58 protein-coding genes (1 of these 58 only partly in view) are annotated in these 53,857 nt (G+C 71.7%); 4 read left to right on the top strand and 54 right to left on the bottom strand.

Annotation, left to right across the window (positions count from 1 at the left end; translation table 11 throughout):
• The 6 genes from ACH4RG_RS23010 to ACH4RG_RS23035 form a co-directional block, all read right to left on the bottom strand.
• A protein-coding gene (locus tag ACH4RG_RS23010) for a hypothetical protein (RefSeq protein ID WP_398540092.1) crosses the window boundary here: on the bottom strand, positions 1-203 show its start. Its footprint begins 2,596 nt before the window's first position; 203 of the gene's 2,799 nt are visible here — the first part of the coding sequence; the start codon lies at positions 201-203; the stop codon falls past the left edge of the window.
• Between the two features lie 116 nt (positions 204-319).
• A complete protein-coding gene (locus ACH4RG_RS23015) occupies positions 320-868 on the bottom strand; it encodes a hypothetical protein (protein WP_398540093.1) in 549 nt (182 codons plus the stop codon).
• A gap of 29 nt (positions 869-897) precedes the next feature.
• Positions 898-2,244 carry a hypothetical protein gene (locus ACH4RG_RS23020; protein WP_398540094.1) on the bottom strand — a complete coding sequence of 449 codons (1,347 nt, stop codon included), beginning with the start codon at positions 2,242-2,244 and terminating at the stop codon, positions 898-900.
• 44 nt (positions 2,245-2,288) lie between these two features.
• A complete protein-coding gene (locus ACH4RG_RS23025; RefSeq protein WP_398540095.1) occupies positions 2,289-6,017 on the bottom strand; it encodes a hypothetical protein in 3,729 nt (1,242 codons plus the stop codon).
• Position 6,018: 1 nt separating this feature from the next.
• Entirely contained in the window at positions 6,019-6,654 is a 636-nt protein-coding gene (locus tag ACH4RG_RS23030) for a hypothetical protein (RefSeq protein WP_398540096.1), read from the bottom strand.
• Between the two features lie 11 nt (positions 6,655-6,665).
• The gene (locus ACH4RG_RS23035; protein WP_398540097.1) at positions 6,666-7,409 is read right to left on the bottom strand and encodes a cupin; all 744 of its coding nucleotides are present in this window, start codon (positions 7,407-7,409) and stop codon (positions 6,666-6,668) included.
• Positions 7,410-7,620: 211 nt separating this feature from the next.
• On the opposite strand from ACH4RG_RS23035, the gene ACH4RG_RS23040 reads away from it, so the two are divergent.
• Entirely contained in the window at positions 7,621-8,232 is a 612-nt protein-coding gene (locus ACH4RG_RS23040) for an HNH endonuclease signature motif containing protein (protein WP_398540098.1), read from the top strand.
• Between the two features lie 60 nt (positions 8,233-8,292).
• Here the strand turns inward: ACH4RG_RS23040 and ACH4RG_RS23045 are convergent, their stop codons facing one another.
• The 7 genes from ACH4RG_RS23045 to ACH4RG_RS23075 form a co-directional block, all read right to left on the bottom strand.
• Positions 8,293-9,930 carry a major capsid protein gene (locus ACH4RG_RS23045; protein WP_398540099.1) on the bottom strand — a complete coding sequence of 546 codons (1,638 nt, stop codon included), beginning with the start codon at positions 9,928-9,930 and terminating at the stop codon, positions 8,293-8,295.
• 332 nt (positions 9,931-10,262) lie between these two features.
• Positions 10,263-10,448 carry a hypothetical protein gene (locus ACH4RG_RS23050; RefSeq protein WP_398540100.1) on the bottom strand — a complete coding sequence of 62 codons (186 nt, stop codon included), beginning with the start codon at positions 10,446-10,448 and terminating at the stop codon, positions 10,263-10,265.
• Complete coding sequence (locus ACH4RG_RS23055; RefSeq protein ID WP_398540101.1) at positions 10,448-14,584, bottom strand: phage minor head protein; 4,137 nt, start codon at positions 14,582-14,584, stop codon at positions 10,448-10,450. Before ACH4RG_RS23055 ends, ACH4RG_RS23050 begins: the two co-directional genes overlap by 1 nt.
• Positions 14,577-14,828 (bottom strand): hypothetical protein, encoded by a 252-nt coding sequence (locus tag ACH4RG_RS23060; protein ID WP_398540102.1) that lies wholly within the window; start codon positions 14,826-14,828, stop codon positions 14,577-14,579. Before ACH4RG_RS23060 ends, ACH4RG_RS23055 begins: the two co-directional genes overlap by 8 nt.
• Positions 14,825-16,549 (bottom strand): hypothetical protein, encoded by a 1,725-nt coding sequence (locus ACH4RG_RS23065; protein WP_398540103.1) that lies wholly within the window; start codon positions 16,547-16,549, stop codon positions 14,825-14,827. The genes ACH4RG_RS23060 and ACH4RG_RS23065 overlap by 4 nt, the downstream gene beginning before the upstream one ends.
• The gene (locus ACH4RG_RS23070; RefSeq protein WP_398540104.1) at positions 16,549-16,887 is read right to left on the bottom strand and encodes a DUF1360 domain-containing protein; all 339 of its coding nucleotides are present in this window, start codon (positions 16,885-16,887) and stop codon (positions 16,549-16,551) included. Before ACH4RG_RS23070 ends, ACH4RG_RS23065 begins: the two co-directional genes overlap by 1 nt.
• A 105-nt stretch (positions 16,888-16,992) precedes the next feature.
• Positions 16,993-17,274: a hypothetical protein gene (locus ACH4RG_RS23075; RefSeq protein WP_398540105.1), complete on the bottom strand. Its 282-nt coding sequence runs from the start codon at positions 17,272-17,274 to the stop codon at positions 16,993-16,995.
• A gap of 56 nt (positions 17,275-17,330) precedes the next feature.
• Between ACH4RG_RS23075 and ACH4RG_RS23080 the strand changes: the two genes are divergently transcribed.
• Complete coding sequence (locus tag ACH4RG_RS23080; RefSeq protein WP_398540106.1) at positions 17,331-17,615, top strand: hypothetical protein; 285 nt, start codon at positions 17,331-17,333, stop codon at positions 17,613-17,615.
• 310 nt (positions 17,616-17,925) lie between these two features.
• Here the strand turns inward: ACH4RG_RS23080 and ACH4RG_RS23085 are convergent, their stop codons facing one another.
• The 29 genes from ACH4RG_RS23085 to ACH4RG_RS23225 all read right to left on the bottom strand — a co-directional run bounded on the left by ACH4RG_RS23085 (position 17,926) and on the right by ACH4RG_RS23225 (position 45,382).
• Complete coding sequence (locus ACH4RG_RS23085) at positions 17,926-18,264, bottom strand: hypothetical protein (RefSeq protein WP_398540107.1); 339 nt, start codon at positions 18,262-18,264, stop codon at positions 17,926-17,928.
• Positions 18,265-18,491: 227 nt separating this feature from the next.
• Positions 18,492-18,683 carry a hypothetical protein gene (locus ACH4RG_RS23090; RefSeq protein ID WP_398540108.1) on the bottom strand — a complete coding sequence of 64 codons (192 nt, stop codon included), beginning with the start codon at positions 18,681-18,683 and terminating at the stop codon, positions 18,492-18,494.
• Between the two features lie 89 nt (positions 18,684-18,772).
• Positions 18,773-19,228: a DUF6292 family protein gene (locus tag ACH4RG_RS23095; RefSeq protein ID WP_398540109.1), complete on the bottom strand. Its 456-nt coding sequence runs from the start codon at positions 19,226-19,228 to the stop codon at positions 18,773-18,775.
• Positions 19,229-19,320: 92 nt separating this feature from the next.
• On the bottom strand, positions 19,321-19,530 hold the full coding sequence (locus ACH4RG_RS23100) for a hypothetical protein (RefSeq protein WP_398540110.1): 210 nt from the start codon (positions 19,528-19,530) through the stop codon (positions 19,321-19,323).
• 60 nt (positions 19,531-19,590) lie between these two features.
• Positions 19,591-21,273 (bottom strand): hypothetical protein, encoded by a 1,683-nt coding sequence (locus ACH4RG_RS23105; protein ID WP_398540111.1) that lies wholly within the window; start codon positions 21,271-21,273, stop codon positions 19,591-19,593.
• A complete protein-coding gene (locus ACH4RG_RS23110) occupies positions 21,270-21,701 on the bottom strand; it encodes a hypothetical protein (protein ID WP_398540112.1) in 432 nt (143 codons plus the stop codon). The genes ACH4RG_RS23105 and ACH4RG_RS23110 overlap by 4 nt, the downstream gene beginning before the upstream one ends.
• Before the next feature lie 199 nt (positions 21,702-21,900).
• Positions 21,901-22,635 carry a hypothetical protein gene (locus ACH4RG_RS23115; protein ID WP_398540113.1) on the bottom strand — a complete coding sequence of 245 codons (735 nt, stop codon included), beginning with the start codon at positions 22,633-22,635 and terminating at the stop codon, positions 21,901-21,903.
• A gap of 58 nt (positions 22,636-22,693) precedes the next feature.
• Entirely contained in the window at positions 22,694-23,251 is a 558-nt protein-coding gene (locus tag ACH4RG_RS23120) for a ParB N-terminal domain-containing protein (protein ID WP_398540114.1), read from the bottom strand.
• Positions 23,248-24,642, bottom strand: a complete 1,395-nt coding sequence (locus ACH4RG_RS23125) for a phosphoadenosine phosphosulfate reductase family protein (RefSeq protein WP_398540115.1) — start codon at positions 24,640-24,642, stop codon at positions 23,248-23,250. The genes ACH4RG_RS23120 and ACH4RG_RS23125 overlap by 4 nt, the downstream gene beginning before the upstream one ends.
• Complete coding sequence (locus ACH4RG_RS23130; RefSeq protein WP_398540116.1) at positions 24,639-26,027, bottom strand: phosphoadenosine phosphosulfate reductase family protein; 1,389 nt, start codon at positions 26,025-26,027, stop codon at positions 24,639-24,641. The genes ACH4RG_RS23125 and ACH4RG_RS23130 overlap by 4 nt, the downstream gene beginning before the upstream one ends.
• Complete coding sequence (locus ACH4RG_RS23135) at positions 26,024-27,424, bottom strand: DUF3440 domain-containing protein (RefSeq protein WP_398540117.1); 1,401 nt, start codon at positions 27,422-27,424, stop codon at positions 26,024-26,026. Before ACH4RG_RS23135 ends, ACH4RG_RS23130 begins: the two co-directional genes overlap by 4 nt.
• A 59-nt stretch (positions 27,425-27,483) precedes the next feature.
• Positions 27,484-28,284 (bottom strand): hypothetical protein, encoded by an 801-nt coding sequence (locus ACH4RG_RS23140; RefSeq protein WP_398540118.1) that lies wholly within the window; start codon positions 28,282-28,284, stop codon positions 27,484-27,486.
• Between the two features lies 1 nt (position 28,285).
• A complete protein-coding gene (locus ACH4RG_RS23145) occupies positions 28,286-29,392 on the bottom strand; it encodes an inositol-3-phosphate synthase (RefSeq protein ID WP_398540119.1) in 1,107 nt (368 codons plus the stop codon).
• Complete coding sequence (locus ACH4RG_RS23150; protein WP_398540120.1) at positions 29,389-30,510, bottom strand: DegT/DnrJ/EryC1/StrS family aminotransferase; 1,122 nt, start codon at positions 30,508-30,510, stop codon at positions 29,389-29,391. The genes ACH4RG_RS23145 and ACH4RG_RS23150 overlap by 4 nt, the downstream gene beginning before the upstream one ends.
• Positions 30,507-31,454: a hypothetical protein gene (locus tag ACH4RG_RS23155; RefSeq protein WP_398540121.1), complete on the bottom strand. Its 948-nt coding sequence runs from the start codon at positions 31,452-31,454 to the stop codon at positions 30,507-30,509. The genes ACH4RG_RS23150 and ACH4RG_RS23155 overlap by 4 nt, the downstream gene beginning before the upstream one ends.
• 141 nt (positions 31,455-31,595) lie before the next feature.
• Complete coding sequence (locus ACH4RG_RS23160; protein ID WP_398540122.1) at positions 31,596-31,751, bottom strand: hypothetical protein; 156 nt, start codon at positions 31,749-31,751, stop codon at positions 31,596-31,598.
• Positions 31,752-31,925: 174 nt separating this feature from the next.
• A complete protein-coding gene (locus ACH4RG_RS23165) occupies positions 31,926-32,420 on the bottom strand; it encodes a hypothetical protein (RefSeq protein ID WP_398540123.1) in 495 nt (164 codons plus the stop codon).
• 3 nt (positions 32,421-32,423) lie between these two features.
• On the bottom strand, positions 32,424-32,699 hold the full coding sequence (locus ACH4RG_RS23170; RefSeq protein WP_398540124.1) for a hypothetical protein: 276 nt from the start codon (positions 32,697-32,699) through the stop codon (positions 32,424-32,426).
• Positions 32,700-32,810: 111 nt separating this feature from the next.
• Positions 32,811-33,242, bottom strand: a complete 432-nt coding sequence (locus tag ACH4RG_RS23175; RefSeq protein ID WP_398540125.1) for a DUF6884 domain-containing protein — start codon at positions 33,240-33,242, stop codon at positions 32,811-32,813.
• Positions 33,243-33,476: 234 nt separating this feature from the next.
• On the bottom strand, positions 33,477-34,406 hold the full coding sequence (locus ACH4RG_RS23180; protein ID WP_398540126.1) for a DUF3560 domain-containing protein: 930 nt from the start codon (positions 34,404-34,406) through the stop codon (positions 33,477-33,479).
• A 90-nt stretch (positions 34,407-34,496) separates the two neighbouring features.
• A complete protein-coding gene (locus ACH4RG_RS23185; protein WP_398540127.1) occupies positions 34,497-35,249 on the bottom strand; it encodes a mucin-2 in 753 nt (250 codons plus the stop codon).
• 35 nt (positions 35,250-35,284) lie between these two features.
• The gene (locus ACH4RG_RS23190; protein ID WP_398540128.1) at positions 35,285-35,635 is read right to left on the bottom strand and encodes a hypothetical protein; all 351 of its coding nucleotides are present in this window, start codon (positions 35,633-35,635) and stop codon (positions 35,285-35,287) included.
• 68 nt (positions 35,636-35,703) lie between these two features.
• Entirely contained in the window at positions 35,704-36,195 is a 492-nt protein-coding gene (locus ACH4RG_RS23195) for a hypothetical protein (RefSeq protein WP_398540129.1), read from the bottom strand.
• A gap of 52 nt (positions 36,196-36,247) precedes the next feature.
• Positions 36,248-36,646, bottom strand: a complete 399-nt coding sequence (locus tag ACH4RG_RS23200; protein ID WP_398540130.1) for a hypothetical protein — start codon at positions 36,644-36,646, stop codon at positions 36,248-36,250.
• A 202-nt stretch (positions 36,647-36,848) separates the two neighbouring features.
• Entirely contained in the window at positions 36,849-38,831 is a 1,983-nt protein-coding gene (locus ACH4RG_RS23205; RefSeq protein WP_398540131.1) for a hypothetical protein, read from the bottom strand.
• Positions 38,832-38,949: 118 nt separating this feature from the next.
• Positions 38,950-41,040, bottom strand: a complete 2,091-nt coding sequence (locus ACH4RG_RS23210) for an LPD29 domain-containing protein (RefSeq protein WP_398540132.1) — start codon at positions 41,038-41,040, stop codon at positions 38,950-38,952.
• A gap of 65 nt (positions 41,041-41,105) precedes the next feature.
• Positions 41,106-41,279, bottom strand: coding sequence for a hypothetical protein (locus ACH4RG_RS23215; RefSeq protein WP_398540133.1), 174 nt, complete (start codon positions 41,277-41,279; stop codon positions 41,106-41,108).
• An 89-nt stretch (positions 41,280-41,368) separates the two neighbouring features.
• Positions 41,369-42,115, bottom strand: coding sequence for a hypothetical protein (locus ACH4RG_RS23220; protein ID WP_398540134.1), 747 nt, complete (start codon positions 42,113-42,115; stop codon positions 41,369-41,371).
• 195 nt (positions 42,116-42,310) lie between these two features.
• The gene (locus tag ACH4RG_RS23225) at positions 42,311-45,382 is read right to left on the bottom strand and encodes a hypothetical protein (RefSeq protein ID WP_398540135.1); all 3,072 of its coding nucleotides are present in this window, start codon (positions 45,380-45,382) and stop codon (positions 42,311-42,313) included.
• A gap of 179 nt (positions 45,383-45,561) precedes the next feature.
• On the opposite strand from ACH4RG_RS23225, the gene ACH4RG_RS23230 reads away from it, so the two are divergent.
• Positions 45,562-45,858: a hypothetical protein gene (locus ACH4RG_RS23230; RefSeq protein WP_398540136.1), complete on the top strand. Its 297-nt coding sequence runs from the start codon at positions 45,562-45,564 to the stop codon at positions 45,856-45,858.
• Positions 45,859-45,863: 5 nt separating this feature from the next.
• Here the strand turns inward: ACH4RG_RS23230 and ACH4RG_RS23235 are convergent, their stop codons facing one another.
• From ACH4RG_RS23235 to ACH4RG_RS23285, 11 genes are all read right to left on the bottom strand, one after another.
• Entirely contained in the window at positions 45,864-45,998 is a 135-nt protein-coding gene (locus ACH4RG_RS23235) for a hypothetical protein (RefSeq protein WP_398540137.1), read from the bottom strand.
• A 96-nt stretch (positions 45,999-46,094) separates the two neighbouring features.
• Positions 46,095-46,337 (bottom strand): hypothetical protein, encoded by a 243-nt coding sequence (locus tag ACH4RG_RS23240; RefSeq protein ID WP_398540138.1) that lies wholly within the window; start codon positions 46,335-46,337, stop codon positions 46,095-46,097.
• Positions 46,338-46,438: 101 nt separating this feature from the next.
• Complete coding sequence (locus tag ACH4RG_RS23245; protein ID WP_398540139.1) at positions 46,439-47,680, bottom strand: hypothetical protein; 1,242 nt, start codon at positions 47,678-47,680, stop codon at positions 46,439-46,441.
• Complete coding sequence (locus tag ACH4RG_RS23250) at positions 47,677-48,180, bottom strand: hypothetical protein (protein WP_398540140.1); 504 nt, start codon at positions 48,178-48,180, stop codon at positions 47,677-47,679. The genes ACH4RG_RS23245 and ACH4RG_RS23250 overlap by 4 nt, the downstream gene beginning before the upstream one ends.
• A complete protein-coding gene (locus ACH4RG_RS23255) occupies positions 48,177-49,172 on the bottom strand; it encodes a hypothetical protein (RefSeq protein ID WP_398540141.1) in 996 nt (331 codons plus the stop codon). Before ACH4RG_RS23255 ends, ACH4RG_RS23250 begins: the two co-directional genes overlap by 4 nt.
• The gene (locus ACH4RG_RS23260; protein WP_398540142.1) at positions 49,169-49,840 is read right to left on the bottom strand and encodes a nuclease-related domain-containing protein; all 672 of its coding nucleotides are present in this window, start codon (positions 49,838-49,840) and stop codon (positions 49,169-49,171) included. Before ACH4RG_RS23260 ends, ACH4RG_RS23255 begins: the two co-directional genes overlap by 4 nt.
• Positions 49,837-50,961 carry a hypothetical protein gene (locus ACH4RG_RS23265; protein WP_398540143.1) on the bottom strand — a complete coding sequence of 375 codons (1,125 nt, stop codon included), beginning with the start codon at positions 50,959-50,961 and terminating at the stop codon, positions 49,837-49,839. The genes ACH4RG_RS23260 and ACH4RG_RS23265 overlap by 4 nt, the downstream gene beginning before the upstream one ends.
• 81 nt (positions 50,962-51,042) lie before the next feature.
• Positions 51,043-51,228 carry a hypothetical protein gene (locus ACH4RG_RS23270; RefSeq protein ID WP_398540144.1) on the bottom strand — a complete coding sequence of 62 codons (186 nt, stop codon included), beginning with the start codon at positions 51,226-51,228 and terminating at the stop codon, positions 51,043-51,045.
• Positions 51,225-51,416, bottom strand: coding sequence for a hypothetical protein (locus tag ACH4RG_RS23275; RefSeq protein WP_398540145.1), 192 nt, complete (start codon positions 51,414-51,416; stop codon positions 51,225-51,227). Before ACH4RG_RS23275 ends, ACH4RG_RS23270 begins: the two co-directional genes overlap by 4 nt.
• A 79-nt stretch (positions 51,417-51,495) precedes the next feature.
• Positions 51,496-51,630, bottom strand: a complete 135-nt coding sequence (locus ACH4RG_RS23280) for a hypothetical protein (protein WP_398540146.1) — start codon at positions 51,628-51,630, stop codon at positions 51,496-51,498.
• Positions 51,630-52,043: a hypothetical protein gene (locus tag ACH4RG_RS23285; RefSeq protein ID WP_398540147.1), complete on the bottom strand. Its 414-nt coding sequence runs from the start codon at positions 52,041-52,043 to the stop codon at positions 51,630-51,632. The genes ACH4RG_RS23280 and ACH4RG_RS23285 overlap by 1 nt, the downstream gene beginning before the upstream one ends.
• Before the next feature lie 165 nt (positions 52,044-52,208).
• On the opposite strand from ACH4RG_RS23285, the gene ACH4RG_RS23290 reads away from it, so the two are divergent.
• Complete coding sequence (locus tag ACH4RG_RS23290; protein WP_398540148.1) at positions 52,209-52,511, top strand: hypothetical protein; 303 nt, start codon at positions 52,209-52,211, stop codon at positions 52,509-52,511.
• Positions 52,512-52,689: 178 nt separating this feature from the next.
• Here ACH4RG_RS23290 and ACH4RG_RS23295 read toward each other — a convergent pair whose 3' ends face one another.
• Entirely contained in the window at positions 52,690-53,541 is an 852-nt protein-coding gene (locus ACH4RG_RS23295) for a hypothetical protein (RefSeq protein WP_398540149.1), read from the bottom strand.
• Positions 53,542-53,857 lie beyond the last annotated feature (316 nt).

A 53,857-nucleotide genomic window follows, 5' to 3' on the forward strand; every position in this document is an offset into this window, starting at 1 on the left:
ATGACGTACGGGGTCGCGGGTGCCCCCGTACCGGTCACCGTCTGGTCGACCGAGTTGGTATCCGGGGCGGTGACGACGGGCAGTACGTCGCCACCGGTCGCGCTGATGACGAAGGGAGTGCCGACCTGGCCGTCCCCGGTCACGGTGACCCCGGTACCGGCGTTGATCAGGCAAGAGCAGGGCGTGCGGCAGCAGGGGGCCATGGGCCGTTCCTTCACACCGGGACGAGACCGCGTGAGGCGACTCGTGGGGAAGGCCCGGCCCAGAACCAGCAGCGCCCCGCCAGCATAGCCGCGGGCCCCAGCACGGGGCCCGTGTGTCACACGCCCTGACCGGCGAGGGTGGCGTCGCAGTGGACGGTGACCCCAGCTGCGGGGATCGGGACCTGGAGGACCGACAGCCCGAGGATCACGACAGCCGGGGACCGGCGCACGTTGAACGTCACCGACGACGCCGACAGCGCGGAGACCCGGCACTCGGTGACGTCCGTGATCGCCGTCTGCACGGCGTGCGTCACCACCGGTGCCACCGGGAAGGGCGGGGTGAAGGTGAACGTGACGTTCCCCGACGCATCCGAGATCCCTGTACCGGCGAAGGTGCGGCGGGCGACCGCCACCGGGGACTTCACGACCCACCGGGCACCGTCGGACTGGACCTGAATGCTGTTCCCCGGGGCCACGGACAGGGTTGCCACGGCGGCGCCGCCACCGTTGGTGAACGGTGTCGCGCCGACCGACGACCAGACCACCGTGGCCGCCCCAGTGTTCACCAGGACGTGAGTGCGCTGCGGGACCGTGATCGGGTCGGGCAGCGACTCGGTCGCCGTGGCCGCCTCGATGTGGAGCGCCTCGGAATCGTGCAGTGCCATAGCTCGTCCTATCCGGTAGAGGGGCAGGCCTACACCCAGTCGTCGAAGCCCTTGTTGGCGAGCCGGTTGCTGTTGACCGCGGTGGCGGTCTTGGTGAACTGGCCGTCCACGATGGAGGACTGGACCAGGAACGCCCCGGTGTTCACCGTCGCCTGCGCCCCGGCCCTGGAGCGCACGAAGGACCCACCGGCCTGGATGTTCACCGTGGACTGCGAGTCGACGTGCGACCCGTCGAAGACCCCGGACGCGGCCGGGTCGGTGATCGTGACGACCGACCCGTTGAGGACGGAGCAGCGCTGCACGGGGGTGAGGCCCCCGGCCGCCCCGGCCGCCCCGGTGAGGACGAGCGCGGACTGCTGCCCGAGGATCTGCGAGTTCGAGACCGTGTCGATCGTCGTGCCGTTGGTGCGCTCCTGCCGGATGAAGCCCTGCACCAGGCAGTTGTTGATGGACAGGGCTCGGGTCGTGCCGGCCAGGTTGCTGATCATGAAGCCGCCGTTGCCGATGAGGCTGCTCCCGATGACGCCGATGGCCCCCGGGCCGACCTGCCGCAGCGACGCCTGCGCCAGCACCGACCCGCCCCCGACGGAGAGCGTTCCGGCACCGACCGCCCCGGCGTCCTGGACGAGCTGAGACCCGTTGAGCGTCGACCCGGAGATGAACAGCGGGGAAGTCGTCGCCGGGTCGCGGGTAATGAGGGTCACCCGGATATCGCAGTCCAGGACCGTGACCGTGCCACCCGCACCGGCCAGGGTCCAGGCCGTCACCCCCCGGACCTCCGACCGGGACAGCACAAGGTTCGTGGCACCCGACTTGATGATGTTGACGTTGTGCAGCTCGCACGACTGGATCAGGACGGTCCCGGTGCCCCCGAGGTCGACGGTGCCGCCGATGATCCGGTTGTCCGCGATCGTCTCCGCGCCCGTCAGCGCCCCCCAGTTCGGCAGGGCGACGTCGTTGATCCGGTTGTCCCGGATCGTCGCTGACCCGGCGTGCCAGGGGAACTGACCGTGCACGGTCGGGGCGTCTGCGTCGACGTCCTCGACGGTGTTGCCCCAATCGTCCGTCAGGCGCGTGATGGAACCAGCCGCGCCCAGGTCGATGTCGTACGTGCCGGCCCAGGCGGAGGCGGCGAAGCTCGTACGCACCCGGGCCGTCGCGCCGAACTCGGACGGGCCGACCGGGTTGAGCTCGATCTCGGTCGCGCTGGTGTTGCCCGCCGTGCCGATCGTCGGGGTGTCCGTGTGCAGGACGACGACGCAGTTCTCCCGCAGCCCGCCCGCCGCCCTCAGCGCGAGGGCGGCGGCACGGGTCATACGCGGGGCGTACGGGCACTCCGGGATCGCTGCCGGGGTGTACGAGCCGGACGTGGCCATTCAGGCGCTCCTAGGTGCGGTGGGTTCCATGCCCGAAGGGCCCGTCACTGCCGGGTGCTGATGACGAGGAAGTCCGACCCGGCGACCCCGGTGAAGGCGAACGCCTCCGCGAGGGTCTCCCCGGGGCCGTCGACCGACCAGGTCAGCGTGACCCCGGTCGGGATCGTCGTCACGCCCTGGCCGAGGTTCACCGTCACCGGCCCCGTGAGAACGGTGAGCGTCACCGACCGGGCGCCGCTCGCGATCGTCACCGTCCCGGCGTTCGTCTGCCGCTGCGCCGTCGAGTCGAGCGTCGCCGCAGGCCGCGGGGCGGAAGCGTCCGCGATGCTGCCGAGGAGCCGGTCCCGCCGGTCGTCGTTGCATCCGGTCGTCTCCACAACCTGGTCGATGACGGCCCGCTGCGTGCCGGCATAGACGACCGGGGTCAGGACCTCGTCCTGCTCGGTCGTGACCGTGTGGAGGCTGAAGTTGTCGAACGCGAGGTCGTTGCCCCCGGCCACACCGCTGTTGGAGTACAGGCCGACCGACGTGTACCCCGTCGCCCCGGTGTAGACGAACGTGGCGTCGGTCTGCCCCCAGTTCCCCGTGGGCGGCGTGGTGAGGGGGAACAGGCCACCGGGCGCAGCCGGGCCGCCGATCTTCACCGCGACGTCGTACGGGGCGATGATCACGGCCGCGTCGGCCATCAGCTCGTACGCCTTCCCGTTCTCCAGGAAGACGTTCTGCCACTCGATGATCGGGATGGCCGTGTTGGGGCCGACGTTGACCGCCATCGAGCGGGCGCCGAGCGCCTCGATCTGCGCACCGGTCGCGTTGCCGCCCGTGACCTGCCCGGCGTTCGTGCTGAAGAACGCCCACGTGCTCGCACCGCACGGGGCCGCGAACAGGTTCGGTCCACAAGGGGCGTAGCTGGTCGTCCACCCGGGACCGGCGACTGAGCTAAGGGCCAGCCCTGAGGACTGCTCGAAGTCCCCGTTGGTGAGGAGGTTCGGGCCGGTGGTGAACTGCTCCGACCCGACGTCCTCGCACGACGCGATGATCTGCGCGGTCGCGTCCGGGGTCGTGCACCCGTAGGTCACCGCCCCGACGGGCACGTACGGGGCCCCGGCCAGAGTCAGGTCGGCGCTGGAGAGCAGCGCGCCCGTCGCGTCGAAGGTGAGGCGGCGGACGAAGGTCCCGTTGTCGTCGCACAGCTCGACCAGCTCGGTGTCCGCGGTGACAACGGTCCCCCCGCACGGGACGAACGTCAGGCCAGGCTCAGCAGGGCTCACCGGGATCTGGTGCTGGTCGAACAGAATCCACCCGGGCGCGGGCAGCGAGTCGTCGTGGCGGATGGTGCCGGTGTGGATCTCGTCGCCGGTGCTGGTCTGCGTCCAGCACACCACCTCGCGGTCGATCGGGTCCGTGGCGCCACACGCCTCGACCGGGCCCACCGGAACGTAGGGGGTGCTCCCGTCCAGCTCGAAGTCCCACTGCGCGTCGCTCACCCCGAGGATCGGGCTGTCGACGTACCAGCGCAGGAACTGGTGACCGGCGTTGCCCGCGTCGCACAGCACGTGCGACTGCTGGGTGAGCTCCGGACAGACGACGATCGTGTACGTGCCGGCGGGGACGACCTCGCCCGACAGGTCGTACAGGACGGGGTCGCCGTTCTCGTCCAGGGTCATGAACCCCGACTGGCTGAGGTCGGGACCGCCGAGGGAGTAGCAGACCGGGCCGAGAGTCTGGCCCGTCTGCTGCGCGCACGGCCCGGGGGTCCATCCGCCATCAGGGGTGATCGGGAGCCCGTTGACGCCGAGGAACGTCACCTCGATCCCGCCGTCCGGGGTGCGCAGCTCACGGCGGAACGCGGTCTGCGGTACACCGCCGACCGTGGCGCAGATCGCTACGTCCTCGAACGTGCTGGGGGTGTTGACGATCGTCGTGCCACCGCCGCCCCCGTCACCACCTCCGCCGCCCACGATCGTGACGGGGATCGGGCAGCGCGCCGAAATCTCCAGCGTGCGCCGCGCGGTGGCCGGGCAGCCGGCACCGGTGGCGTCGACGGTCAGGTTCTCCCACGTCGAGTCGTACTCACCGCTGTCGTCACGGCTCTCCGCGCCGACGTACAGCCGCAGGTTCGGCACATCGGCCGGAGGCACCGACACCGCAACGCTCAGGGTCTGCACCTGGCCGAGCTGGCTCGGGATGATGCTGTACTGGTCCCGGTCCAGCACAGCGCCCGACGCCGTGTCGACCAGCCAGAAGTACAGCTCTGGCTCGCCGTTGCCTGCGGTCTGCGACCCGTCGTCGTTGGGTGTGACGTCCACGGAAGCGCTGACGTTGACCAGCGTCACACAGGCCGGGATCGGGTCCAGGGCGATCGGGAACGCCCGCCAGTTGGACACACCGGCCGGGCGGGCGACCGCGTCCCTGGCCTCCTTGATCGCCTGGAACGCGCCGCCGGAGTTCATCGACAGGCCCATGCGCAGGGTCGGCGGAACCGTGATGCACGCGGTGATGTCGACCCGGTCGAAATACTGGATCGGCCCGTTGCCGTCGTTCCAGTCGACCGACGCGGACACGAACGTCTGCCCGCCTTCGGAGATCACCGACGTCAGCAGGCGCAGCGGCTGGGACCGCGTCGTCTGGTTGATGTTCTTGGGAGCCAGGGGGGCGGACGCCACGGTGCAGCAGGCACAGGACGCACCGACGCGGGACGCGCCCGCGCGCTGGATGCTGATCGTGTTGGAGCAGAACCCACACGGCCCCGGGTTCGGGTCGGAGGGGAGCGCCTGGCCACACGTACAGGACTGCCCGTACTCGTCCAGGACGATCGCGAAGACGCCACCGGTCCAGTTGTTCAGACCGAGGTTGCCGAACCCGCCGATAGGTGTGGCCTGGGTGCCGGCCGCCCCATCGGTGAACACGAAATACTGGCCGTCGCCACCGGGCGTGGTGCCGTCGTGGCTCGCCATCGTGACGGCGGCGTTCATGCCCTCGCTGGTCGAGAACGCCTGAGGCACCTGCCAGATGCCGTTTGACCCGCCGCGCCCGTCCGCCAGCCGCAGCCAGCCCGCGCCATCGCCGTCGTTCGTAGGTGCGCCCGCGGTCAGGAACGGCAGGTCTGCCGGGTCTCCGGTGACGACCGGGCCGGGCTGGTCGAAGGTCGTGTTCCGGAACGTCTCCGCGACGGGGAAGCCGGGCGGGAGCGCGCTCGCCGGACGGTCCCAGGTGCCGCCGCACAGCGGGTCGGCCGTGGCGTCGTCGTTGAAGACGGAGTTGGCCAGTGGAGCGGAGACGTCATCCAACAGCGTCTGTTGCACGACCGGCTCACCCGGTCCGCACTCCGCCCCCAGGTCCTGGTTGGACTCCGGGGTGCAGTTCGAGTACGGGTCACAGACCTGGACCGTGTTCAGCGTCGTATAGGGGGCGCCGTCCAGGCCGAAGTCCGCGGTGGACAGGATCGTGCCGGCAGGGCCGATCGTCTTGACCCGCTCGAACTGGACGGCGGACCCGTCAGCCTCGTTGACGTCACACAGGATCTCCACCGCGTGGCTGATGGTGTCGCCGCACGGCTGCAAGACGCCCTGCGCGACGTACGGCAGCCCGGTGACGGGGTCGACGAAGACGGGGGCCCCGACCGGAGTGCCCTCGCTGTCGTACTCGTACACAGCGAGGGCGGAGCCGACGATGTCGCCGTTGGGCAGCACGTCACAGAGCAAAGTCTGTTCGACGTCGACCGCGTCACCGCCGGAGCCTGAGCCGCAGTCAGGTAGTGGCTGGACCGGCATGTCAGCTCTCCTCGTGGTGCGCCATGCGGCGGTGGGTGTCCCGGCCTCGCTCGGTCGGGAAGGCGCGCGGGCAGACGTCGCACACGTAGCCGTCTGCCGGCGGGGTGTCCTCGGTGCTCTGGTCGCTTGAGTCGCTGCCCCCGGCGGCGGCTTCCTCCGGCACCGGGTCGAGAGTGACGCTGTCCGGCCCGTACGCGGACTGCGGGACGTCCGGGAGGACGTCGCCCGGGGTCGCTTCCAGCAGGCCGTCCACGGTCGCGTCCAGGCCCTCAGCGGTCGCGACGCCGAGAAGGTCCGTACCGGGCGGGAGCAGCGCGACCGTTTCAGGCCCGGCCTCCCCCGCCAGGACCAAGCCCTCCGTGCACTCGGGATGGGGGTGGACCTCCTGCCCGTCCTCCTCGAAGCAGGTCCCGCAGTCGAGGAGCCGCGCCGGAGGGGTGCCCTCCGTCGGGGACACGTACGGGCGTCCGTCGACGAGGGAGCCGATCAGGAGCGCTTCCGGGGCGACGGCGAACAGCGCGGCGTCGACGGCGAAGGTCTCGGCGGACGAGGTCCGCACCTTCGGGTCCTGGGCGACGCCCCACTGGGCGAACGCCTGGCGGCGCGCGGGCGCGGGCTGGACATGGATGAGGCTCACGTCGTCGCTCCTCACGGGCAGACCGTCACGTTGATGGCGCACACGGCGCAGGTGGTGCCCACGACGTAGGTCCGCTCGGCGAGGACACGGCGGTCGTTGGTGCGGATGTTGACGGAGGCGTTCCGGTCGGGGATGACGTCGACCGGGCCACGGCGGATCACGAGCGGCCCGGTGGCGTACAGCCACGCTGTCCCGGGCTCTGCCGGCAGACCGTCCGGGCCGATGTTCAGCGCGCTATACCCGGCACCGATCACCACACAGTTGCCGGTGAGGGTGCGGAGCGCCCCGGTGGCCGGGTCCTCGTGGACGATGTTGCAGCAGCCGAGGAGCGCCGCCGCCCCGGTCGGGACGTGCAGGGTGCCGATACCGCCGTACCGCTCGCCGAGACAGCCCTCCAGGGCGGCGACGCCCTGTGCGACGCTGACCGGCCCCTCCTCCGGGGTGAGGTCGTCGGCGTTCGGGGCGAGGAACTGACGCATGAACGCCGCTTCGACCCCGGCCTGTTCTCCCAGCGCCAGGGTGGCCAGGGCGTGGTCGACGGCCTCCTCGTACGTCCAGCCCGGGGCCGAGCACTCCGCCCCGGCGTAGACAGTCAGCGGGGCCGCCTCCTCGATCTGCGGGCGGTCGAACTGCTTCGCCGGCACGACCGGGGGCGGGTCACCTGGCGGGCACCAGTCGGTATCCCGCACGGGGTCACAGCCGAGGGCAAGCCACTCGACGCCGAGCAGGTCGTGCGGGTCGGTGACGTCGCTCACCGTGGAGCAGGCACCAAGGATCCCGTGGGGCAGAGGGACACCTGGAATTGCCTCGACGCTGCGCCGAAGTCCTGGGGACGGCACGTCAGTTCACCCCTACCTGTACGGAACCGGACATAACCGCGGCGCGTTCATGCAGGTAGGAGGGCCGACGGCGCAGCACACGCCGCCGACCCGGACCGACACCCCTTGACTCAGAAGGAGTACGGCCATGACCGAGCGTACGTGCTCGATCAACGGATGCGACAAGCGGTGTTTCTGCCGCGGTTGGTGTTCCATGCACTACAGCCGGTGGCAGCGCCACGGCGACCCCCTTCGGGAGAACGTGATCGTCCAGTACGCGGGGGTCGACTTCGCGGAGCTGGTCGACCGGAGCGGAGGCGATGAGGCGTGCCACCCGTGGAGCGGCCCCACGGATCAGCAGGGATACGGCCGGTACCGAAAGGCGGACCAGCTCGACGAGCGGGCGCACCGCGAGGCGTACCGGCGTCATCACGGAGAAGTCCCGGACGGCGCGAGCGGGTACGTGCTGGATCACCGGTGCCACGACCCGAGGACGTGCAGCGGCGGACCGACCTGCCAACATCGGCGCTGCTGCAACCCGGCCCACCTGGTCGCCGTCCCCAACGGCGACAACGCGGTGAAGCCGAGGAACGCGAAGTGGGGGCCGGACTACAGCCCGACGTGTTCGGTCGCCGGGTGTGAGAGGCGCAACAAGACGAACGGGCTGTGTGACCCGCATTACACCCGATTCAGGAAGCACGGCGACACCTTCCCTTCCATCCCGATCGCCAATGACAGGAGCAGCCGCCGGAAGCTCTGACTGCCGGCGGCAGTGGCGGGCTCCGTGTTCAGGTCACGGAGCCCGCCACTGCTGTGCGTGCTACGCCGCTGGACACGTCAGCAATGTCTGGGCCCCGGTCTCGCCGGAGGGGCAGACGGGGACGGTGACGTACCGGGTGTCGATCGACCGGTCGATGAGCGTCACGCATTCCTCGCTGAAGAGGGCCGTGTAGTCGTTCGTGACGAACTTCGAACTGTCGTGGATTACGCCGAGGTTGACCTCCTCGCCGCGTCCGATCTGGAGCTGACCGGCCGGGTAGATGAGGAAGTTGACCGTGGCGGGCCAGTCGGTTGCGGGGGTCGCTGCGCCGATGTCGGTCGGCACGGCGGGGGCCAGGTTCCGCGCCCACTGGATGCGGACGCCGAGGGGGCTGAACACGGCCTGCACGTCGGCGGTGGTGACCTCGTCGACGCTGACCCCGTTGCGCCGGGCGATGTCCGCGAGGAAAAGGTTCCGCGACCACCAGGGGAAGACCACTTCGAGGCTGATCGAGTCACAGAGGCTGTGACGCTCGATCATGTCGGCCGACTGCAACGCGACCGCCGCGAAGACCGGGGCCAGGGCGCCGAACGTGCCGAGGATCGTGACCGGGGTCGCCGCGGCGGCGGCCTGGGCGAAGAGGACGGTGCGGAGGCGGATCTCGTGGGCGACCATCGCGTTGCGGAGGTACCAGGAGGTGAGCTCCGGGAAGTGCCTCTGCGTCAGGATGCCGGACTCCAGGCAGACACCGACCGCGTCACAGCGGGCCTCGACCGGGTCGGGGCACGGAATCTTAAAGCAGGGCTTGGTGTTGCCCGCGATGTCGTCGGCCTCCGTGTGGACCCACGTCAGGGCCGCCACGTCGAGCGACGGCGTCTTGTAGTACCTCAACCCTCCGCGGGCGAGCTGGACCTCCGGGGCGTCCCACAGCATGTCGGCACAGGCCACGTCGGTGATCTCGTAGACCGTCTCGGAAGGCGCGCACCAACCGCCGGACGCGACGAGGTCGCCCTGCGGGAGGCGACGCTGCGACGCGGCGTGCATCGCGACGCTGGTCCCCTCCGGCGCCGACGAGGAGTCGGTGACGATCATGTCCTTCGGGTACGGGTGCCGGTAGCTGATGACCTGGCCCACGCCACCGCCCGCGGTCTTCAAGGCGTTGGCGCGGGAGATGATGCCCGCCGTGATCGAGTCGAACTCCAGCGGCTGCCCCGGGGAGTAACCCGGGACGTCGACCGCCGCGGTGATCGTGGTGTGCGGGGCGGGCGGCTCCGGCAGGACGGACGGCTGCCGGCGGCGGACGCCGGACAGGTTCAGGGCGGGCCGGGCCGTCACGGAGGCCGTCGCGGCCGGGGCCACGGGTGCGGGTTCCGGTGCCGGCTCGACGGCCGCAGTCGTCTCCTCGGTGGTCTCCTCGACCGGGGCCTCCGGCGCGGCCGGGTCGCCACCGCGTACCTGCGCGGCGAGGGCGTCGATCTCCGCAGCGGCTTCGGTCGCCGCGGTGACGCGAGCGGCCTGCTCGGTGCGGATCTGCTCGATGTTCCCCGCGAGGGCGCGGAGCGTCTCGATGCCCTGGGGGGTGATGCTGGTGCTCGTTGACCGGGCCTCGAACGCGGAGACCGCAGCGTCCAGCAGGTCAGACAGCTGTGTGTCGTCGAGGGGGGTGATGTCCTCGGGGAACTCGAACGGCTCGGCCATGGGGGCAGCTCTCCATCAGGTGATCGAGATGGGAGCCCGGCCCAGAACCAGCGGCGCTAGATGCCAGCATAGCCAGACGTCTAGCGCCACCAGCGTGGACGCCGTTCGGGACTAGGTCGCCGGGTTGCCTGCCGGCAGCTCCCGGACGCTGCTGTCAGGCCACCGTGCGGCGATCGTGTCGGCGTGGGCCTTGTCGCTCGTGGGATTGCCAATGACCCGTCCGGCCGAAACGACTGTGTATCTCGGTGCGGCCGGAGTGGGCGCGGCCTGCTTGGTGCTGTCGGAGCAATTGCAGCCCATGACGGCCTCCGTGGTGTCGGTGTGAGGGCAGGTTAGATCGTCTTGGCCGTCGGTGTCCTGGCCGTGACGGTGGCCGGAGCCTGCTCCCGGACGGTGCTGCCCGGGTACCGCCGGGCGACGGTGTCGGCCGTCGACTTGATGGGGTGCTCGAACACGACTTTCCCGCCGTCGAGCACGACCTCGAACTTCTTTTTCCGCTGGTTGCAGGCGCAGCCCATCAGGCTTCCCCTCCCGTGGTGGTGGTGGCGTATACGGATGCGGCGAGGCGCTCGACCTCGTCGCGCGGCGTGGTCTGTGTCTGTTCGGCGACGGTCTGCGCGAGGGCGGCGGCCTCCGCGCGGCGGGCGGCGCCTTCCTCCTGGGCGGTGACGATCGCCGCGGCGAGGTCGCCGATGAACGCGCCGTCGGCGAGGAGCGCAGCGGCGACCGTCTCGGCCGGGACGGCGTCCGGACGGTTATCCGGGACGGCGTCCGGACGGTGTCCGCGCTGGTCAACGGCGGTGTCTGCGACTTGTCCCGCGTCGTCCGGGCCGACGTCCGGACGGTCTCCGGATGCCGTCCGGATGGCGGAGGACGCGGCCAGGGCGAGGTTCGACCGCTCGATCACCGCGGCGACGAGCGGCGAGGAGTGACCGGGCACCGGGACGTCGAGGACGGCGCGCAGCTCCCAGCCGCCACCGCGTCGGCCCTTCAAGTGGTACGAGGGCTGACACGCCTTGAAGACGTTCCGGTCCCAGGTGGACAGCCACGGTGCGCCGGCACCGGAGAACCACAGGCCCCCCTTGCTCATGCCGACCGTCACGATCGCGCCGACCGTGCCACTGTTATCGAACTGACAGACGGCGTCGTTGCACTGGGCACCGTCCTTGTCGTGCCCGACGTTCATCGTCATCGCACCGGCCTTGACGCGGCTGCCGTCGTCGAGCTCGAACTCCGTCCGGAGGAAGTGGCTGTAGTCCAGGCCCTCCCTGGCAAGCCGCTCAATGGTGATCTTCTTGCCCGGGTGTCCGGCGTGGGGCACCCCGGCCTGTGCCACCCACCCGTAGACCCGGCCGTTGGCGTAGTGCACTCCGCCGGACCCCGGGGGGAGCTCCTCCGCGGTCGGCTCCACGAACCACGCTGCCGGCATCGGGGGGAGCGACTGCATGGCGTCCCAGGCGGAAGCCTCCAGCTCCTCCATGCCGGTCAGGTCGACGTCGTCGGACGCGGCGATCGTCTCGGTGCCGGTCACGGTCGGCCCGACGTACAGGCCGCGCGACAGGCGGACGACCCTGCCGGCCTTCGCCGCACGCCCCAGGTGTCCGCGTGCGGCCTCCATCCGCATCCCGAGGGCGCGGGCGACGTCGCGGGCCCCGACCGCGACCGGGGAGGTCTTGACGTACGCGACGACGCGCAGGTGGTTCTTCGACGGCCCGGCGGCGGCCCACATGTCGTCGTCGTCGAGGTCCTCCGGCTCACCGGGGTCGTCGGGGTCGACTCCGTCGAGGACGATGCGGGCCTGGTCGTACGCGGGCATGGCGACGAGCGTCGCACCGCGCAGCCGGGCCCGGGTGATCCGCATCAGGAGGTCGCCGCTGCTCTCCCGGTGGACGACCGTCCCGGCGTCGGGGTCGTCTGCGTCTCCGGCGGCGGCGGTGAGCGTCCCGGTCTGGCCGAGCGCGGCGTGGACAGCGGCGGCGGTGACGGTCCCGCCCGGCCCGGTGATGAGCTGCGCGACCCGCGCGGTCCGGGAGAGGGACGCCCCGGACGCGGTCCACTCGGCGGCGGTCGCCATGGTCAGCGACCAGGAGCCGTCATCCAGGCGCATCAGCGATGCTGCCGGCAGCGACGCGAGGAGCAGGATCTCGCCTTCGTCGTCGCCCTCCGCGCTGGTGCGGTCAAGGAACTCGACGCTGACGTCGTCGAGGTCGACGCTGACGCCGAGGGCGGCCTTTTCCTCCAGGAGCATCAGGGCGTCGGCCCCCGCCGGGAGGGACGGGTACAGCACTCCGCCGCCGGTGATGCGGTCGTCCTGGCGGTCAAGGGCGTGGATGCCTCCGGCGAGCTCCGCGCCCTCGTGCCCCATGAGCATCTCGTCGGCGTACTGGAGCGGCCAGGGTCCGGCACCGGCCCAGTACAAGGCGCCCGCGGCGAAGACACGGCCGTCGCCCGTCTCGGTGTTTTCGAAGGCGAGCGCGGTGTTGCCGGGGGTGGACCAGGGGCGGGCGTCCATGCCGGCCGCTGTCCGCTCCTCGGTGGTGTCGCTGTCCATGGGGGCCTCCTGCGGACGGCCACCACGGGCCGTCAACTGTCGGGTTGCTTCTCCGTGTCGGATTTCAGCCGGGCTCGCCGGTCGCGCTGCCGCGCCGCCGCCTTGGCCTTGTACTCCGGCGTCGCGCGGCGCTCTCGGTCGGCCGCCCGGCGCTTCGCCTTGGTCTCGTCGCTGTACTGCCGGTTGCGCAGCTTCTCCGGGTTCTGTTCCGCCCACTTGCGCACGGCCTTCCGCCGGCACTCCAGGCACACCCCCCAGCCCCTGCCCGGTTCGCGGTAGTCGTACGGACGCTGATGGACTGAGCACTCCGTCTGTGTCTGCTCGTCCGTGTGGTGCTCTCCGTGCTCCGTGTGCGGGAGCGGGCTGAGGTGGGTCTCCTCCACGCAGCGGGGCGTGTGGCACGTGTGGTGCACGTCCTCGTTCGGCTCGATCGGCCGCCCGAACTTCACTGCTGCCACCACCCGGGGCGCGGCCACCTGGCGCCCTGTCTTGCCCGTAGGCATCCACACCCACGCCCGACTCTTCGACGGCGTCAGGGCGGACAGGCGACATCCGTTCGGCTGAGGGCTCGCCGTTGCGACGATGCGAGCCGCCAGTTCCGGCAGAACGGGCACCTGGGTTGCGATCCGTGTCATGGCCGCCATGGTCCCACACGTCTGCGCCGCCTACCCAGATGCTCGCCGTCGAGGTGACCGCCGCCCCACCGAGCGGGATATCCGTGTGCTCACCCGCGAACGCCACCCGGATGCGATCGAACGTGAGGGGGCCCAGGCGGGCGTTCAGCTCCTCCAGCGGCCACGCTTCGCCCGTGTAGACCGCGCAGATATGAGCGGCGTGAGGGGTGTGCTGTGAGGGGATGTCCGGCCCGTGGCGGTCCTCCAGGGCGTAGGTAGCGGCGTAGCGGGCGGACTCCAGGGTTGGGGCGTGCTGGGGGCGCTCAGGGTCGTCACCGACCGACCACACCCAGCACGGGGAGTCGCCGTCCGCGTTCCACTGGTTCGCGCCGAACGCCCGCCCGTGCACGACGTCGTCGGCGAGACCGTGTTCCAGGGCGTGGGTGCGGACACCGTCGATCAGCTCTGCCCGCTGCTCCTCCGACCAGTCCGCGCCTTCCCCCAAGTAGTAGAGGGTGAGGTGGAGTTCGCCCGGCGGCTCCGCCCCGGGGACGGAGAGCGCGAGGCGCTCCGCGTCGGCGTCGGTGGGCATCAGGGCGATCATCGCCCCGGTATGGGCGGCTGCGGCGGTCACCGATTCAGGGGTCGTCACACGGCTCTCCCTTGCATCTGAAAATCCTGACGGCGGGCGCTCCTGCGGATCGGAGGCGGCGGACCGGTCGGCGGTGGCCAATGCCAGGCGGCACCGGCACTGACAGACCTGCGCCGGGGGCGCGGTCGGGTCGCCCGGGGCGGACATCTGCACCCCGCCCACCGTGAACGGCTCATCGAGGAGCTGGAGCTGTCCGTTCACACGGGCGTGGTCGGCCCGGACCCGGCTGTCGTTGCGGGTCAGCCACTGCTTGACGAGCGGCCGGTCCGGCCCGGTGAGCGCCTGCCCGGCCGCGAGGGTGCCGGTGTTCCATGCCCGGGTCGCCTCCGTCTGGGAGACGTTGCTCTCCCGGCCGGGGCCCAGCTGTGCCCCCTCGCGGGTGAACGCGTCACGGAGGCGGGTCCGGAGCTGCTCGATGTCCTCACCGGCGTCCAGGCCCGTTGCAAGCTCCTGGCGGGCCACCTCAGCGAGCCGGTCGCCGACCGCGTTGAGGAGGTGCTCGGTCGTCTCGACGTACTCCCCGATGGTGGGCGGGAGGTCCCTGCCGGCCTCGTACCGGCCGGGCAGGTCCTCGAATCCGTCGGGGAGCTCCGCGCCGACGTCCTCCGCCGCCGCTTCGGCTGCGGTCTCGGCGTTCCCCAGCAGCCGGGACACGAGCCCCGACACGCGGCTGCCCCACATCCGGGCGATCCGGCCGACGGAGAACCGCGCGGCGACCAGCTCAGTCGCACCGTCGACGGCCGCGGCGAACTCGTCGGCGACCTGGTCCAGCGCCGCGGCGACGGCCTCCGTGAACGTCTCTTCGGCCTGGTCGAACTGGGCGTCGCGGTCAGCCACGGGGGATCCTTCGCATGGGGAGCGGGTGGTCCGGGTCGTCGCAGACCTCGCACCACGTCCAGGTCCCGACGTGCGAGACGCCTTCGGGGGCCAGGAGCAGCAGGTCGGTCGTGATGCGGGTCTCCGCCTTGCACTCCGGGCACCAGCCGGGCCGCACCGGGCCGTGCTGCAGGACAAGGTCCGTCCACGGAGGGCGCACCGCCGCCGGGGCCGGGGCGGGGCGCTGCTCGCGGGGGGTGGTCATGCCGGCGCTCCGACGCAGGACGCGACGACCTTCTCCACGAGCGCGTACTCGTGGTCGATGCCTGCGGCGATGAGGGCCCGGGTGTAGTCGTCGAGGGTCGCGGTCAGGCAGTCCGGGTCGAGGCCGTACCGTCCGGCGATCTCCGGGGTGCGGGACCAGGCGTCATCGAGGAGCCGCCGCTGCTCGACCTGGGCGGCGTCGACGGGGAGCAGGGTGTGGAGGCGGGCGGGGTCGGTGCTGGTCCACTGGGAGCGCTGTGAGCGCGGGCAGGCCGGGGAGTTCAGCAGCCGCTTTCCGGCGGTGGTGAGGGCCGCCCAGATCAGGCCGTCGGCTGCGGCGAGGAGTCCCTCCCCCAGCGCCACGGCGGTCACGGCCGCGGCGGTCGCGGAGGGCTGGGCGTCGGGGGTCTGCTCCGGTTCGCTGTTCGTCTCGTCTGCCGGCAGGTCGTCGCCTTCCGGGGTGTCGTCCTCGTCGGCGGCGGCTTCCTCCCCGGTGGGGGCGTCGGACTCGTCGAACCCGGTCTCGCGGCGCAGCGCCTTCGCGGAGATCCCTCCGGCCTCGAACACCTTGAGCGCGGTCTCGCTGCGGTTGGTGCGGACGCGGAGGCCGCTGCTGTCGTACCAGACCAGCCACTCGTCGGCGTCGGGGTCGTCCTCGTCTTCGAGGATCGGGCGGAGCCACTGGGTGGTGAGGGCGTGGCAGACGGTCGCACCGCGCGGCTCGACGCCCAGACGGATGGCCTCCTGGGACAGGGCCCAGACGCCCCAGTGGTTGATGCCGCCCATCCCGAGGAGGATCTCCGCGGGGACGTCGAGGCCGTTGGCGAAGCGCCGGATCGCCTCGTCGCGGAGTTTCAGCGCGAGCTCGTCAAAGTCGGATTCGAAGGTGAGGCGCTTGATGTCCCCGATCGCCTCTGCCGGCACCTCCAGGATGATCGGCACCGTCGCCGCTGCTGACTCCGGGTCCTTGTACGCGGTCGCAGCGACGGTCATCAGGACGTCGATCAAGTCGTCCTCGCCGTCGCCGTCCACGGGGGTGCCGGGGAAACGGGTCCCCTTGGGGACAAGGAGGATGCCCCGGCCGGTAAGACGTGAGCGGGCGATGGCGGCCACCGCGGCGTTAAGGAGCTGGAGCTCCTCCAAGAGCTGGATGGACGCGCGGACCGGACTGTCCGCCTCGATCTGTCGGGCGGGGTGCGACTCCCATACGCGGATCGCGACCGGCGCGGAATCGTCGGGGTTCTCCTCGTCGTAGGGCGGGATCTCGACCTCAGCGCCGTCGATCTCCGCGGTCATCTTGGCGCCCCGGGTCGTGACTTCCTTGACGGACAGGACGTGCCAGCTCTCCCCGACGATCACGCGCTCCTTGACGGTCGGCCGGATGACGATCCACGCCTCACCGGGAACGAGGAGATGGGGGCCGAAGTCGGCGAGGAGCTGCGCCTGGCCGTCGGGGCCTCCGGCGATTCCTGCGACCAGCTCGGCGGCGCGGTGGCCGGGCGGGGCCGGTTCGATCGTGCCGTCTTCGCCGCGGCGTCCGGCGAAGAGGGTGAGCCCGGACATGGCGTTGGCCAGCCAGTTCGCGGCGAAGCGCACTTCGGGGGTGGAGTCGTACATCTCCCAGGCGCGCGTCTGCCACCCCTGGTCGACGGTGGCCTCCCTGCCACGGATGCGGCGGGTGACGTACCGGGAGGCGGCGGCGGTGAGCGTGCGGGGGGCCATCAGTGGCCGTCCGTGCGGGAGTCGTCCCACCGGTTGAGGAGGACGGCGCCACCGGCGACGGCGAACCACTCGATGCCGTGGACCAAGAGGGGGGCGCTATGCCAGCTGTCGGTCGCGAGGAGCCAGGCGAGGAGGAACCCGCCGGACACCCACCAGCCGGTGCAGTAGACGCAGGAGATCAGCGTCACCACGGCGGTGCGCAGGGTGGAGTCGAGGCGCTTTTCGTGCCAGCCGATGAGCCGGTCACGGAGGGGGTCGAGGAGCGAGTCGTGGACGAGGAGCTGGGTTCCTCGGTAGCCGGCAGCGGCGAGGAGGACGAGAACGGCGAGGCTGATCATGGTGTGTCCCCCGGGAGTGGAGATCATCCGCTGGTGGTCAGCGGAGCATGATAGGCCACTCCCGGGGGGTGTCCCCGTGGACGTTGATGCAGGTCAACGCCCGTTTTAGATCAAAGAATCGGTGTCGAAGAGGACCGGGTCACCGCCCTCCGGGACGGCCGGGGCGTCGTCGGCGGTGGTCTCGTCGAGCTCCAACTGCCGGCCGAACTGGGGCATGTCGACGATCTCCAGGGAGCCGAGACAGGACATGAGGGCGTTGCCCGGTTCGCGGGCCTGACCGGGGGCGTCGTGGCGCCACATGCGGCCCTTGGACGTGCGACCGGCGACCGGGCCGGCAGCCGTCGGACGGCCGCAGCGCTCACAGGGAAGGCGCGGGAGCTTCATCACCGCACCAGTGTGGCCGACCGGTCACACGCTGTGTCCCCGATTGCTAACGTCGCCCCGTGGACCCAGACGACATCCCGATGAAGTTCATCCCGGTCAAGGTGCTCCTGGTGGAGGCGGTCGGGCCCGACGGCACCGTTCAGGGCCAGTCGGTTACGGCGTCGCGCTCCTGGCCCGAGGAAGCACTCGCCATGACGGAGGAGTCGCTCATGGCCCTGGTTCGGCAGCGCTACCCCGGGGCGGTCGAGTACCGCTCGTGGGGCTGGAAGGACACTGAGATCCAGGTTCCGGAGGATGAGGAGCCGACGGGGCCGGACGCCGCAGGACAGCCGCAGGGCTCGTAGCGAAGGCGCCCATTCCCTGCCACAGCAACGCACCGGCCACCGGCGCGCGCACGATTTGCGTGCGCCCCCCGGCCCTCTGGTAACTTCCGCGTACTGGTTTTGGGCCAGCCGGGCTTGGTATGGGCCCAATTGAAACCCCCGTCTTCGTAGCTGTCGGCGGGGGTTTCGCATGTCTGCTGGGCGGGGCCGGGACGGGTCTATGCTGCTCGGCCGGGGGGCCGGTGGTCGGCTTGACGCCAACGCCCATGGGAAGCGCCGAGAGTGATTCGTCCTCGGTGACCACCGGCCCCCCGATCCTCACGGGCTTCTGCTAGCGGCTGTTGGTGATCAACAGGGACACAGTCCCCTTCGGGATGTCGGCCACTTTGACGGTGAAACTCTCAGCCGCCGCCTCGGCATCCAGCTCAGGCCCCCCGAGCGAGATCGCGACCATGCGGCTGCCGTCAGCGTGCGGCCACCCCACTTCCTCGAAGTAGTCCTCTGCCTCGGCAATGACTGCGGTGTCCTCGGCGGATGGCGGGGATTCCAACCTTGCGTAGAGACCCTGGTGCGGGGGCTGAGTGGCTTCGGCGTGCGCTGCGACCAGGCGCACCCACCGGCCTCCGTCGTCCGGCGGGGGCAGGAGCGCGTAGAGCGTTGTGGTCATCATGGGGCTCCCAGCGGTGATGGGGCGTGTGGGTGCGGCGGTCAGGTCGCGGGCGTGGGCCGGGCGGGCGTTCCCGCTCGTGGCGGCCCGGGTGTATGACCGGCTGCGCTTATGCTGCTCGGCCGGGGGGCCGGTGGCCCGGCTTGACGCCAGTGCCCATGGGAAGCGCCGAGGTCGATCCGCACTCGGCGGCTGCCGGCCCCCCGCCCCTCACCGCGGTGGGCGCCCGGTCAGAAAAAGTTGCCGTTCTCCCTGGCCGCCATGTCCGGCGGCTCCGCGAAGTAAGCCTCATCCTCGGCGTTGAGCCGTGCGCAGATGCAGCGCGGGCGTCCCCCGAACCCTGCGGGCTGGGCCTCCCTGCACTCCGGCATACAGTCCTCGTCCGGCATGGCCCAGGTCGGGCCGGTGTCCTCGTACGTCATCAGGGCTGCTCCTCTGCTCGCTTGCGCCCCTGGTGCGGGGCACGTCTTCCTGTGTACCGGAGGCCGGGGCCGGGGGTGGCGTTAACGCCTCATTCCGTGACGGGTGGGGCGGTGTTGCCCGCGGCGAGGGTGTAGGCGTCGAGGGCCTCCTCGCGGTCCTCGTCCCATGCGAGGAGGGGGCGCTCCAGCTTGAGCGAGGTGGAGGGGTGGGCGGCGAGCAGGGCGACGGTGGCGGCTGCTACGTCAGCGGGTGCCGGCACGACCTCGGTGCACAGGGTGTGCCCCAAGGAGGGCTTGCGCTTGTTGCCCTGGTCGTAGACCACGAGGTCCCAGCCGTCCCGCTCGTCCCATTCCGCCCAGACCATGCGGTCGGGGTAGGCGTCGGCCGTCCTGGTGGCGTCGATGTGGGCGTGAGCGAACCGGAGCGGGTCGCCGTCATCGAACACGTCGTCGAGGAAGTCGACGTCGACGATGGGGATTCCGGCCGCGGTGAGGGCTGCGGCGACCGCGTTGACGTACGCGCGGTGCGAGTCGTTCATGGGCATTTCGAGAACCATGGGGGTGCTCCCACGATTTCACCTCTCGCCCGGCCCAAGACCAGCAGCGTGGAGGTGCGCCGGAGAACCGGCGTTTCAGATCACGGTAGCAGAGGCAGAAGCCACCGCGGTGCTGTGGCGAGGTAGTTCAGTGCCTCGTCGGGGGTGATGCCGAAGCGGTCCGCCGTGGCGAGCAGCCGGGCGTTGCCGACCAGCTTGCGGACCTCCGCCCGGTCGAGCTGCCACTCGATCTCGGCGAGGGAGACGTGGGGGACGGTGTACTGCCGGTGGGGTGGGATAAGGGCGCTCACGTGGTCACCTCTCGCGTGTCAGGGCCGGGGAGTGTATGCCGGCAGCCGGAGGGCGGGCGGTCACCGGGCCCGGCCTCCGCTGCTCCCGATCGTGCGCCCGTAGCGGGACGCTGCGGCGCTGCTGCCCGGTGTCGACCTGGCCGGGGAGAGGACCGTCGACGAGGCGAGGAGCTCGGCGTACAGCCCCATCACGACGGCGTCCCCGCGGTCCGGGGAGCGCCCGATCCGCTTGACCAGGTCCTCCTTCGGCTCGATCTGGATCTTCGGGGGAACACCTGACGTCACGGTCCACGTGGGGGCGGTCAGGTCGGCGAGCAGCAGGTCATCCGGCGGGAGCATCAGCGTCGCGCCGAACGCCGGGTCCAGGAGCTCCCGGGTGTGCCAGTAGGCGGCTGACCGGGTGTTGTTGAAGCCCCATTCGCCGTCCCTGGTCCGCATCTTCGTCTTGGCGGCCCCGGTGTACGCGAGGACGGGTTCGCCGAGTTCGCGGAGCCGGTCGACGACACCGCCGCCGACACCCATGGAGTCGACGACGGGCACCATGCCCGGCCGGAGAAGGACAGCGGCCTGGACGCGGGCGGTGGTCTGCATGGTGTCTTCGCGGTCGTGGGTCTCCAGCTCCGTGAACGCCAGGCCGGTCCGGTAGGCGAGGACGGTGGAGTCTCCCCCGGCCCGTGCGACGTCGACACCGCAGACCTCCCGGCCGTCGAGTGCCGGCCGCCCGGCCTGGTCCCAGAGGTGCCAGCGTTCGACGGCAGCCTCGACCCAGGACAGGGGGATGACGCTGTCCTCGTCGGAGGCGTGGAACTCCCCCAGCACACGGTTGGCGTAAATGGCGGAGTCGCGGCCCCACTGAACGGCGCGCTGCTCCGCCCACTCCGGGGAGATCCGGCCAGCCGCAATGGCCTCGGCGAGGGTGACGTGCCGTACGTGCCAGTCCTCGAACCCCCGCTTCCGACTGTGGATGTCGTAGAACCGCCCTGACGGGGGCCCAGGCGTCGAAATGGCCAGGGCGAACGCTTCGGGTAGCCCCTCGGTCTGCCCGCCGGAGAAGGCGCCTTCAATGGCGTCCCAGGTGCCATCAGGGACGACCTTCGCCTCGTCGATCAGATACAGCAGGCTGTCGGCGTGCGCCCCCTCGATCATCTCCGGCTTGGTCGACGCCACGGCGGACGCGGCCCCGAACCGCAGCTTGACGCTGTGGTCGAGGAGCTCCGCGTTCTCCCGGAACGGCAACCGACCCAGGAGGTCCCAGCGGATCCGCTTGGACCACTTGTGGATCTCCGGGAAGAGGTAGACGGACAAATGCCTCCAGGCGGAGGCGGTGACCAGGACCTTCCAGTCGATGCCGGCAGCGTCCCGGGTCGTCGCGAACCACAGCACGGTGAGCGCCGCCATGCCTGTCTTGCCGAGACCGTGCGGCCCTCGGATCGCTAGACGCCGCTTCTTCGGCAGCAGGTCGAGGGCGTCAGCCTGGTACGGGGTGAGGCCCTGGCCGCCCCTCCAGTCGATGATGTCCCGCGCCCAGCCCGCCGGGTCGTACATGTACTTCGTCGCCCGCTGGGCGGCGGCCTGTGTCCTGCGGGAGGCCACCCGGTCGCGGACCGCGCGGAGCGTCGCGACGTCGCCCGCGCGGACGAGGGCGAGGACCTGGCGCTCGATCTCCTTGACGCTGAGCGGCTCGCCGTCCTCGCCGAGCACGACGGCCCCGATGCCCCGGCCCCCGCCCGGGGCGCCGGTCACGGTGATGCCCCGTGCGCGACGTCGTCGCCCGCAGCGTCCGCGAGGACAGCGAGGATCTCGTCGCCGAGCTGCTGCGCCTGGATGTTGATCTTCTTGGGGGCGGCGAGGTCGAGGAGCCGTTCCCTGCCGGCCATGCACTTGAGCACGATTTCGGATGCCTTGGTGTCGCCCTTGACGGCCTTGCCCCAGTGGGCGGCCTGGAGCCGGTTGTACCGGAGGACTTCGCGGGTCCGGATGGTGTCGATGTCCTCATGGCCCCGGGCGATGCTCTCCTCGATGGCCCGGTCGACGGCCTTCTGTGCTGCTGCGCCGTCGGCGTACCCGACCTGTTTCGCGATGGTGCGGTAGTCGACGCCCGCCAGGTGGAGCTGGAGGGCTTGGATGCGCCGCTCGACGGCGGACATGCGCTGTTTTGGCGAGGCTCCCATGGGTCTCTCCTGGTCGTCCGGGGGGCTCTGTGTGTCCAGGTTTCGGTTTCAACCATGGGGGCGTGGCTGTGACCTGGAGGTTTGTGGGGGCGTCGTGCGGGGGCGGTCAGGGTGGAGGTGGGGGGTTGTAGGTGACGGTGTAGGTCTGTGGGGGTGTGGGGGTAGCCCTGGGGGTGGGTGACGGGGTGTGGGGTGGGTGCTAGGTGAGGGTGCAGGCGTCGGATGGGGGCTGTTCGTCGGCGAGGAAGATCGTCTGCGCCATCATCTTGTAGCCGGTCATGCGCTCGCGGAACGTCTCGATGGACTCCTCGGGGTGGACGGAGTCGATGACGGCGTGGGGGCCGTGGGCGTTGAACTGGTGGGAGACGCCGCGCGGGACCTGCATGTCGGCCCAGGAGTTCGGGGGGACGATCAGGTTGTAGCGGGTGCGGTGGTGTCCGGCGGGGACGTCGGGGTGGTCGTCGGTGAAGCGGTCGGGGAGGAAGGTCGTGACTCCGTCGACGTCGGTGACGCGGATCGGGGCGAGGCTGCTGACGCGGATGCGGGTGTCCGGGCCGGTCATCATGCGGACGAAGCGGAGCCCGGTGTGCAGGTGCATCCGGGAGCAGATGTCGCGGTCGGTGACGTCGTAGAAGTCCATGAGGTACCTGTCCGCTTCGTACCCGCTGTACGGGGCGGCGAGCATGTAGACGTCGCCTTCCTCGAAGGTCTGCGCCCGGGTGATCCCGTCGCCGTCGGGGGTCGTGGCGGCCGGGGAGCGGTGGGCGGTCTGGACGAGGTGGCGGAGGGCGTCGGTGACAGCGAGGGCGATCTCTGCGGGGAACTGTGCGACGGGGGTGACGTGACAGTTCCCGGGGTCGCGGAAGGCGAGGACGTCGTGGACCTCGTTCTCGTCGTCGGGGGTGACCTTCATCGTGGTCGCGGTGGCCGGCATGGTCGTGCTCCTGGTCGTCGTCGTGGCGTGAAGGTGGTCGGGGTGGGCGTGCCGGCGGTCAGCCGACGGTCCAGCCCTGGTTGAAGGTGTCGGGGGCGTGGCGGGTGAGCATGTTGCCCCGGTCGGCGAGGCGGTCGACTTCCTCGGGGTCCATCTCCAGGCGGGCGCTGATGTCCTCCGGGGTGAGTCCCATGCCGAGGAGGTCGGCGACGATCTCGGCCATGCCGAGGACGTGGTGGGTACCGCGGGCCCGGTTGTGGCGGACGGTCGCCATGCGGGCGGTCGCCGCGTCCGTCGGGGGCAGGACAACGACGGGGACGAGCCCGGCGGAGAGCGCGGCGACCTCCTTGTCCGCGGCGATCGTCCAGCGGTGGTAGCCGTCGACGACCTCGTACGTGCCGTCGCTCTGGTCGCGGGCGACGATCGGCTGTGTCCACCCGTTCTCGAGAATCGACGTCTTGAGGAGCCGGTGCTCCGGCGGGGCCTGCTTGTTGGGGTTCCAGCTGTTCGCGGTGAGGAGCTCGCGGGGCATCCAGCGGACGGCGCTGATGGGCTGCTGGTCCGCGCCGACGGGGGCGCGGAACGGGGCGTTGGCGGATGAGGTGGTGGTGGTCATGGGGTGGGCTCCTTGTACTCGTCGGGGACGATCGCGTACGGATCGGTCGGGAGGGGGCGGGGGTGGCCGAGCTCAGCCGGGGCCGTGCCGGTGGCGACGGCTTCGGACAGCTCGGCCGTGTAGCGGCGCCAGAGATGCGTGAGCGGGTGGTGAGAGATCTGCTCCGACTCCTGCCGGCGCTGCTTGAGATCACCGCGCATGGCGATGGTCAGGAGGAACGTCCAGGAGAGGCCGGTCACCGGGTGCGGGGCCTTCGGGAGGATCGGGTGAGTCGTCTTGCTGTAGTGGCGGGTGATGACCTCCGTGATGCGCGCGGCGACCTTCCTCGCGGACCCGTCGCTGTGCTTGGCGATGTAGTGGGCGATGAAGTCGGGCCAGGTCCGGCCGTCGGGCTTCGTCGGCTTCTTGCTGTAGCCGTAGAGCTCCGTGCGGGCGTACCGGTGTGCGGCACCGATGCCGGGGACACGTTCGGACATGCCGGCCCAGACGTCGGGGAAGCACTGGGCGTAGACGTGGATCTTCTGGAGAGGCTCCTCGCCGAAGGCCGGTGAGCAGCGCTGCATGGACGGGCTGATGCCGGCCATCTCCATCAGGTCATAGGCCCGGTTGTAGTCCCAGCCGTGGATCCGGGCGGCGGCCCAGACGTCCTCTGTCCGCCAGTCGTACACCGGGTACGCCTTCCACACGTTGCCGTGGCTGACCGCCCCGGCCTGCCAGTCGACCGACTTGACCTTGTACCTGACGATGTAGTTGTCGACCGGCCGGAGGCGTACGGCGTGGGCGCGGATGAGGGACTCCTGTGCCCGGATGCCCATGAGCGTCGCGAGGGTGTGCGGGGGCGGTGCGAGGAGCCCGTTCGTGTTGGGGATGGTCAGCCGCCCCTCCGGCGGCCACGTCGGGAAGCCGCGGAGAGTCGTGATCGCCTCGGGCGGAAGGGGGCGGCACCACTTCGCCTTGTCCTCCGGCGCCCAGGGCCACCAGTACGGGGAGCGGCGGGAGCAGGCGTTGCGGTGCTGCACGGGAAGGCAGTACCACTCAAGGGCGACGTCGTCGCGCTGCGCGACGCGGCGTACGTAGTCCTCGGTCTCCTGCGGGATCGCCTCCTCGTCGAAGAACACGACCCTGAGCGGGAGGTGGCGGCGCAGCGACGGTTCCCGGTTGAGCACGTCGAGGGCGACGTTCAGTACGGCCGTGCTGTCCTTCCCGCCGGAAAACGCGACGAACGCCCGGTCGTGGGTGTCGAGGACGTACGCGGTCCGCTCGCACGCCAGGGTGTAGACGTCGCTGCCGGCAGCGAGGCGCGGCCGGTTGTGCTTCGCCGTGTAGCCGCGGACGTGCGCGCCTTCCAGCGACGTCCCTTCGGGGAGCCAGCCCGCGCGGGGGCCCGTCACCGGCTGGGCTCCCGGTACTCGCCGGGGACGATCGCGTACGCGTCCGTCGGGAGGGGGCGCGGGTGGCCGAGTTCGGGGCCGGTGCCGTCGGCGAGGATCTGCGCGAGCTCGGCGGTGTAGGTCGTCCAGTGGTCGGCGGTGTCCGCGCGCATCAGCTGGTTGGACTCCTGCCGGCGCTCCTTGAAATCACCGCGCATGGCGAGGGTCAGGAGGAACGACCAGTTGAGGCCGGTCGCGGGGTGCGGGGAGCGCGGGAGGATCGGGTTCGACGTCTTGCGGTAGTGGCGGGCCATGACGTCCGAGATGCGTCCGGCGACCTTCGGCTGCACGTGCTCGCCGTGCTTGCGGACGTAGTGGGCGATGAACTCCGGCCAGGTCTGCCCTGGGGGCTTCGGGGGCTTCCCGCCGTACCCGTACAGCTCGGTGCGGGCGTACCGGTAGGCGGCGCCGATCCCGGGGACGCGTTCGGCCATCCGCCCCCACACGTCGGGGAAGCACTGGGCGTACATGTGGATCTTCTGGAGGGGCTCCTCGCCGAAGGCCGGTGAGCAGCGCTGTCCGGAGGGGCCGATGCCGGCCATCTCCATCAGGTCGTACGCCTTGTTGTAGTCCCAGCCGAACATGCGGGTCGCGGCCCACACGTCCTCTGTCCGCCAGTCGTACACCGGGTACGCCTTCCAGAGGTTGCCGCCGTTGACCGCGGCGGTCTGCCGGTTCTTGCTGATGTCGTACTTCACGATGTAGTTGTCGACGGACCGGAGGCGGACCGCGTGGGCGCGGATAAGGGACTCCTGCGCCCGGATGCCCATGAGGCACGCCGTGGTGTGCGGCGGTGGCGCCAACAGGCCGTTGATGTTCGGGATGCTGAGCCGCTCCTCCGGGGGCCAGACGGGGAAGCCCGGCAGCGCCGTGATCGCCTCCGGCGGGAGGGGGCGGCACCACTTGGCCTCGTCCTCCGGCGCCCAGGGCCACCAGTGCGGTGAGCGGCGCGAGCAGGCGTTGCGGTGCTGGACGGGCAGGCAGTACCACTCAAGGGCGACGTCGTCGCGCTCGCCGACGCGGCGTACGTAGTCCTCGGTCTCCTGCGGGATGGCCTCTTCGTCGAAGAACACGACCCTGAGCGGGAGGTGCCGGCGGAGGGCGGGCGTCTCGTTCAGGACGTGCAGCGCGACGTTGTAGATCGCGGTGGAGTCCTTCCCACCGGAGAAGGACACGAACGCCCGGTCGTGGGTGTCGAGGACGTACTCCATCCGCTCGCACGCCATCGTGAACACGTCGCTGCCGGCAGCGAGGCGCGGCCGGTTCTGCTTGGGCTGGTAGCCGTTCTTGTAGACGTCGAGGCGCGCGCCCTCCGGGAGCCAGCCGCCGGGGGTGGTGTCGGTCATGAGGGGCCTTCCTGGGGCGTCTCGGCAGGGGCGAGGGCGTACGGGTCGGCGGGGAGCGGCCGGGGGTGGCCGAGCTCGGCCGGGGCGGTGCCGTCGGCGAGGACCTGGGCGAGCTCGGCGGTGTACTTCCGCCAGTACGTGGGGGCGTCGCCGTCCATGAGCTGCTTCACCTCCTGGCGGCGGTGCTTGAAGTCGCCGCGCATCGCGAGGACGAGGAGGTACTTCCAGTTGAGGCCGGTGACCGGGTGCGGGGAGCGGGGCAGGATCGGGTCGGTCGTCATCCGGTAGTGGCGGACGAGGGCTTCGCTGATCCGGCGGGCGATGGTCTGCTGTTCCTTCTGGCCGTGCAGGGCCAGGTAGTGGGTCAGGAACTCCGGCCAGGGCATACCCGTGGGCTTCTCGGGCTTCTTCGCGCCGAGCCCGTACAGCTCGGTGCGGGCGTACCGGGCCGCCGCGCCGACGCCGGGCACCCGTTCGCTCATGCCGGCCCAGACGTCGGGGAAGCACTGGGCGTAGACGTGCAGCTTCTGCAGGGGCTCCTCGCCGAAGGCGGGTGAGCAGCGCTGTGCGGCCGGGGTGACGCCCGCCATCTCCATCAGGTCATAGGCCCGGTTGTAGTCCCAGCCGTGGACGCGTGCGGCGGCCCAGACGTCTTCGGTCCGCCAGTCGTAGATCGGGTATGCCTTCCAGAGGTTGCCGTGGTCGACGGCGGCAGCCTGCCGGTCGCGTCCGTGGCTGTGGCGGACGAGGTAGTTGTCGACGGTGCGGCGGCGGACGGCGAGCGCGCGGATGCGGGACTCCTGGGCGCGGATGCCCATGAGCGTGACGGTGGTGTGCGGGGGCGGGGCGAGGAGCCCGTTCACGTTGGGGATGGTCAGCCGCTCCTCTGCCGGCCAGACGGGGAAGCCGGGCAGCGTTGTCCGCGCCTCCGCGGGGAGGGGGCGGCACCATTTCGCCTCGTCCTCCGGGGCCCAGGGCCACCAGTACGGGGAGCGGCGGGAGCAGGCGTTGCGGTGCTGCACGGGGAGGCACATCCATTCCCCTGCGACGTCGGGGCGGGCGAAGACGCGGCGGACGTACTCCTCGGTCTCCCGGGGGATGGCCTCCTCGTCGAAGAAGACGACCCTGAGCGGGAGGTGCCGCTGTAGGCGGGGCTCCCGGTTGGCGACCTCCAGGGCGACGTTCAGGACGGCCGTACTGTCCTTCCCGCCGGAGAACGCGATGAGGGCCCGGTCGTGGTGCTCCAGGACGTACGCGGTGCGCTCGCAGGCCAGGGTGTAGACGTCGCTGCCGGCAGCGAGGCGGGGCAGGCTGAGCTTCGCGGTGTAGCCGCGGACGTGCTCGGCGTCGATGGGCGTCCCCTGGGGGAGCCAGCCACCTGAGAGCCAGTCGGTCATGGGCCTTCCTCGTGGATGGTGTCCGGTCGGGTCGGGGAAGCGTCGGGGGATGGCGCCCGTCAGGTGTTGCGGCGGAGCCAGTCGGCGGCCGCGGGCAGGTCGGGGGCCGCCTGCTGCAGGAGGGCGGGGTCGATCGCGTACGTCTCGGCGAAGGAGGCGTCACGGTCGCCGATCCTCCGGCCGGGCCAGGAGCCGGTGCCGGTCTTCCAGCCGTTCGGGAAGCCGTACACGGGGGGCAGGGGACGCCGGTTGTAGTGGATGACGGCGAGGACGAGTTCGTGCGACCAGGCGCGGATCGGGCAGTACGAGGCGAGGCGGTTGGTCTGGTGGATGCCGTACTCGGTGGCGGGGATGCTGTTGCCGTCGGCGGTCCGGCGTCCGTAGATCTGGAGCCGGGGCCGGTGCTGCTCCTGGTAGAGGTGCTGTGCCCACCGGGTGCCGACCATGGTCCAGCGGTAGCCGTCGGTGCTGTTCGTGGGGAAGAGGTAGCGGTCGTTCTGCGGTCGGGCGAGCCAGGCCGGGGTGATCGCCGTGTTCCCCAGGTGGGTGAGGCCGTCGGGCTGGTGGTCGTTGACCCAGTCCATGTAGGCGGTGAACTCCAGGTGCGGGAGCGTGCCGAGAAGGGCGCGGCGGACGCCGGCACGCTCCATCACGACCTGGAGGGCCAGCGAGTCCTTGCCGCCGGACCAGCCGTATACGGCACCGCCGGTGTTGCCGTCGAGGACGAGGCGGGTCTCGGCGGCTGCCTCGTCGACGGCGCGCGCCGCTTCCTCCTCGGTGACGTAGTCGGTGATCGACTCCCATACGCGCTGGACGTCGTCGTTGCTGTACGCGGACTTGGCCTTGAGGACTCGTCGCATGTCAGGCCCCGGTCAGCCAGGCGTCGAGGCGGCGGCGCGCTTCGGTGTCGCTGTCCTGCGCGACGGGCCGCGGCGGGGCCTTGAACAGCCAGGCGCTCGCCCACTCATCGGCGCTCGGGTCCTTGCGGTCCAGGGCGACCTTCGCGATGCGCACGGCGTCGATGACGATGCCGGCCGAGTTGGGGCTGTCGGGGACGGTGAGCTGCATCTCCAGCTCGATGGGCGCTCCGGCGAAGCCGCGGCCCTCGCAGCGGATGAAGGCCTTCTTCGTGTCGCCGAGGAAGGCGACAAAGTCGGACGGGCCGATGTGGACGTTGCCGGGGGCGAGGTCTCCGGCGTACGCGTCGGTGACGGCGGACGACTTGGACACGCGCTTCGTCGCGAGGCGGTCGGCTTCCAGCATGTTGTAGAAGTCCATGTTGCCGCCGACGTTCAGCTGGTACGTGCGGTCGAGGGTGATGCCCCGGTCGGAGAAGGCGCGGGCGAGGATCCGGTGGACGTACGTCGCGCCGAGCTGGCTCTTGATGTCGTCGCCGATGAGCGGGAGCCCGGCGGCCCGGAAGCGCCCGCGCCACTCCTCGTCGCGGGCGATGAAGACGGGGATGTTGTTGACGAAGGCGCAGCCGGTGTCGAGGGCCATCTGTGCCCACCACTCCGTGGCCTTCTGGGAGCCGACGGGGAGGTAGTTGACGAGGACCTGCACACCGGTCTCGTGGATGATCTCGCGGACGCGGGCGGCTTCCTCTTCGGGGAGGTCGTCGACGTCGTCGACGGTGATCCGCTCGCGGTACTTGGTGCCTGCTCCGTCGAGGGCGGGGGCGCGGTGGACGGTGACCCCGTCGGCGATGGGCTTGAGGCCGTCCTGCGGGATACCGACGTCGAGGTTCTGCCCGGCGGTGCGGGCGTCCCAGAGCTGCCGGCCGACCTTGTCGGTGTCGACGTCCCACGCGGCGACGGGGACGACGTCGGCCGGGGTGTATCCGGCGATCTCCGGGTGGGAGAGACCGGTCGTGTCCTCGGGGTGGGCGGTGTAGTGGCTGATGCCTTCGAGGAGGGCGCGGGCGCAGTTGCCGACGCCGATGATGCCGATGCGGATCGGGTGGTTCACAGGATCGTCTCCATGATCATTTCGAGGGTGTTGCAGATGAGGTCGGTCTCCTCGTCGGTCCAGGTCCAGGGCGGGCACGTCTCGGTGCCCAGGCAGACCGTGGTGCGGGCGAGGTCGTGCGCGACGGGCACGCCGAGGGAGTCGGGGCGGCGCGGGGAGAACATCGGGTGGTCGGGGAGGGGGATGCGGCCCCACGGGTGGTACGGGATGCCGGCGGCTGCGAGGCCCGCGGTGAAGCGCTCGACGGTGCGGGCGGGGTGGCCGGGGAGCCCGGTGCGGATCTTGTGGAAGGCGGGTTCCGTGCCGGCCGGGGACTGCTGGTACCAGAGCCCTGTGTCGGCGAGCGTCTGCTGGACGCGCTTCCCGACGGTGCGGGCGCGGGCGGCGGTGTCGGGCAGCCGGTAGCGGAGCTCCTCCGCGGCGATGGCCATGGACAGTTCGGAGGGCCGCCAGTTGTGCCCGGGGCGGGTGATCAGGGCGTTCGCGCGTACGCCTCCGGGGTCGGCCCCGTAGTCGCGGAGCTGCCGGAGGTCGTCGGCCAGGCCCTGATTGTCGGTGGTGACGGCCCCGCCGTCGGGGGCGCTGACCAGCTTCGTCGCCGAGAACGACCAGCAGTGCGTTCCGGTCGCTCCGATGTGGCGGCCGTCGACGAGCGTGCCGAGGGACTGGCAGGCGTCGGTGACGACCTGGTCGCGGGGCAGGGTGTGGGGCACGCCGTGCAGGTCGGGGGTCAGGATCAGGGCGTTGGGTGCGGCCAGCGGGTCGGCGCTGTTCCCGGTGTCCGGGTCGACGTCGTGGTACAGCAGCCGGGCACCGATGTGCGAGGCACCGGTGAGCGTGCCGGCGAAGCCGAAGGCAGGCGTATGGAGCGGGGTGTCGCGCTGGGCGTGCTCGGCGAGGAGCACGGCGTGGATCGCGGCGGTGCAGGACTGGAACGCCACGGCGTACGGGGCGCCGGTCAGCGCCTTCATGGCCTCTTCGGCGTCGTTGGTGTACCGGCCGCTGGTCCAGGTCCCGGAGTACAGAGCCATCGCCACGGCGTGGTTGGCGTCGGTCGAGGGCGGCGGGGGCCACCGGCGCGTGCGGAGGCGGGACAGGTCGGCCGTGGGGGCGCTCATGCTGCCTCGCTGGTCGTCTTGAGGTGGGCGGCGCAGATGGCGGTGAGGGCGAGGGCGGCGGTCTCGTGACCGGCCGCTGCCTGCTCGGCCTTGATCGCGGCGCGGACGGTGTCGCGCTGGTCGAGGGTGAACACCCATTGCAGCGGGACCATCTGGACGGGCGGCGGGAGCTCGATGCCCTCCCCCGGGTGGGCGCGGGCACCGGGGCCGTCGTACGCGGTCGGGCCGGTGTGGACGCCCGGGGAGTGCGGGATCGGGTCCGGGGTGTCCGCCGTGGTGGTGGGCTGGGCGCCTTCTGTGCCGGTCTGGGGTAGTGACGGGGGCGGTCCGGTCTGCGGGGGCCCGGCCGGGACGTCGGAGGCGGAGAAGGGATTCAGGGCGGGCGCGGCCGGGGCGGCCGGGGTCGGGTCCATGAAGGAGGCGAGGAACTGCGCGGACTGCTCGCCGAGTGCGCCGGTGGACTTGAGGAGGTCGTCGAGGTCGTCGTCCGTGTACGCGGTGCCGTCGAGGTCGTCCAGGCCGGAGAGGATCGCGGCGAGCGCGGCGTCATCGTAGGAGCCGAGTGCCGCGCTGCGGTTGTCGACGAGGTTGATGCGCTTGGCGGTGTCGTCGTCGCAGTCGATGACCTCGCAGCGGGCGGTCAGCTTCCACTTGGGGTCGTTGCCGCAGATGCCGCAGGGGCGGGTCTCGGTGCCGGCGGTGACGAGCTTCCCGCAGTCGCCCTTGCCGTGGAGTCGGAAGGCGTCCGCGGTGTGGTTGCCCGCGAGGGTCGTGAACGGGCCCTTCTGCGTGGACGTCTCACGGATGACCAGTGATCGGTACTGCCCGTTTCGGCGGAGGCTGTCGAGGATCACGTCGACGTCGCCGACCTTCGGGTTGCCCGGGTACGGCTGGAGCTGGGTGAGGGGGAGCTCGACGATACGGACGTGCGTGGCTTGGGTCATGGGCGTATCCCCTGGTGGGCGGCTGACGGAGCGGAGAAGGATAAGCCCAACGGAGGGGGTGGGTCCGGGTACGCGGAAGGGCCTACCGGGCGGCTGCCGGCAGGCCCTTCGCGTGCTGTGCGGTGTCGGCCGCGGGGTCAACTACCTGGGGTTGTCCGGGAGATACGTGATGGTGACGCGCTTGCGTCGGGCGCCGAGGTAGACGGGCGTCCATAGACCGATCGTGCACACGATCATGGTCCAGTGGAAGCAGGCCAGGAGGCATCCCATCTTCTGGCGTTGCTTGATCTTCGGCACGGTAGGGGCCTTCTGCTCGTCGCGGGGTGGGCGGGCGAAGGCTCTCACCCGGGCGGGGAGCTGGGGGCTGGAACGGGCCGCGGTCCACCGGGGAGTGTGATCACTCGGTCTGGCGTGCGGAAGGGCCTGCCGGTGGCTGCCGGCAGGCCCTTCGGTGTGCTGTCGGCCGGGCGGTCAGGCGTCGGCGCTGACGGACAGGTTCGCGATGGCGTCGAGGAGGGGGGCGACGTCGCTGTAGAGGAGCTCCACGCTGTGGAGGTGGTCGCCGTCCTTGTCCTCGGGGTGGCGGGAGAACGGGCCGACGAGCGTGATCCGGCCGTCGTTGCCGGGCTCGGCGCGGACGCCGGTCGGTGTCGGGGCGCCGCCTTCGTTCTGCCACCGGTCGTACGTGGGGTGGTCGGCGATCTGGTGCAGGGCGGCGAGGAGAGCGGCGACGGGGGCGGCCGGGGTGGAGAACGTCGCGGGGCCGTGGGTGATCCAGGCGGCGGCGCGCTCCTCGTCGGTGTAGGCGTCGGGGGCGGCCTCGCGGTAGCCGGTGGTGTCGCCCTCGTCGCGGAGGCGGTACCAGCCGCGCAGGTAGGTCGTCGCGGTCAGCTCGGCGTGGCCGGTGTTGACCTCGACGTTGTACCAGGGGGCCATAACGGCGGTGGGGGTGAGGCAGGCGCCCATAGTTCAGTCCCTCTTGGCGGGCGCAACGACCCACACGGAGTTGTGCACGGCGGGCCGACCGTCTTCGGCAGCCTCGTAGGCCGTCTCCACCTCGGTGACCACCACCTTCACATTGTGCACCGTCACCAACTGGCCGGGGGTCGGGATGGCGATAGCGCCTTGCGCCATGAAGTTGACGAGGTCGAGGCCCGTGTGCGCGTCGATGAACGCCACGGTGTGCACTGCATAGGAGTCGCTGCGGGTCGGGATCTTGTCGGCCAGCTCCCTGAGATGCTGCAAGGGCGCTCGGGCACTGTCCCCCGCAGACGTAGGGCGTGGCCCGTCGTGAGGGTTGGCTGCGGTCATCGTGGGGCTCCGTTCTGTTCGGTGATCTGAATGAGCGTACGAGGGTTAGGCGAGCGGGAGCAGGGGTTCGGCGCGGAGCTCCACGAGGCGCTGGAGCTGGCGGCCGATGCCGCGCCCGGTGAGCGGGGCGGAGGCGTGCGGCCAGACCTGCCGGGCCGCGGTGACGTACAGGGCTCCGGCGAGGACGACGACCGTGGGAGCGTCGGCGAGGCCGAGCTCCTGCGCCTGGTCGCGGAGCTGCTCGGGGGTGACGCTGCCGGGGTCGCCCATGCGCAGGTCGTACGGGGCGGTGACACGGTCGAGGGGCAGCAGCCCGTGAAGGGCGGAGACGATGACGGTCGTTCCTCCGGTGGCGGTCAGGGCGTCGGCGGTCTGCCGGCAGGCGCGGTGATAGCTGCCCTGGTAAAGCTCTCCGGCCGGGGCCGGGACGGTGAGCTTTCGGGAGGCGCAGGGGATGACGACGAGGGGGCCGAGCATGGGTGTCCTTCCTGTGTCCGGACGCATCCGGGGAGGGGGGCGCGGACGCGTCCGGATGGTGGGCCGGACGCGTCCGCGCGGAGGGTGTTCCTGCTGGTAGACGGCGTCCGGGCGCATCCGGACGGGCGGTGTCCGGGCACGTCCGGGAGCGGTCCGGCCGGGCTCCTTGCGGACACTGTCCGGAGGCCGCTGCGGACGCGTCCGGGGAGAGCGTCCGGACGCTGTCCGCAGGGGTCAGGTCGTGGCGTCGGCGGCGGGGCGGTGGTCGCGGACCTCTTCCCACCCGTACTTGTCGGTCCAGCTGTAGGGGGTCGTCACGGTGACGGTCTTGACGTTGGCGCGGGCGACCCGGCGCCACTCGCCGCGGATGCGGACCAGGTCGCCCTTGCTGACGTTGTCCTTCGAGTGCCGGCCGAACGTGCCGGCCTCCTTCGCCTGCTCCAGGACCGCGCGGTCGCCGTCGATGCGCTCGACGAGCTCGGCGCGCTGTCCCTCGTACTGGCGGTACAGGCGGCCGGATGTCGCTTCCGGGTGGTGCTCGGCGAGGCTGGCCATGCGGCGGTCGAGGCCGCGGAGCTCGGCCTCCAGGCGCTGGACCCTGCGGGCGACGACGTCGGGCCGCTGCTTCTCGGCTTCCGCACGGCGTGACCCGGCGATCCGTGCCGGCATCCGCTCCGCTTCCTGCGCGGTGAGCGCCGACTTGATCGAGGTGGTGACGCTGCGCTCCAGGAGGTTCCGGTGGGCGCGGCCCCGGGGTCCGGGGAAGACGGGCTGACCGAAGGGGAGGTGCTCGACCATGGCGTCGGACGACAGGCGGAGGGACTCCGCGGTACGGGCCAGCTTCTCGCCCTTTGCGGTGAGGGCTTCGCGCCGCTCCTCCAGCCGCTCGTGCTTGTCGGCCTGGACGGTGGCGTTGTCGCGGACGGCGGTGGAGACGTCGACGGTGACGGTGTGTCCGGCCTCGCGGAGGCGGTCGGCGGCGTTCTCGATGGCGACGATGCGGGGGGCGCGGTCGCGGGACTGGGGGATGCCGTACTGGCCCATGGAGCGGAACCAGCGGAAGCCGTGGGCCTTGAGGATGTCGCCGGTCCCGTCGCCCTTGACGGTGTCGCCGTCGGCGAGCGTGCCCTCTTCGGGGGTGTGGGTGATCTCGATGGTGGCCATGGGGTGCGCCTTTCGTCGGGGCTGGTCGGGCGGAGGGGGCCGGTGTTCAGAGGCGTTCGCTGAACACCGCTGAACACCGGCCCGGGGAGGTCAGGGCTGGATGTCGGCGAGCAGAACGCTGGCGTTGTCCGCGTAGACCTGGTTCGGGTCGACGGCCCGGCTGGTCTTGACGGCGGTGTCCACGGCGAGGTCGACGAACTCGCGGGCGATCGTCGTCAGCGGCTCGTCGGCCAGCTCCACGTACAGGTCGTGACGGGCGTCCTCGTGCGGCTCGTACGCGCCGTCGGAGAGGAGCGCGAGGCGGCAGGGGCCGGTGATCTCCCGGGTCTTCGACTCGATCGCGGGGTGCCCGTGCCGGTTGCGCACGGCGTCGTCGTCGAGGTCGGAGCCGAGGCACGAGGTGATGTGGTTGCGGTTCCCGCCGTGCGGATACGTGGCGCACGGCGGGTAGACGCGGCGCTTGTTGTGGTCGTCGGTGAGGCGGATCGCGATGCCCTGCTCCAGCAGGTAGGCGCGGGAGTCGCCGCACCAGGCGACCGACAGCGGCTTGCCGGGCGCCTTGACGGCGACGACCGCAGCCGCCATCGGGCCGCGCCCGAAGTGGATCGCGTCGTCCCGGGTGATGTTGTAGACGTACCGGAGACCGGCCTCCGCGTCGCCCATGCGGGCGGCGGTGCGGCCGAGGTACCGGGCGGTCTTGAGCGCCCACTCCTGGGTGGACTCACGGCGGCCGATGCCGTCGAGGAGGACGTACGCGCGGGTTCCGTCGACGGTGCGGACGGCGGTGACGTCGCACTGGCCGGGGTCGGTGCCGGTGTGCTGGGCGGCGGCGAAGGTACGCATGGGCGGGTCTCCGTTCGGGTGGGGCGGGCGGCGGGTCAGGGGCAGGTGCAGGGGGCCGGGTCGTCGGCGTAGGCCGTGAGCATCCGGTCGAGTACGCGGCGGTGGTGGGCGAGGTGCTCCACGAGGTGGGTGACGCGGCGGCGGTTCCTCGCCGCGGTGTTCAGGCCGTGCTCGCGCTCGGCGACGTCGCGGCGCTTGCTGTGGACGTCGGCGGCGCGGGCGTAGGCGGCGCAGGAGAAGGAGGAGAAGACGCGTCGCCCGGCGGGGGTGTCGCCGACGGGGACGACGCGGGCGCAGTCGAAGGTGACGGTCTCCGGCTGCCGGCAGAGGGTCATGCCCTCCGGCAGGTCGACGGTCGTGCCGGACGGGAAGGTGAAGGTCTGCATGGTCGGCCCTTCTGGGAGCTGTGCGGGGAGGGGCGAGGGCCGCCGGTCGGCGGCCCCCGCAGGGGGCGTCAGGGCCGGTTGCAGGGCCGGGCGTTATCGACGGCGACGTTGCGGGCGAGGTCGTCGAAGGCGCGGTGAAGGGGCAGCAGGGTTTCCAGTGCGCCGTGCCGGCTGTCCGGGGTGGTGGCGGTGTTCAGGGCGTCGGCGGCCAGGGCGATGCGGACGCGGAGGCGGCCCTCCTGGCGGGCGAGCTGAGTGCTGACCGGGTTCAGCTCGGGCAGCTCGGGGACGCGGCGGGTGATCGGGGCGGTGACGTAGTACATGACGTGGTCGGAGATGCCGGCGCGGCGGTTGTCCAGCGCGAGGGCCTGTGCGTCCATGAGGGCGAAGACGGGGGCGTCGGTCGTCTCCAGGCTCTCGGCGGCGGTGGTGACCAGGGCCGCGATGGCGTGGAGGACGTCCGCGGCGGGGTGGAGGGCGGCGCGGGCGGTGATGACGTCGGCGAGGGTGCGGGCGCGGTCGGCGGCGGCGAGGGCGGTGGTGGGGATGGTCGCGGTCATGACTGCCTCTCTGCGGCGGTGGGGGTCGGGGACGGGGCCGGTATCGGGTCGGTCAGAGCCCGGCGATGTAGCAGGTGCAGCCGCCGGTCTCGACGGTGAATCCGGCGGCCTCCAGGGCGCGGACCGTGTTGTCGTGGCCGCTGATCCGGGCGCGGTTCATCTCGGCGATGGGCTGCTCGACGCGGACGACGCCGCGGGAGACGGAGATCACGGCGGGCCGACCGTTGAGCGCCTCGGTGACCATCTCGACGAGGGCGGCGGTGTCGTCGCTGATGTGGTGGTACTCGGCGTGCAGGGCCACCAGCTGGGCCTTGGGCATCCGCTCCAGCTGCCGGCGCCGCTTCTCCTGCCGCTTCTCCTGCTGGGCCCGGGTCCACGCGTCGGCCACCGGGACGCTGCGGAGGCTGCGGGTCTGCATGATCTCGGCGGCGAGCTGCGACTTCGTGGCCATGGTGTCCTCCTGCGTTTTCGGTGGCCGCGGGTAGCGGCCGTCTTCCGGGCTGTTCTCCCGGCCTGACGATGGAGACACTATGCAACCTTGGTTGTGCAAGTCAAGTTGGCCAACACGTGTTGCGTGTCGCATTCACACAGGCCAGGGACTGCGGTCACACGAAAGGCCGGACCCTGACGGGCCCGGCCTTGTGGGGGATGAGTCAGGCTGCTACCGCGTAGGCGGGGGCCTGCGCGGGCGCCTCAGCGTCTGCGGTGCCGTCGGAGTCCTCCGGGGCCGGGCCATCCTGTCCGGCCGCGTGCCACTCCCACAGGGCGGTCGCAGCGGCGACGCTGCGGGAGTACCCGATCTGGCGCCCGTTGCGGCAGACCTCCATGCCGTCGAGGCACTGGCACGTCACGCGGAAGGTGCCGACGTGGCGGCTGACGAGCACCTCCATGATCCGGCCCTGATGCTCTCCGGACTCGACCGGCAGGCGCACCGCGCTGTCGAGCTGCTCGCGGGTGACGACCGTGAGGGTGTCGACGTCGTCGACCATGACGCCCGTGTGGCCGTCCGTGGCCAGGGGGTGCTTGACCGCGACCCACCGGCCGCACCGGTAGACGTCGCCGACGGTGGCCGCTCGGGTCTGCTCCGGGTAGTGCTGCAGGACGAGGTCGCCGCGCCGGACGTGCGGCGCGTCGTCGAGGGCGAGCAGGGCCGGGGTCTCGGCGGTCGCCTGCTCCCGGTTGTCGGCGCGGGCGGTCTCGATGTCCCAGACGCCGGGCCGATCGGTCCGGGCCATCAGCTCCCAGTCCCCCGGGCGGCCGTCGACGGTGACGATGTCGCCCTCGCGGAAGTCGCCCCACGGACTGGTGTCCTGGGTGAGCTGCTCACTGCCGGCAGCGGCGGCGGCAGCCGCGGTCTCGGTGGCGGCCGTGATGAGGGCGACGGCCTCCAGGCGGAGGGCTGCGACGACGTCCGGGGCCAGGGAGTGCTCGGTGGCCTGGTCGTTGGTGGGCGTCCAGCCCGCGGGGCGCTTGGAGCAGGGGTTGCGGATGCCCTCGACCTTGGCCCATGCGGCGCGGAGCTTGCCCTCGCGGTCTTCGGCGGTGCGGTGCTCCTGGTGTCCGGCCCACCATGCGTCGCGCTCGACGCGGCGGCGGTCCTCGTCGGCCTGGAAGGCTGCGGTCCGGCGGGCGGCTTCCTCGCCCCACATCAGCGGATTGAGGGGCATCCGCTCCTGCTTGTGGTTGCGCTCGGTCGGCTCGGGCTGGTGGGCGTCCCAGACGAGGATGGCGCGGTGGCCGTCCGGGGTGGCCTCGACGAGGCGGCGGCCGTCCGCTCCGGTGTCGCCCAGGAGCAGGAAGCCGGCGTTCTGCAGGGGGGCGAGGAAGCTGCCGGAGACGCGGCGGCCGGTCTTCGTTCGGTCGCTGCTCCAGCGGAAGCTGTCGGAGAAGTCATCGCGGTACAGGTGGCCGATGGTGGCGGCTCGGACGTGGGCGGCCTGCTTGGTGGACCAGACGAGGGCGTTGGCCTGGCACTGCTGCTTGTACGTCTCGCTGTAGTCGACGACCGGCTGTGCGGGCTGCTCCGGGGTGGCGGCGGTGTCGGCGTCCTGGTCGACGTCGGTGTCGGCCGGGGCCGGTGCGGCGGTGTCCACGGCGGCGGGCGCGGCCTCCTCGACGGCGGGGGCGTCGGCGGCCGGAGTCTCGACGTCCGGGGCGGAGTCGACGGCGGGCGCGTCGGCCGGGGTGTCAGTGTCGACGGCGGGGGCGACGGTGGGCTTCTCGTCGCGGATGCGCTCCTCCCGGCCGTTGTGGATGGACGGCATCGGGCGGTCGCTGCCGTGGTAGCGGACCGACACCTTGAAGGGGAAGGGGCCGGCTGCGAGCGCGGCCTCAAGTTCGTCGGCGCGGTCGGCGACGATCTGCCGGGCTTCGGCGGTGAGGAGCAGGACGTACGTGTGGTCGCGCTCGCCGTCGACCATGTGGCCGGTGATGCGGAAGTCCTTGGCGGGCCCCTGCTGCAGGCCGAGGCGGCGGAGCTCCCGGGCGACGGCGACGGTGGGGGTCTTGGGGGCGGGGACGATCGCCATGGTGGTGGCTCCTTCGGTGGTGTCGGCCGGGGGGTCGAGGGTGAGGGCGGTCTGTACCCAGACGTCGCCTTCGCGCGGCTTCGGGACGAAGCGGGAGCGACGCGCCATCAGAGCCTCCGGGGCCGGGGGCCGGGGGCGACTCCCCCGACCTTTCGATGGAGACGCTAACCAACCAAGCTTGCACAAGTCAACTTGCACAAGCCCGGCCGGAGTGTCGCGTCCCTGGTCAGAGGGTGTGCGCCCCCGTCGCGGGGTGCGCAAGGGCCGCGTCGACGCCCGCACGCCACGCCGCTCCGGGGTCGCCCTCCCAGCCCTGGGCGATGAATGCCGGCACGTGGACCTTGCGGTACGTCATGCCGGTCGCCACCGGGGCCGGGGCGTCCGGGGCAGGCCTGACGGTCCCTGCGGCCCGGCCGTCCAGGCGGAGCCGGAGCTCACCGCGGCACCAGGTGTGCGTGGCGCCCTTCCGCAGCAGGTAGGCGAGGCGGATCTCCGCCTGCTCCCTGTTCAGGTCGGCGGCGCGGTCGGGGGCGGTGTCGTCGCCGAAGTGGCCGAGTTCGTCGACGAGCTCGAAGCGGGTCGCGTCGCGGAACGTGACGTCGTCGAGGAGCCGGTGAGCCCTGTTCAGGTAGTGCGCCGACTCCGCGCCGTCGGTGCAGGGCAGGGCGGGGAAGTCGGCGAGGGTCGCCCGCTGCTCGCAGTCGAGGCAGCGGAAGGCGAACGCCGTACCTCCCTCGACGCTGTCGCCCGTGTTCACGATGCGGTGGGCGCCTGCGTCCATGCCGGGGCGTCCGGCCGGCACGGCCGGGGTGGCCGGTGCGGTGGCCGGGCCGGGGTCGCACGGGCCGTCGTGGCCGATCTCCAGCGAGCAGGTGAAGGGGAACGACGTACGCCCCAGGTCAGCGCCGCAGTAGTGGAACTCCTTCTCGTCCGCGGCGGGTGGTGCGGCGACGAGGGCCAGGCGGCGGGGCGTGGCGGGCTCCAGCTCCGGGGTGGGGCGGGCGGTCACCTCGCGGGCGGCTTGGGCTTCCTCGTCGGCGACGATGCCGGCATGGGCGGCGAGCATGGCGTTCGCGACGGCGACCCGGCCGAGGTTCCGGGCGTGCTGTGCCTCCGCGCGCTGGCGCTCCAGGCGTTGCTTGATCTGCTCGTGGGTGAGTCCCTGGCGGCGCATGTCCTGGACGGCGGTCGCGGTGATGGCGGCGGTCACTGCCGGCAGGGCGCTGGTCAGGTGGTCCTCGCGCATCGCGCCGGAGCGGATGACCTGGCCGACTGCGGCGGTTGCTGCTGCGGCGGTGTGGACGCCGATGCCGGGCCCGTCCTTGATGTACTCGCCGACCTTGGCGAGGACCGCCGCTTCTTCGGCGGAGCGGCGCGGGCTGGTGCGCCGCTGGGGGGCCGGGGCGGGGACGGCGGGCGCGGGGGCCGGGGCGGGCGCCACGAGGGCGGTGGCGGGCTCCTCGACGGCCGGGGCGGCGGGGGCGGCCGGGGCCGGGACGGTGCCGAAGGTCATGCCGGCGTTCTCGAGTGCCGCGCGCACCTCGTCGACGCGGTCGGCGTGGTCGGCTCCCTCGGTGCCGGGGAGGAACCAGTACCGCGGCCGGACGGTCTTCCAGCCGAAGCCTTCGCCGCGCATGATGCCCGCGGTCCCGTCGCTGCGGCGGGTGCCGGTGACGTAGATGCCTCGCTCCGGGCTGTGCGCGATGACGATGGGCCGCCGGTCCGTCGGGGCCGGGGTGGTGGCGGGGGCCGCCTGGGCGGGCTTGGGAGCGGTGGGCGCCGCCCTCTTCCGGGCGGGGGCGGTCGCCTTCGCGGCCGAGGTCGCCTTCTGCGCCTTGAGGTGGGCGGCCCACCGGGCGGGCAGGACGATCTTGTTCGCGATCTCAAGGACCTGGGTGGATCCCCAGTGCTCACGGATGACGCGGTCACCACAGGCGAAGGCGGCGGACATGCCGGCGGGTGCGGCGCCATCGTGGGCGGCGGACCACAGGGCGGTGGCCTCCGCGCGGACCTCGTCGGACAGCTCGCACTCGGTGCTGACGTGGTCGACGAGCGGGTCACCGGTCACGCGCTCGCCGTTGATGGTGACGGTGACGGTGTTGCCGGTCTGGGTGTAGCCGATGTCCTCGCCGTTCCAGTGGCTTCCCTTCATCGTGTTGGCGATGGCGTCGACGGCCTCGGTGCTCGGTCCGTCGGTCCAGCGGATGGAGAGCGAGGCGACGTCGCTGCGGACTGAGAACTTCACGCCGGGGAACTCGGCGGTGAGCTGGCGCTTGAGCTCGGCGGAGACGTAGCGGGTCGGGATGGTGGGCAGCATGGTGCGCCTTTCTGGGTGGGGTGGGGGCCCGGCCGGTCGTGCCGGCCGGGCCGGGTGGGTGCGGGTCAGCGGGTGACGTCGATCCGGATGTCGTCCTGGTCGGCGTAGGCGGCGCGGTACTCCGCGAGGAGCTCGGTGAGCTGCTCGGCGTCGGCGGCGGTGGAGTAGCGGAGGAGCTCGGGCTCCTGCCCGTCCGTGATGCGGAGGGCGGAGATGCCGTGGAGGTCGGTGAGCTGCATGGCGGTGGTCCTTCCGGTGGGGGCGGAGCGAGAGGAGGGCCGGGGGCGGGCACCGCCGGGTGCCCGGCCCCCGTGGGGGGGCGGAGAGGTTAGGCGGCGGCCGGGAGGGCGGCCGGGGCCCGGAGGGCGGTGGCGTCGACCTTGAAGGTCTTGCGGGACGCCTTGCGGGGCGGGACGAGGCCCTGCGCGATGTAGTCCAGGGCGACCTGGTCGCCGTCGAGGATCGAGCGACCGGGGGTGCGGGTGATCACGACACCGCCGTAGATCCCGACCGGCAGCTGACGCAGCCAGGACTTTTCGGCGTCGGCGATCTTGGACAGCTCCTTGACCTGCTGGTCGAGGTCGTCGTACCGCGCGCCGTGGGTCTCGATCTCCTCGACTGCCGGCAGCTGGTCGGCGGGCAGGGTGCGGTCCTCGGCCGGGGTGGAGGTCAGCGAGGTCTCGCCCATGCGGGCGGCGATCTTCGCGACGGTGCGGGTGGCGGCGGCGGCGGCGCGGAGGGCGATCCGGTCGGCGCGGCGGGCGGCGGACCGGGCGGCGCGGCGGGCGGCGGTCGCGGTGGCCTTGGCGTCGCGGGCGGTGGCGGTCAGGGCGTCCGCCTTGACGATGCGGTTGTGCGCCTTGCGGGCGACGGGGCCGACCTTGCCGCCGGTCCGCTCGACCTTGGCGAGCTCCCGACGGGCGGAGGCGGCTTCGGTGCGGGCCGCCTTGGCGCGGGCGGCGGCGCGGGTCGCGATACCGGCGGTGCGGGCCTCTTCGCGGCGGGCCGCGGTGAGCGCGGTCTCGGCCTCGACGAGGGCTGCCATCGTGCGGGCGGCGACCTTGGTGACGTTCATGGCGGTTCCCTCCATCCGGTCCGGGCCCGTCGCCCGTCCTGATACAGAGAAGTTATCCAACCTCGATTGTGCAAGTCAAGTTGCCCAACACGTGTTGCATGTCGCGCCGCACCCTGTGACCTGCATGGACACCCCTGCCGGCACGCACCGACGCCCCCACCTCGTATGGAGGCGGGGGCGTCCGGGGTGGGCGGGTCAGCGGCTGGCCGGCATGTCGCTGTACAGGAACGCACGCTCAGCCGTCGTGCGGTACTCGTACAGCCCGATCGGGGACACCTTGCACGCGACGGTCACGACCCCGTACCGGGCCGCCGCGCCGTGTCCGGCGCGGAACGACCAGGCGACGGGGGCGGCCGGGGCGTCGCTCGGCTGGATCGGCATGAAGGTGTGGGCGTCGGCGTGCACGGCGCGGGCGGCGGCCTCCGCCTCGCCCTGGACGAGGGCGGCCCGGCTGATGGGGTCAGTGGCCTTGAGGTACTCGTGCAGGCGGCCGAGCTCGGTCAGGGCCTCCTGCCACTCCGGGCTCTCCGTGTCCGCCCTGGCGACGCGGGCGGCGACGGTGGAGCTGGCGGCGAGGGCCTCGCCGACGTTGCGCGGGTTGGCGGGCAGGCAGTTCGCGGCGATCCACTCCGCGCCGTCCTCGTCGACGACCCGGGCAGGCTCGCCGGTCTCCGCGGGCGCCATGCCCGTGACGGTGCGGGCGACTCCGTCGGCACAGACGATCCGGTCACCTGCGGCGAACGGTGCCGGCACAGCCGCGTCGGCTTCCGGCGCGTCGTCCTGGTCGTCAGGCTCGTCGCCGTCCTCGGCGGTGGCGCACTCCTCGCAGCCGATCGCGGGCTGCTCCTCGTGCTCCGGGCAGAGCACGGCCCACCGGTACGTCGGGGCCTCGTCGTCGTCCGCGTTGAGCTGGTGGACGATCTCAGCGGCCTGGACGGCGCAGTCACGGGTGGTGACGCAGCCCTCGTCGGAGAAGACACCAACGGTGGCGGCGGACTCCTTGGCCGCGCAGACGGCGGCGGGGCCGGTCTCGTCGCCCTTCTGCTCCGTGAGGCCGTGGACGCAGGTGCCTTCGGGGGCCGGGGTCGGCTCGTACGTGGCGGCGGGGGTGGGGGCGTCGACGCCGTTGGCGCGCTGGGCGTCGGCGACCTGGGCGGGGAGCATGTCGCGGGCGGCGGAGCGGCGGCGCTCCAGGCTCTTGCCGTACGTCCCGTACCGGGTCACCCACCCGTAACGGGCACCGTGGAGCTTGCCGACCTGGAACGTGTAGCCCAGGGCGCCGTCCTCGGTGGTGACCTGCTCGAACTTGTCGGCGGTCGGGAAGGCGGCGGCGACGGCGTCCTGTGCCTCCATGGCGGTCTGCACGGGGCCGTCGTGGCGCTCGCTGGCCTTGTGGAGGGCGACGTATACCGAGCCGAGCTCGCTGACGGGCAGGTCGGTGAAGACGTCGACGAGGGTGGTGTCGGTGGGGGCGTCCATGCCGGTGGCGTGCCAGTCGCGGACGATGGCTTCCGCCTCCTCGCGGGTGGCGACGCCGACGCGGTCGGTGCCCCGGCCCTTGGCCGTCATCCATCCGTACTGGGCGCTGTCCCCGTAGCCGGTCGTGCGGTACGTCCAGCCGATCGGGTACGGGCTGCCGTCCTCCGGCATGACGTCCCGGAAGATCCGGGCGCCGGTGTGGTCGGCGAGGGCGACGGCGCGCCCGATGGTCCGGCTGAAGATCGCTTCGCGGATCTCGGCGGCTTCCGCCGTGGTGGTCGGCTCGGTGGGGCGGACCTGGCCGCGCTCCAGGTTGAGACCGGCGATGTACTCCAGGCCGTCGACGATCTCCCAGCAGACGGCACCGAGGACGGTGGAGGCGGAGCGGCCCGCGACGTGGGGCAGGGCGATGTAGTGGACGGCGTCGGCGTGGCCGGCACGGTGGATCGTGATGCGGTCTTCGCGGTGGCCGGGGTAGGCGAGGCGGGTCTCAACGTCTGCGTAGAAGCGGGCGGGGTCCGTGACGGGGCCGCTGGTGAAGGGGGCGAACTCGGGCCGGGTGGGGTCGACGGGGCCCTCATCGTCGGCGGTCTCGACGGCCGGGGCGTCGGCGATGGCCGGGGCGTCGGCGATGGCCGGGGCGTCGGGGGCGGCGGGCAGGGGGCGCTGGACGGTCTCCGTCGAGGTGGCCGCGAGGTCGAGGCGGAGGGCGATCTCCCACGGCTTGCGGCCGGAGTATGCGCGGGCCTCCTTGGTGGCGCCGAGGATGGTCGCCCACCAGCGGGGGGCGTCGCTGTCGAGGCGGGCCAGGCAGGCGTCGACGACGGTGTGGGGAAGCCCCAGTTCGTTGATGATGTCGCCCGGGGCGAGCTCGGCGCGGGTGACCTGGACGGTGATGTGCTCGGCGTTCTCGATCAGCGCCGCGTGGCGGGCCGGGTCGGCCTGGCGGAGGTAGCGGAGGGCGGCACCGAGCCGGGCGACGTCGTCCGGGTTCGGGGCGTCGGGCTGGGCGCGGAGGGCGGCGGCGGCGCGGTGGGCGTCGGCAACGGTCTCGTCGACGCGGCCGGTCTCGATCTGCTGGCTGCTCTTGACGGGCCAGGCGCTGCGGTCCCGCATGAACACCACGGCCCCGCCGTCCTTGATCTCCGTGTGGGTCGCGGTCCGTACGCGGCCGTCGATGCAGAGCACCCGGTCACCCTCGGCGAAGGTGGCCTCAGTGGCCGGCACGACGTTCGCGCCGTCAGGGTCGGGGCCTGCGTGGAGGGGGTCGACGTCCGCACCCATCTCCCGGGCGAGCTGCTCAGCCAGGTCGACGCTGGCGGCGTACTTGCCGTGGTCGATAGAGCGGGCGGGGGCGGTGAAGGTGTGCAGCTTGCCGTACGCGGTGGTGATCGCGCCGGGCCAGGCGGAGCGGAGGAAGCCCACGACGTTCTCCGACTCGATCACGAGGACGTCGCCGTCACGGATGTCGTCGCGGGTCTGGGTTTGGTCGTACGCCTCGCCGGTGCTGTCGAAGCGGTGGACGGCCGGGGCCGCTGCCGGCGTCTCCTCGTCCACGGGGGCCGGGGCCTCGACGGCGGGGGCGGTCTCGGCGGCAGCGGTCAGGGCGGCGAGGGCCTTGACGCACGCCTTGCAGAAGTCGCCGAGCTTGGCGAGGTCGCGGTCGCTGATCTCGCGGCTGACGATCCGGGCGCAGAGCGTCTTGTTGTGGAAGGTGTCGGTCTGGACGTAGTGGGGGGTGCGGCCCTCGCCGACCTGGGCGGCGGCGGTGGTGATCGTCGTGGCCATGGGAGCTCCCTCGCTCACTTGCCGGGCGGTGTGCCCAACTGAAGACCCCACCGTATCCAACCGATGTTGGACAAGTCAAGTTGGCCAACCGTGCGTGTCTAAGGTGTCGCGCCTGTCGGGGTGATCTATACGGGGGGTCGCGCCCCCTGTCCAAGTCTGGTTGTGCAACACTGCTGGGCATGAGTGAGAAGTACACCCCCAGCGGCGCCCTGCTCGCCGCGCTCGAAGAACTCGACAGGCTCAGGGATCTCGTGAAGGAGCAGACGAAGGCCGTCCACAAGGAAGTCGCCAACGACCTCAGGACGAACCCTGAGCTGACGAATGCGGACGTGGCGGAGCACGAGAAGATCCCGTACACGCAGGAGACGGTCCGCAAGATCGCGAGGGAGTACGACGTCCCCCGGAAGCGGAAGCCGACCGTGCGGTCCATCAGGCCGGACAAGTGGGTCGGCAAGCGGAAGGGGCCGGCAGGCTGACCGGGTCAGCGGCGCCCGGTCTCCTGGTCCATGCCGGCCCGGATGCGGGCCATGTCGACCTTCGCTCGCGCAACCAGGGCGACGATCACGCAGGCGCAGCCGCCGAGCAGAACGAGCACCAACGCTGTCGTACCGGCCATGACGCCACCCTCCGCCGCGCACTGTGGGCGGGGAGCGTACACCCGCCGGACATGCCGAAGGCCCCCGCGGTGGCGGGGGCCTTCGCTGTGTGCCGGTCAGAGCATCCGGGCCACGATGATGATGATGACGACGAACGAGATGACGATCGCCCACCGCTCCCCCGTGGTGCCGTCCGACCACCCGGTGGGGTGGGTGATGATCCGGTCGCCCTGGCGGGGGACGTGCCCGCCGTGGAGCTGGTCCCGGTGGTACGTCTGCGCGTCTAACGCGTCCTGGTAGTCCTCGCTGCGCGGCGACTCCGTTTCGCACTTCGCGCATTGGTGGCTGTACGTCGCCATGGGTCGTGCCCTCCCAGATGGTCATAGCTCTCCGATACGTCTACAGGGGGCGGGGGCGGTGCGTGGCGGTTTCCGGCGAAGGGGTGACCCGCCGGAAGGGGTCAGGCGACCCTCTCTTTCCCCCTCTCCAGGCCACTCTCCGGACCGCTCTCCGTCGCTGGAGAGTAAGGAGATTTCCGCAGGTCAGAGGCACTCTCCGTGCCACTCTCCGGGCCGCTCTCCGGGCGCGGGGCGTAGGCCAGGGGATGGGCCAGGGAAAGGGCGTGAAGAGGGGTTGAGAGCAGGCCCTCGATCGCCTTACGGGTGACCCCTGAGCGGCCCTCGACGCCACCCGCGCGGATGGTCCTCTCGACGGGGATCTGGTGGCGGTCGAGCCAGGCCCTCATCTCGCGCCGGGTGAGGGTCTCCAGGCCGGGGGTGGAGGTGAGGATCTCGTGGAGCTTGCTGAGGTGGATCCCGGTGTCCCCTCGGGTGAGGTCGCTGAGCCAGTAGATGAGGGTGATGTGGGGGTCTAGCGGGGTGTCCTCCATCGGCTCCTCGTCGGCGTCCGCGGGGAGGGTCTCCGGCTGCTCCTGCTCTGCCTCTTCGGGGAGGGCGCCCGCGCGCCAGGCGGCGAAGGTCCACACGAGGGCGACCGGCCACATCAGTGCGGGGTGGGTCGCGGAGGCGATGAGGGACAGGGCCAGGAGGGGGGCCAGGGTGGGGGCGAAGGCGGTCCCGAGGAGGAGGACCGCGCCGACGGTGGTCCAGAACGGATCGACAGTGAAGGCGGCCAGGCCCATTCCCAGCAGCAAACTGACGCGGGGGGCGACGTCGTACAGGAGAACCGCGACGGGAATGAGGACGGTGACGGGGAGGGGGAGCTGGGCGACGACCGGCGCGGCGAAGTACAGCGGGATGCCGGCGGCGAGGAGCAGCAGCGCGATGCGGAGCAGGGTGTCCGCGGCGCCTTCGCCGGCAGCGACCCAGCGACTCATGGCGCGGGCGGCCCGGCGGGGGCCGGGGCGCAGCGGCGGGCCCTTGTCCTCCTCCTGCTTCTTCTTGTCGTCGGCAGCCGCGCCCTTCTTGGTCTTGCCCTTGGTGCCCTTTTTCGCGGGCTTCTTCGCCGTCTTCTTGGCGGGCTGCTCGTCGTCCTCGTCGGGGTCGGTGGTGTCGGTCTCGGTGGCGTCCTGGTCGGGCTTGTCGTCGGGCCCGGCGGGCTTGTCGGGCTGGGGGCACTTCGGGCCCGTGGGGGGCCTGTACGCGGCGACGGCATCCATGAGGGCATGGTGCCCGCGGTGGAGTCGTGCGGTGCCGGCGTGGAGGCCGTGGTGGGCGCGGTCGAGGAGGGCGGTCTTGTTCATGCCAGGTTCTCCACGAAGCTGACCAGCTGGCCGCCGATGCCGTTGTAGATCGGGATGAGGGTGGAGTTCACCAGGCCGCCGAACCCGGCGGTATAGGTGAGGGCCGCGCCGGAGATCAGACCGCCGAGGAGGCGGAGGCGCTCCTTCTTCCCGGCCTCGCGGATCGAGACCCACGCGATCACGGAGACGACGAGGACGATGATTCCGCCCTCCATCGTGAGGCCCTGGGGGGAGCCGGAGGCGAGGGTCCGGTCGCTGGTGCCGGTGGCCCACGGGGCGACGGCTGCGGCCGTGTTGGTGCTGCCGACGATGTACGTCGCGGCGAGGCCGAGTGCGCCGCCGACGGACATGGCCAGGGACGATCCGGCGATCATGCCGCCGATGCCGGTCAGCAGGACCTTGGGGTCTTTCCCGCCCTTGATGAAGGTCCTGGTGTGCAGGGCGAAGAGGACGGCGATGATCGCCAGGGTGCTGACGTTGATGGCGGTTGCGGGGTTCACTGGGTGGCTCCGGTGAGCAGGGGGACGACTGTCGTCCAGGTCAGTGCGCACGTGGCGAGGGCCACGGCGGTGAAGAGGCTGCGGGCGGCGAGGGCGACGGGCTGTCGCATGGTGCGGGCGCGCTGGTCCAGGCCCCAGGTGATGAGGGTGGCGAGGAGGCCGGTGCCGACGGGGATGCTGACGAACTGGAGGATCAGGACCAGGACGAGGACGGCGCCGAAGAGGATGAACGTCTTGGCGGAGCGCTGGATGGCCAGGCCGATCAGGCCGACCGAGATGGCGACACCGGAGACGGCGGCCGTGCTGATCGGGAGGGTGTCGAGTGTGACGTAGGTGCCCTGAGTGAAGCCGGTGCCGATGCCGATGCCGGCAGCGGCCCCGGTGTACGCGAGGGCGCTGAGCCACCCGCTGTGGCCGAGCTTGGGAGGGAGGCGCCACTCCCCGACGGTCGTGGCGATCAGCGTGCTGGTGGACGGCTTGGCAGGCTGCTCGTCGGCCGGGGCCGCGCCGTCCTGGTCGGGCTGGTCGTCGTCCTGGTCGTCGTTCTTGGTGACGGCGATGGGGGTCGGCCGGGCTGCCGGCGGTGGCGGGGTGGGTGCGGCCGGTGCGGAGCCGGTGGGCATGGTCGGGGCGGTGGGCGCGGCCGGGTCGGGGCCGGTCGGCGCGGTGGGGGCGAGCGGGGGCCAGGCGGCTGCGGGTTCCGGCTGGAGGGACTCCGGGAGATCCCGGGGGGCCCACCCGTCGCGGCGCACTGTGCGGGTGCGGTCGGACTCCGGCCGGGGGTTGGTGATCTTCTCCCACTCGTCTGCCATGGCCTCCGGCGTTTGGACGGTCTCGGGCTCGGGGGCCGGGGCGGGGGCGGGGGGCGGTGGCGGAGTGGTCGGCTCGGGGGTGGTCGGCTCCGGCGCGGGGGCGGGTGCCTGCTCGGGGATCTCCGCCAGGAGGGCGTCCATGTCCGCGAGGACGTCGTCTGTGCTGCGCAGCTCCGTCATCGGCTCGTCCCGTACGGGAGCAGGAGGCGGGTCGCGCGGGCGGCGATCTCGGCCTGGGAACTGAAGTGGTCCGCGTGCCGGGACATGGCGCGGAGGCGTGCGCAGAGGGCGTCGGCCGGCACGATCCGGATGTTCCCTACCGACAGGCCGTCACGGCGGACGGGCGCCTGGTGCATGGCTGCGACGGGGTGGACCGGGCACCGCAGGAGGTTGGCGACGGTCCGGGTTCCGCGCCGGAGGCCGTCCAGCCGGTCATCGACGTCGAGGTTGCCGTGGAACAGGCGGCTCCCGCGGAGGTGGACGTCGTGGTCGCCGGTCCACAGCTTGGTGTCGATGAGGAAGACGCGGCCGGACGGTGCGATGGCCAGGTGATCCAGGTTGGTCTGGCCGGTGGGGAGCTGGAGGTCGTGGAGGATCACCCAGCCCTGGCGGGCCAGGGTCCGCAGGAGGCGCGCGGTGGCCTTCTCCCCGATGGCCCCGGTCGCGAAGCGGCGGGCGCGCTGTCCGGCGGCGGTCCGGATGCCCATCAGGTCGGCGAGGCGGATCAGGGGGGTGCGGAGGCGGCGGGCCTCGGCGGCGGCGGAGGCACCCGCGCCGGGCCGCCGCTGCTGCTGGACGTACCAGGCAGCAGCGGCGACCGCGACGAGGACGAGCGTGAGGGTCGTCATGATGCCTTTCGCTTCTTCATCTCTTTGCGGCGGTAGGTGGCGACGGTCTCGGCGAGCTTGGGGCGGTCGCCGTGGACCGCTGCGACCTTCGCGACCAGGTCCTCGTCGGAGATGTCTTCGTCTTCGTTAAGGGCGTCGCGGACGGTCGCAGCGATCGACGGGCCCATGGGGAAGACGACCTGCGGCTGAGGGGTCGGGGTGGGCTCGGGCTGCGGGGTGGGCTCGACGGGCGGGGCCGACGGGACTGGCGCTTCGGGTACGGGCGTCGCGGTGACCGGCCGTGCCGGAGGAGCGACCGGAGCGACCGGCGGTGCGACATAGGCGGGCGGAGCGGCCTGGGCGACCGGCTGCGGGATGTGGGCGGGCGGAGCAGCCGGGGCGACGGCCGGGGCGGCGGGGGCCGCTGTGACGGCCTGGGCGGGCGGCTCGATGTCGCGGGCTGCGACGACCGCCGCGCGGGCGGTCTGCGCCTCAGCGGCGCCGTAGATGGCCGCGTTGTAGGCGGCGCGTCCGCCGAGCTGCTGCCGTGCGTCGAGGACGTACTCCTCCGCCGCGGTCTCCTCGACCCTGCGTGCGAGCCACTGCTCCAGCCGCGGCCGGAGGCGGACCTGCTTGACGCTGAAGACGACCCACCACGCGCCCTTGGCCAGGAAGGACACGACTCCGCCGAGGATGCCGGCAGCGACCTGGTCCTCGTTGACGCCGTGGACGATGACGGCCCCGGTGACGATGAGGAGCCCGACCCAGCCCGCGATACGGGCACGCCGGACCCGGTCCGGGGTCCGCCGCAGCAGCCGCTCAGCAGCGAGGGACAGGATCCACAGCAGCTCGAACGTGGACGCCGCGGCGTACGCGATGCCCGGGGTGGCGATCTTTTCGAGGAGACTGCCGATCGCTGCGGTGGACCAGACAATGGCGACGATGGTCGCCATGAGCGCGACACTGAGGACGAACCGGAACAAAACCATGTCCCAGTCCCGGGGCGGGACCGGGACGTCCACGGTGTACGGCTCGTACTCGGTCGTCTCTTCGCCGAACACGTCGGCCGTGACGGCCCGGTAGCGGGTCTCGGTGGTGTACCGGACGCCGGGGATGCGGTGCTGCGGGGTGGGGTCGTCCATCGGGTTGCCTCTCTGGGTGTCACGCACGTACAGGCCGGACCCGCCCCCAGGAGGGGAAGGGTCCGGCCCGTGCGGTGCGGGTTAGTTCCTGCCGAACAGTCGTCGGCGGGGTTCGGTCCCGGCCGCGTCGCCGTCGCGGTTGACGCGCCTCAGGTGGTTGGCCACCCGGAGGGCGGCGGCCCGGTCAGTGGCCGACTGGCGGCCGGGGTAGTCCCTCTTGGCGAGGGCTGCGTCGTCCCGGCCGCTGAGCCAGCTGAAGGCGCTCATCCGCGGCTCACGATCTGCTCGTCGGTGAACCGCACACCTTCGCGGTCGAGGCTCTGCCACGGCGTCGGGTCGCCCGGTGACCGGGCGTCCCATACCGCCTCGTGGCCGACCGAGGACATGTGGATCTGGACCTGGCGCTCGACGCCGTCCTCGACCCAGGTGTGCGGGTACGGGTGCTTGCCGCTCACTTGCCAGCACCTCCGCCGTTGCTCGACCGCTTGTTGGTCTCGGCGAGCTTCTTGTGCATCTCGTCGCGCTTGGAGTCGGTCACTTGGAACCACCCCTGCCGGCGGACTGGTTGCCGCTGACCTTGGCGTTGGCGTTGGCGTCGCGGACGGCCTGCGGGTCGCGCTGGGCGGACCCGGCCTTGTACGCGGCGGCGGCCTTCTTCTGCTCGCTCATCAGGCGGCACCGCCCTGGACCTGCTCCGGGCGCGGGCGGGGGACGGCGACCGGGGTCGGCTCGGTGCGCGGACCGGGGATGCCAGTGATCCGAGGGATGGCGCGATCATCGTCGCCGTCGGGCCAGTCGTGCCCGGCCTCGGCGGCGACATGGCGGAGGAGGAGCGCGTACTCGCCGCGCGTCACGTCGGTGGTCCGGGCCGGGGCCAGGGCCAGAGCGGCCTTCGCGAGCTTGTCGGCTCCGGCGGTCGTGCTGCGGTTGTGGAGCTTGTACGCCTCCGCACCGAACGCGATGAGCAGCGAGTGGTGCTCAAGGGGTGCGGTGGGGTGGGTGATGGTGAAGTGGTCCGCCACAGCGAGGAGAACCGCGACATCGTCGTGGGTGGCGGGTTTCAGATCAGTAAGCTGCGTCATGCGTCATTCCTGTCGATAGCAGGCTTGGCGCGGCCCCCGGTCGGCGTTTCTGAGGCCCCGACCGGGGGCCGACTTGTAGGCGTAGAGACCTGGGTGGCCTCCACTGCCGAATGTATGCCATGGCATACACTCTGGCAAGTAGACCCGCCCTAAGGAAGGACGGGGATGGCGGAAGACGTCACGAGAGAGGCGGGCGAAGTGATCGACGCCTTGCAGCGGATTGCGGAGATCGAGGACCTGGTCGAACGGGCGGTCGCGAGCAGCGAGGTGCTGGCTGACTACAAGGAGCGTGCCGGCACGTTGCGCGACTACCAGAAGCAGGCGATCGACGCGATGCGCGCGGAGAAGGTGCCGTACCGGCAGATCGCTGCCCGGCTCAAGCTGTCACTCGGGGCGGTGCAGAACATCGAGCGCGGACACGGCAGCGCCTGGGGAACGAAGCCCCGGAAAAAACCTGCCGATGAATGAGAGCTGCGTGTCCGGCGGTCGCGTGCTGGTGCCGGCAGTAGCGTGAGCTGTGGCGATGGTGCACGCCAGAACGGCCCCCTCATCAGAGGGGGCCGTCGTCGCGTCCGGATGATGTCCGGGCCGGGCAGGGGCGCGGGCTGCCCCCCCCTGGCCCGGCGCCCCCAGGGGGCGGGTCGTGTCAGGGTTTGAGGATTCGGTCGATCGTGGTGCGCGCGATGCCGGACGCCCTGGAGGTGACGGTCTTGGGGAGGTCCCATTCCCGGGCCCACTTCACCAGTGCGTTGCGGCGGTCGGTGCCAATGGCGCTCTTCTCGTCCGGGGGTAGTTCCCTCCAGCCCTGCAGTAGGCGGTGGGGGAGGTCTGCGAGCCAGGGGCGGAGCGGGTGGACGGGGTCCAGGTCCTTGATGTCCTGGGCCTCCAGGCGGGTGTAGTCAGCGATCCAGCGCTGGGGGCGGGGGGTTGTGGCCGGGTTGGGCATCTCTCGTACGGCGGTGGCGCGCAGTTCGGCCGCGCGTGTCCGCAGGCATCCGACGTGCGTCTGTGTGGCGTCGATCAGGGGCAGTTCGGCCTGGAGGTCTGCGGGGACGTGCCGGATGAGTACGGCCTTGGCACTGCGGGCGGCGTCCTGTTGGAACCGGTCGGTCTCGTCGTGGGACGTGTACTTGCTGTCGGGGTCGACGTCTCCGTAGCGCCAGACCAGCATCGGGTTGAGGGTGCGGGCGAAGGCGTCCGCGCGGTGGTCGGCGCGTAGGGCGTTCGACAGGGTGCGCAGGGTCGGGATCCATGCGTGGTCCGGTGAGGTGTCGAGCGAGATCTCGTCGGCGGTGTCGCGGGCATCCCGGGGGCTGCCCAGCAGCTCGGTCTTGGCGAGGATGACGTCCCCCTCGCGGAGGTGAATGGTGTAGCCGGGCTGTTGGAGCCACTGATCGGCACCCACAGTCGTGGTGAGTGTGCCGGTCTTGTAGGTGATGTGGAGGCCAGCGGCGGGCTCGTAGTCCTCGTCCCAGCGCTCGACGTCTAGAGATGTCATGCGCTACACGCTACACGTAGCGCGTAGCGCGTAGCGCAGGCAACTCGGGGTGATGGCGATGTGGCGGTTGGTGACAGTCGCCGACTGTGCTCTCCTCGTCCGGATGGCGTCCGGATGCGTCGGGCCGGGCTGGAGGGCGTGAACGAGGTCTAGGTCGCGCGGTCTCCGATGGCCGAGTGGCGGGGCGGCGGCCCGGATGTGTGGGTGGGGCTGGGGGCCTGAGCCGGCAGGAGGTCGCGGCGAGTTTCGCTGAACCGGCCGCGCGGCGCCAGGGGGGCCGCTATGGTCCTGGTGAGGAAGTGCTCCCCGCGCGAGC

Origin of the sequence: Streptomyces sp. NPDC021019 (assembly GCF_044333295.1) — a bacterium.
In the GTDB taxonomy this organism is placed as follows: domain Bacteria; phylum Actinomycetota; class Actinomycetes; order Streptomycetales; family Streptomycetaceae; genus Streptomyces.

Excerpts from the sequence above, each read along its gene's own strand:
- ACH4RG_RS23015 (WP_398540093.1), bottom strand. The coding sequence starts at position 868 with ATGGCACTGCACGATTCCGAGGCGCTCCACATCGAGGCGGCCACGGCG.
- ACH4RG_RS23020 (WP_398540094.1), bottom strand. The coding sequence starts at position 2,244 with ATGGCCACGTCCGGCTCGTACACCCCGGCAGCGATCCCGGAGTGCCCG.
- ACH4RG_RS23025 (WP_398540095.1), bottom strand. The coding sequence starts at position 6,017 with ATGCCGGTCCAGCCACTACCTGACTGCGGCTCAGGCTCCGGCGGTGAC.
- ACH4RG_RS23040 (WP_398540098.1), top strand. The coding sequence starts at position 7,621 with ATGACCGAGCGTACGTGCTCGATCAACGGATGCGACAAGCGGTGTTTC.
- ACH4RG_RS23045 (WP_398540099.1), bottom strand. The coding sequence starts at position 9,930 with ATGGCCGAGCCGTTCGAGTTCCCCGAGGACATCACCCCCCTCGACGAC.
- ACH4RG_RS23050 (WP_398540100.1), bottom strand. The coding sequence starts at position 10,448 with ATGGGCTGCGCCTGCAACCAGCGGAAAAAGAAGTTCGAGGTCGTGCTC.
- ACH4RG_RS23060 (WP_398540102.1), bottom strand. The coding sequence starts at position 14,828 with ATGACCACCCCCCGCGAGCAGCGCCCCGCCCCGGCCCCGGCGGCGGTG.
- ACH4RG_RS23065 (WP_398540103.1), bottom strand. The coding sequence starts at position 16,549 with ATGGCCCCCCGCACGCTCACCGCCGCCGCCTCCCGGTACGTCACCCGC.
- ACH4RG_RS23070 (WP_398540104.1), bottom strand. The coding sequence starts at position 16,887 with ATGATCAGCCTCGCCGTTCTCGTCCTCCTCGCCGCTGCCGGCTACCGA.
- ACH4RG_RS23085 (WP_398540107.1), bottom strand. The coding sequence starts at position 18,264 with ATGATGACCACAACGCTCTACGCGCTCCTGCCCCCGCCGGACGACGGA.
- ACH4RG_RS23090 (WP_398540108.1), bottom strand. The coding sequence starts at position 18,683 with ATGACGTACGAGGACACCGGCCCGACCTGGGCCATGCCGGACGAGGAC.
- ACH4RG_RS23095 (WP_398540109.1), bottom strand. The coding sequence starts at position 19,228 with ATGCCCATGAACGACTCGCACCGCGCGTACGTCAACGCGGTCGCCGCA.
- ACH4RG_RS23110 (WP_398540112.1), bottom strand. The coding sequence starts at position 21,701 with ATGGGAGCCTCGCCAAAACAGCGCATGTCCGCCGTCGAGCGGCGCATC.
- ACH4RG_RS23115 (WP_398540113.1), bottom strand. The coding sequence starts at position 22,635 with ATGCCGGCCACCGCGACCACGATGAAGGTCACCCCCGACGACGAGAAC.
- ACH4RG_RS23120 (WP_398540114.1), bottom strand. The coding sequence starts at position 23,251 with ATGACCACCACCACCTCATCCGCCAACGCCCCGTTCCGCGCCCCCGTC.
- ACH4RG_RS23130 (WP_398540116.1), bottom strand. The coding sequence starts at position 26,027 with ATGACCGACACCACCCCCGGCGGCTGGCTCCCGGAGGGCGCGCGCCTC.
- ACH4RG_RS23135 (WP_398540117.1), bottom strand. The coding sequence starts at position 27,424 with ATGACCGACTGGCTCTCAGGTGGCTGGCTCCCCCAGGGGACGCCCATC.
- ACH4RG_RS23140 (WP_398540118.1), bottom strand. The coding sequence starts at position 28,284 with ATGCGACGAGTCCTCAAGGCCAAGTCCGCGTACAGCAACGACGACGTC.
- ACH4RG_RS23150 (WP_398540120.1), bottom strand. The coding sequence starts at position 30,510 with ATGAGCGCCCCCACGGCCGACCTGTCCCGCCTCCGCACGCGCCGGTGG.
- ACH4RG_RS23155 (WP_398540121.1), bottom strand. The coding sequence starts at position 31,454 with ATGACCCAAGCCACGCACGTCCGTATCGTCGAGCTCCCCCTCACCCAG.
- ACH4RG_RS23165 (WP_398540123.1), bottom strand. The coding sequence starts at position 32,420 with ATGGGCGCCTGCCTCACCCCCACCGCCGTTATGGCCCCCTGGTACAAC.
- ACH4RG_RS23175 (WP_398540125.1), bottom strand. The coding sequence starts at position 33,242 with ATGCTCGGCCCCCTCGTCGTCATCCCCTGCGCCTCCCGAAAGCTCACC.
- ACH4RG_RS23180 (WP_398540126.1), bottom strand. The coding sequence starts at position 34,406 with ATGGCCACCATCGAGATCACCCACACCCCCGAAGAGGGCACGCTCGCC.
- ACH4RG_RS23185 (WP_398540127.1), bottom strand. The coding sequence starts at position 35,249 with ATGCGTACCTTCGCCGCCGCCCAGCACACCGGCACCGACCCCGGCCAG.
- ACH4RG_RS23190 (WP_398540128.1), bottom strand. The coding sequence starts at position 35,635 with ATGCAGACCTTCACCTTCCCGTCCGGCACGACCGTCGACCTGCCGGAG.
- ACH4RG_RS23195 (WP_398540129.1), bottom strand. The coding sequence starts at position 36,195 with ATGACCGCGACCATCCCCACCACCGCCCTCGCCGCCGCCGACCGCGCC.
- ACH4RG_RS23200 (WP_398540130.1), bottom strand. The coding sequence starts at position 36,646 with ATGGCCACGAAGTCGCAGCTCGCCGCCGAGATCATGCAGACCCGCAGC.
- ACH4RG_RS23205 (WP_398540131.1), bottom strand. The coding sequence starts at position 38,831 with ATGGCGCGTCGCTCCCGCTTCGTCCCGAAGCCGCGCGAAGGCGACGTC.
- ACH4RG_RS23210 (WP_398540132.1), bottom strand. The coding sequence starts at position 41,040 with ATGCTGCCCACCATCCCGACCCGCTACGTCTCCGCCGAGCTCAAGCGC.
- ACH4RG_RS23215 (WP_398540133.1), bottom strand. The coding sequence starts at position 41,279 with ATGCAGCTCACCGACCTCCACGGCATCTCCGCCCTCCGCATCACGGAC.
- ACH4RG_RS23220 (WP_398540134.1), bottom strand. The coding sequence starts at position 42,115 with ATGAACGTCACCAAGGTCGCCGCCCGCACGATGGCAGCCCTCGTCGAG.
- ACH4RG_RS23225 (WP_398540135.1), bottom strand. The coding sequence starts at position 45,382 with ATGGCCACGACGATCACCACCGCCGCCGCCCAGGTCGGCGAGGGCCGC.
- ACH4RG_RS23230 (WP_398540136.1), top strand. The coding sequence starts at position 45,562 with ATGAGTGAGAAGTACACCCCCAGCGGCGCCCTGCTCGCCGCGCTCGAA.
- ACH4RG_RS23235 (WP_398540137.1), bottom strand. The coding sequence starts at position 45,998 with ATGGCCGGTACGACAGCGTTGGTGCTCGTTCTGCTCGGCGGCTGCGCC.
- ACH4RG_RS23240 (WP_398540138.1), bottom strand. The coding sequence starts at position 46,337 with ATGGCGACGTACAGCCACCAATGCGCGAAGTGCGAAACGGAGTCGCCG.
- ACH4RG_RS23245 (WP_398540139.1), bottom strand. The coding sequence starts at position 47,680 with ATGAACAAGACCGCCCTCCTCGACCGCGCCCACCACGGCCTCCACGCC.
- ACH4RG_RS23255 (WP_398540141.1), bottom strand. The coding sequence starts at position 49,172 with ATGACGGAGCTGCGCAGCACAGACGACGTCCTCGCGGACATGGACGCC.
- ACH4RG_RS23260 (WP_398540142.1), bottom strand. The coding sequence starts at position 49,840 with ATGACGACCCTCACGCTCGTCCTCGTCGCGGTCGCCGCTGCTGCCTGG.
- ACH4RG_RS23265 (WP_398540143.1), bottom strand. The coding sequence starts at position 50,961 with ATGGACGACCCCACCCCGCAGCACCGCATCCCCGGCGTCCGGTACACC.
- ACH4RG_RS23270 (WP_398540144.1), bottom strand. The coding sequence starts at position 51,228 with ATGAGCGCCTTCAGCTGGCTCAGCGGCCGGGACGACGCAGCCCTCGCC.
- ACH4RG_RS23280 (WP_398540146.1), bottom strand. The coding sequence starts at position 51,630 with ATGAGCGAGCAGAAGAAGGCCGCCGCCGCGTACAAGGCCGGGTCCGCC.
- ACH4RG_RS23285 (WP_398540147.1), bottom strand. The coding sequence starts at position 52,043 with ATGACGCAGCTTACTGATCTGAAACCCGCCACCCACGACGATGTCGCG.
- ACH4RG_RS23290 (WP_398540148.1), top strand. The coding sequence starts at position 52,209 with ATGGCGGAAGACGTCACGAGAGAGGCGGGCGAAGTGATCGACGCCTTG.
- ACH4RG_RS23295 (WP_398540149.1), bottom strand. The coding sequence starts at position 53,541 with ATGACATCTCTAGACGTCGAGCGCTGGGACGAGGACTACGAGCCCGCC.